Genomic DNA, 41,204 nt, shown 5'->3' on the forward strand with positions numbered 1-41,204 from the left:
TGGTTTCCACCGTTATGATAGGTTACGCTTACGGATCTTATTACATCATCAAAATAAAGAATTGGATTTTCAAGTAGGTTAAGGGATAGGAGCAAGAACTCCTACCCCAACATTTGACGTAGAACCACTTTGATTAGAGGGAAATATTGAACTCTTGTAGGAGATCCTTCAAAGCAGGTCGTTCATTCCCGTCTCGACCTACGACTTTTTCAGCGGTGATCATCGAGTTCAGAATGGCTTCTTCTGTCGCTTCTCCTACTGCTCGGAAAGCGAGGTCCATATCTGTCTCATGGATTGTCGGAATGGAGAGAAGCTGATCCGATTTCTGATGCGGGATCCTGGTTGCCGTCGAGAACCCGAGGGCAATATCACCGCTTCCGTTTCCGATCGTCGATCCAGTGCGTGCCAAACCTGTGACTGTCCTTTTCAAAATCCGGTTCAGCTGCCGTTCGGAAACAGGGAGATCAGTCGCCACTACCATCATGATCGACCCTTTGTCCTTTTCCTCAGTCACATTCAGGATCGCATCTCGCAACTCAAGACCAACAGCTTTCCCATCAACCCTGAAATCACTGAGCATCCCGAAGTTCGATTGCACGAGAACCCCCAGGGTATACGTCCCATGATCCATCTCCATTTTTCTTGAAGCGGTACCGATTCCGCCTTTTATGGAGCATGCAAGCGTCCCGCGTCCAGCACCAACTGATCCTTCTTCAAATTCCACGGAAGCATTCTCGATCGCCTGAAAGACATGCTCCTTCGAGATCGACCGTGCCCGGATATTATTCAAATACATATCATTGCATTCACCGACAATCGGATTGACCGTTCCTGTCGTCCGTCCGATTTCGGGGTTATCCTTCAGCGTATATTCAATCAGCGCATCAGCAACGATTCCGATACTGGATGTATTCGTCAAAAGAATCGGTGTCTCCAACGTTCCAAGCTCCTCGATCTGGATCGTCCCCACCGTCTTCCCAAACCCGTTAATCACATGGCTCGACGCAATCAGTTTATCACGAAAAATGTTCCCTTGATGCGGAAGAACCGCTGTCACACCAGTTTGGACATCACCATCTGCAAGCGTCACATTCCCGACCGTCACACCACCCACATCTGTGATCGCATTCAACTTCCCTGGCTCCAATTTCCCGATCTTCACGCCATAATCCCTTATCCGTTTCTGGCCATTCATCTGTATCAACCTTCCATATGTATGTCTGTCCTATTATTCTACCATTCATGAACAATGTCTAATAAAGATGTTTAACAATATTCCATTTTCAAATAAAAAATTAGCACTATAGGGTTTAAAAATCATAATTTTTTAGACCTAAACATTCATTGTTTGGCCTTTTTAGATTAAATAGAATGTATTTATAGTATTAATATTCAAAACATTCTGTCTAAAATTTCGGAGTGTCCAATCTTTTTAATGGAGGTTAGAAAAATGAATTTTGGAATCTATGTGGAAATGCAGAATCCTGAGCAAAACAACAAGCCTCATGCGCAGGTTTATCAGGAAATTATGGAACAGATCGAACATGCAGATAAAAGAGGTTTTAGTACTTTCAATACGTTAGAACATCATTGGTTTGAAGAGTTTTCAATATCCGCTAATCCTATGGCTCTATATGCTGCCGCTGCTCAAAGAACCAAGGATATTCGCTTTAGAACTTGTTCTCACGTTTTACCTTTACACAACCCAATGGTATTTGCTGGGCAAGTGGCTGTAACAGATATCTTAACAGAGGGACGGTTTGAATTTGCTGTTGGACGAGGACACGCTTGGGTATTCCCGAAGGCTTCCATACCTCTAGAAGAATCTAGGGAACGTTTTATCGAATCTCTTGAAATTCTTGAAAAAGCCTTAGAAGAAAAAGAGTTTTCTTTTCAAGGTAAACATTTCAATGTGCAAAACGTAAAGGTAGTTCCCCGTCCGACCAAGAAACCAAGGATCTTTACAGGGGGAGCAAGCAATCATAACTATGAATTAGCAGGAAAGAAAGGATGGGGTGTTCTTATTACCCCTATGTTACCCCTAGAACATGTAATGGGCCAATTAGATATTTATCGCAAGTCTTGTAAAGAACATGGGAATACACCTGATATCGTTTATGTTCAAGCGATGTATCTTGACGATGACGGTGAAAGGGCGCGGAAGGAAGCTGAACCATACATTTTGCAATTCATGAAAGGTAACGTTTCTCCTATGTCAGACCTTCCATCTAAAGAGGAATTGGTAAACAAAGACTTTGGTTTTTATGCAAGTGGCGCACTGGAATCGTTGGCAGAAATCCCGTATCACAAATTACTGAATGACGAATACGTATGGGTTGGTTCTCCAGATGAAGTAAAAGAAAAAGTGAAGAATGTCATTGAAAAATGTCCAGACTTGTCTGAAATTGCACTTTTATGCTCTTATGCTGGAATTGAACATTGGAAAACAATCCGTACCCAGGACTTATTCAGTCAACAAATCATGCCAGCTTTCCAAAAGGAAAAAGAAAAAGTATTGGTACCTTAAAGAGAGTCACTCAGGGGGCTATCATGAAAGTTTCAAGCGAATATAAAAATGAAATTCACACTGAATTCCCTATACATTTACCAGATAAAAAATTTGTTGACTGGTGTCTGGAAAATTTCTCAATAAATCGAGGCGTTTTTAATGTAATTGATAACTGGTTCTTTGACTATGGAATTCAACACATTGTCAGACGACGAAGGATCATTATTCAATATTTGGATCATTTGCAAACTTATGATCATATCAAGGTCAAGAGGAAAAGACCACAATTTGGAAAAGGAGGAGTTAAGCAGAGCCTTTATTATTTTGTCGCCAAGTGTCAGAATATAAATAATAGTCAAAATAATAAAGGTGAGGGGCGTTGTTGTGGAAGTCAAAGCTAGTAATTTTACACTGAACCATCTAATTAATGTCTCGGAGGAAACCGGTCAAAAGTGGAAGGATCTGGAGTTGATATTATCCAGTGCGGATGCATGGGGATTACTTAGAAAAGATTTGATTACTGCACTTGGTGTTCAAAGAGCGAAGAGGTTCCTACTTCGTTATGGTTACAAATGTGGTGAACATGAAGCCCGAGTCCTTAAAGATTCTATTAATTGGGAAAGTAAAATGGACTGGCTTGTTGCAGGCTCAAAGCTGCATTATTTGACAGGTAGAACTTACTCTTATCCTGAAAGTTTTCAAGTGAATATGGAGAAGGGTGAGTTCCACGTTTCAGGTTACTGGATGGATTCTTACGAAGCAAAACAGCATTTAAATTACTTTCCAGCGCATAATGAACCAGTTTGCTATTATTTGGCCGGTTATGCGAGTGGGTACACAAGCGCATGCATGGGAAAGAAAATCATCTTTAAAGAAACAAAATGCAAGGGCAAAGGGGACGACTATTGCAGCTATATAGGAAAAGCAGCTGAAGATTGGGGCGAGGAGATTGATGAAGAGCTCTTCTACTATGAAGATGATGATATGTCCGGTGAACTGGACCAGATGTACCGGAAAGTAGAACAACAAAAAGAGAGACTCGAAATCGGTTATTCATTGAGTCGTAGTCTAAACAATGCACTCTTGAAGGGCCAAGGGATGGATGGCTTTGCAAAAATCTTAGGTGAAAAATTACATTGTAATGTGTTGATAGAAGATAAACATTTCAAAGAAATCGCTTCTTTTAAGCAAACACCAGGAATGGAAAAATTCATAACAGCTAGGAATACGTTAAAAGGTATTGAAAAGAAGCTTTCTCTTAATGATGTTGTCGAAGCAGAGCTTACTGGTCAAACGTTTAAATTAGTAACAATCCCAATTTCGGTACGGAACCAAATTTACGGCTTCCTTACCGTAGCATTAAATAAAAAATTGAATTCTTTTTATAGAGATTTACTTGAAAGAGTAGCCATGGTGGCCTCATTACAAATTCAATATGAAAGGATCGCGATTGAGACAGAGCAACGTCTAAAGGGAGAGTTACTCGAACAATTACTGAATAGTAAAGAAACAAACGTACAGGAAATATATAACCGTTTTTCTTATCTCGGATATGATCTTACCACCCCTCATTACGTGTTACATATAAAAATGGAGGATCAGAATGGTAAGGAAGTAGATAATGAAGAACAATTGAAAATTCGGAATAAGCTCAATAATTTTTATCAAGAACAAAATAAATTCGGTTCTAATATGCTTATTTTAACAAAATGGAATACGGTCCAGGCCATCATTTCAAAAAAGTTGATAGAGAGTGACGGTAAATCAATCAAGAAGTTTGCAGGTCAACTTTTACGGAAACTTGATAACCCCAATTGCAGGTTTTATATAGGAGTAAGTGAGGAGACTACAGAACTTCCGGATTTTTACCATCGGGCTAAAGAAGCCAAGCAAGCAGCAGACCTGGCAAAAATAAGATTTTCATCTTCCCGAATTATGTTAGCGAACGAATTAGGCCACTTGTCACTATTTTTATATGCAAGAGAACCAGAAGAATTAAAAAAATTTGCCGAAGAAAATTTACAGCCTATTTTGGAATACGATAGAAAGAAAAATTCAGAGCTGCTTCAAACGTTATTTCACTATACGCAAAATGAGTTCAACCTTCATAAAACGGCCCGTGAAATGATCTTATCCATCAGCGGAATGCGATATCGAATACAAAAAATAGAAGAGTTACTCAATATTGATCTATCAAATTCCAACAGCCGGTTCGAAGTACAACTTTCACTCCAGATTTTCTTGATGCTCGGGAAGTTTTGACTGACCTTTCATTAAAAAATAATACGAAAAAAGGAGGAGTATGTATGGATTCGAAAAAATTCCGGGAAACACTAGGTCAATTTGCAACAGGTGTTACTGTCATCACTTCTAAGACTGAGGATAAACTGATCGGTTTAACAGCCAATGCTTTTTCTTCTTTATCCTTGGATCCGCCATTGATTCTGGTTTGTATCGATAAAACAGCTAGTAGTATGAAAGCTTTTAAACATGATCGCCCATTCGTCGTTAATATTTTACAACAGAATCAGGAAAATGATTGCTGGCGTTTTGCAAAGAAATCGGAGGATAAATTTAAAGATTGCCCTTACGATCTGACTGAGGATGGTGTGCCTATATTAAAAAATAATTTAGCTACCCTCCAATGTTACGTGAACTCTATCCTTGAAGGTGGCGATCATTATATTGTGACCGGCCTTGTAAAGGATACAGTAATCGATGATCAAGCGGAACCGTTGCTTTTCTTCCGCGGAAAATTAAACCGAATTAAAGAATCAGAAAAAACGATGTAGTTGTAAAAAGCGAGTTTCTATAAGGAGGTTTGAAAATGTTATCCAAAGAAAAAAATCAACTCTTGACTCAAACGGATAAAGGAACTCCAATGGGTGATTTATTCCGTAGATATTGGATTCCCGCTTTAAAGTCCGATGAATTAGAAAGTGATGGAAGCCCTAAAAGGATCAAGTTATTAGGTGAAGATTTAGTTGCTTTTCGGGATACGGAGGGAAAAGTCGGTTTAATTGATGAAAGGTGTCCACATAGAGGTACATCTCTCTACTATGGTATTAATGATGGATGCGGAATCCGGTGTATGTACCATGGATGGAAATTCAATACAGATGGAAAATGTACGGAAATCCCTTCTGAAGCAAAAGACGGAAAGTTCAGGCAATCCATAAAAATAACAAGTTATCCCACCAAAGAAGTAAGTGGAATCATTTGGACATACATGAGCACTGAGGAGAAGCAACCACCCTTTCCTGAATTTTATTGGATGGGACTACCAGATGAAAATAAACTCGTTGAAAGGGTTTGGCAAGAGTGCAACTATCTACAAGTAATGGAAAATGACGTAGATTTTGTACATGCAGCTTTTTTACATAAAGCTCATGATTCTCAAGCAGTAAAAGAAGGGATCTTAAGTTCGGATTTAGGAATTGACCCTGAACACCCGCTTGTCAAAAATCCGCCAGTAAAACAGGCAGTTGAAGATACGAATTATGGAAAACGTTGTATAGCTGTAGGACTTGGTAAAGATAACCAAAATGCATTTATGGAAATTCACTATATCTTTCCTTTCTATACATTCCCGCCACGATTTAGCGGTGAGGATGGGATGTGGCATGCCTTCATTCCCCGGGATGATTATAGTACATGGTCTTGGGATGTGCAATTTTCACATGAGCACAAGATTGATGTTCAGGCACAGCATGACCGCCGCGGTTTAGTATTGAACGAGGATATGAGGAAAGTGAAGAACCTTGAGAATCACTATGGGCTGGAACGGGAGTTGCAAAAAACACATAACTTTACTGGAATCCGTGGTATCGCAAATCAGGACCATGCCGCAACTGAGACGATGGGTCCAATCGTAGATCGTTCAAATGAACATTTAGGTACAAGTGATTTACCCGTAATCAAGATGAGGAGCCTGCTTTTCCAGCAAGTAGAAAGATTGCAAGAAGGCCACGACCTATTCAGGTTGGAAAATGAATCGCTGAAAACGTTATATAGTGACGGCGTTTATGATGATCGGGAAAAGACATGGAAAGAAGCATTGCCACTAAAAGAACAATTCCAGAAGAAAGAAAAAGTAGTAAAGAGTTGATGAATGAAAAGCAGTATGATGGCTATCGATCATTCAGTTACCTGACTGAACACAAAGATTTTGAAAAATATGATCTAGCTACAGAAGTAAACAGAGTGGAACCTTATTCATTAGACCTTACTGAAGATGAGGCACAAAAGCTGGAAACTATTTTTAAGAAACATCCTATTGTATCTCTAAGAGACCATGGGTTCATCGTACCGACGAGTAATGAAGACATTCTTTCTTATTGCAGTCAGCTTCACACAGCATTTCATTATGAAGGAATTGCGAAATCAGGGATTGATGTAATCATTGAGAATTTCATGGATGGGATCTCCACGATTAACTCTAAGTATGGTTTGAAATGGGATGACGTCATCTATTTATTAGGAATCCGATATGCAGATATACATAAGCAAAACACTGTATTTCTGGCAAGCTCATATGAAGAGTTGAAAAAAGCGAAGAGACAGCGGAAAATTGCCATCTTACCCTCCCTTGAGGCGGCAAACATATTAGAAAATGAAATTGACCGGGTGGATATTCTTTACGGATTAGGGATTCGGTGCATGGGGATTACATATAACCATTCCAACACCCTTGGATCAGGCCTTTCTGAAAAGAAGGATGGAGGTTTGACTGATTTTGGGCTTCGTGTCATAGAGCGTATGAACAAACTCGGAATGATGATTGATATATCCCATTGTGGAGATCAAACTAGTTTGGATGTCATCGAGGCAAGTCGTGATCCTGTATTTATTACACATGCAGGGGCAAGAACTATCTGGAATACGCCCAGGATGAAACCAGATGATCTTCTTAAAGCCTGCGCTGACAAAGGAGGAATTATCGGTATATGTGCGGCGCCGAACACAACACTGACAAAACGTTCTCCTACACATTCTCTTCAATCGGTCATGGAACATTTCGAGTATATAAAAGACCTGGTAGGGATCGATCATGTCGGTTTTGGTCCAGATACATTTTTCGGAGACCACGTCGCCCTTCAACATGCGTTTGATAATATGTTGAGCATTTCAAAATCACATGGCGGGGAAACATTTGATGAATCTTCGCATGTCGAGGGGGCGGAGAACCCGACAGAAGCTATGAAAAATATGATCGGTTGGATGGTCAAACATAACTATTCGACAAAAGACATTACAAAAGCAGCTGGCCGAAACACAATGAACGTCATGAAAGCCATTTTAAGAGACTAGCAGATAGGAGGTGGAGCCACATGGAAGAATCCGAGAAAGTAGCGATTGTGACAGGGGCAGCCCAAGGGCTCGGTTTTTCGATAGCCAAAAAGTTTGTTGCTGATGGAATGAAGGTTGTTTTCATAGATAAGAACCAAAAACGATTAAATGAAATAAAAGAATCTAGATTCATGGATCCAGCGATCTCAAAAAGAACAATGTTCTTGAATATGGACGCTTCCAATGTAACTGAAATCAAACTAGGTGTAAGAACCATAATGGAGACCTGGGGGCGTATCGATATTCTAGTCAACAATGCAGGAATCCGGAAAGAAACGTCAATTGATGAAATTGATGAAGAGGAATGGAACTTGATTCTATCCGTCAACCTTGGTGGGACGTTCTTTTTTTCACAAGCTGTTGCAAATATTATGAAAAATCAAAAGAATGGACGTATCATCAACATTTCATCCTACGGTGGACAAGCAGGACCGCTGACTTCCGGCGCTCATTACTGCGCCTCTAAAGCAGGACAATTAGCGTTGACAAAAGTATTTGCCCGGGACCTTTCTGATTTCGGAGTCACGGTCAATACTGTGGCACCAGCGGCGGTGAAATCTCCTGAAATGGATAAAATCGCACCGGAAAAATTAGAAAGAATGAAAGCGGGTATCCCTGTAAAACGTTTTGGAGAACCCGAAGAGGTAGCGAATATCGTTTCCTATCTAGCATCGGATATAGCAGGTTACACGACAGGAGCAACGTTTGATATAAATGGTGGCTTGTTGATGCGATAAACCTGATCTAAAAAATTAAAAGGAAAAAGGAGATGAATAGAATGGGAGAAATTAAACATGGTGCTCCTAAAGTACCTACTCCACTACGAGTATTCATGACTTTCGAGTCCACGGGCTGGTTTGATACGACAAAGGAACAAAAGGAAAAGGAAATTTTACCGGAGCTAAACAACGTTTTAGAAGTATGGAAACAAAACGGTTCGGAATTACTGGCAACGTTTGATCGAGATATTTTAACAGCTGGACACGCTGGTCCTTCCAATTGGCATGCTTGTTTCCTATACAACATCCCTGATTTACAGACAGTCACCGATATGACCCACTCATTCAGAGCAGCCGGGCTTGACCGTTATTTCCGGTTGGAAGCTTCTATTGGCCGCCCGTTCTTTCTTTTAGAAAAAAATTAAGAGATTAAGAGGTGTGGGTATATGAAAAGATGTTTATATTTAATCCTTGCGGTTTTGGTGACTTCCATCTTGTCTGCTTGTGGAGGAGGTACTACGAATGCAGGGGAAGACACGATCAAGTTGACTTATGCATTTTTTGCTCCAGCCAATACTTTCCCGGCGGTGCAAATGGAAGAATGGAAAAAACGCTTAGAAGAACGGACAGATGGAAAAGTGGAAGTGGAACTTTTCCATGGTGGATCGTTACTTGAAGCAAATAATATGTATGACGGAATAGAAAGTGGTACAGCTGATATCGGATTGACCTCAACCTCCTATGAGCCAGGAAGATTTCCTTTACTCGCCATTTCTGATATGCCATCTGGTTATAATAGTGCAACCTCTGCAAGTAAAGTAGTCCATGATCTTGTAAAAGAGTATCCCCCTGAAGCCCTTGAAAATTTTAAAATAATCACCACATTCGCCACAGAACCTGCCTATATTCAAAGTAAACAACCCATCACATCTTTAGATGACCTCAAAGGTCAACAACTCCGTATTGCTGGTGCATTAACCCCAATTATGGAAGAGCTGGGCGCGGCACCTGTCGGAATGTCACAGGCTGAAGTTCCAGAGGCATTACAAACTGGCATCGTAAATGGATATGTCTCATCAAGAGAAATATTAAAGGATGCAAAATTAGCGGAGATGGTCAACTATACGACAGACTATCCTTTAGCTTTGAATACGTTCATCGCAGTCATGAATAAAGACACATGGGAAAGCCTTCCGCAAGATGTCCAACAAGTAATTGATGAATTGAATCATGAAATGACTGTATTTACTGGAGAATACCTGGATAAACATGTGCAGGAGTCTCTTGAATGGAGTAGAGAAAGTCATGATCATGAAATCATTGAACTTTCGGACAGTGAAAAATGGGATGAAAAATTAGAAAATATGAAAGTAAATTATGTTGAAAAGGTTCAGAGCCAGGGCCATCCAGCACAAGAGTACCGTGAAAAAATGGAAAAACTGATTGAAAAGTATAACAAAGAAAGTGAATGAATCATTCAGGCAGGAGGGAAACGAATGGAAGATAAGCAAACCGTCCCGTTAGAGCAAGAAGTCCCTCGAACAATACATGAATCTACGATGGTGAATACTGAGAAAGCGAGTATTTTTTTTAGAATGATCGATCGATTGAATCAAGGCTCAGCCGTACTGGCTGGTACTACTCTTTTGATGATGATTCTGTTGGTAGTGTTCAATTCTATAAAGAGATTATTTTCTGACCCGATTGCTGGAACGGTAGAACTTGTAAGCTGGCTTGGTGCTGTAACGACGATCTTCTCGTTAGGATACGCACAGTTACACAAAGGGCATGTATTCATCGACTTGCTGTATAAGAAATTTCCGAAGGCTGTACAACAACTTCTCCATACATTCATGAATTTAGTAAGTATTGCATTTTTTAGCATAGCTGGATGGCAAATTGCTTTATATGGAATCAACTTGATGGAAAATGGGGTAGTCTCACCAACAATGAGAGTATCGTTTTATCCGATTGTCATCTTTTGTTCTCTAGGCTTTCTAGGTTTGTTGCTCGCCCTCATCAAAGAGACCATCATAATTTGGAAAGGGGGTTCATAATGGATGCGAATATGTTAGCTGTCCTAGGTATCGTAGTCCTATTCACTTTAATGTTCTTACGATTGCCGATCAGCTTTGCAATGATGATTGTCGGCTTCTTCGGTGTCTTGATCTATGCTTCTCCCAGAGCTGCTTATAACCTGCTGAGTGCTGATTTATGGAACCAGTTTTCAAGCTATTCATTAAGTGTGATCCCTCTCTATATTTTTATGGGGGAAATCATTTTTCGCACAGGTGTGACAGAAAAGCTATTTCAATCAGCATACAAATGGGTTGGTCATTTTCGTGGTGGTATGGCGAGTACCACGATTTTAGCGAGTGCAGGATTTGCCTCAATCAGTGGTTCGAATTCTGCAACTGCTGCGACCATGGCGACAATGTCTCTGCCAGAGCTGGATAAATACAAATACAATAAGGCCCTCAGCACTGGAAGTATCGCGACAGGGGGGACACTTGGAATCATAATCCCGCCAAGTACGGTTCTTATTGTCCTGGCCCTGCAGATGGAACTATCAGTCAGGGATTTATTCGTTGCCAGTATCATCCCGGGTATTTTTTTGACACTTTTGCTGATTATAACTGTTTTAGCTTTATGCCGTCTTTACCCGGATTACGGTCCTTCTGGTGAACGATCGAATATGAAGGAAAGAATCAAATCGATGAAAGATGTCATCCCGATTGGATTACTGTTCTTGTTTGTCATCGGAGGTCTCTATTTAGGATGGTTTACTCCGACAGAATCAGGTGCATTTGGAGCGTTTGGCGCAATTGTCCTTTCTCTTTTGATGAAAAAGCTGACATGGGAACGTTTTAAATCTGCAATTGCAGGAACGCTTAAGTCAGCGGCGATGGTCTTGATGTTAGTTGTGGCAGCGATGGTGTTCGGTCGCTTTTTAGCTATAACGAGATTGCCATTTACAGTAGCAGAATGGGTGAGCCAATTGCCTGTCCAGCCAATTGTTGTTCTATGTGCTGTACTGCTGATTTATATAATAGGCGGATCTATTATGGATGCGCTCGGATTTCTAATCATTTCAATCCCGATTTTTTATCCGATGGTGATCGCATTAGGTTATGATCCTGTATGGTTTGCGGTCCTTCTTTGTGTCGTCACTAGTTTAGGGGCAATCACCCCTCCTGTCGGAATCAATGCTTTCATTGTCCAGGGGATGACCCCGGATACCCCTATCACTACTGTGTTTAAAGGAACGGCTTACTTTTTTGTAACCTACATCATTTTTATCAGCTTACTTATCATGTTTCCGCAAATCATTTTGGTATTCGTATGATTTTTCCTGTCACATACTTTAGGAAAAGGAGGATATTATGTGAGTTTAATCGATTTTTTGAAGGATATTTTAGAGGAAGAGGAAGTTGAAATGTTTACCGTCGATCCTGCTTTCACCTTTTTGTTTGAAGACCTAGAGGATGATGAGCATGAATGAACTATTGTTTACGGACATCCATACAGTCAGCGGATTGCTGAAAAAGAAGAAACTATCACCTGTCGAATTGACGAAAATGACACTCGATCAGATCCAGGAGCATGATCCGACACTCACTGCCTTTATTACGGTGATGGAGGCTGAATCATTAGCCCAATCCAAGCAAGCAGAACAGGAGCTCCTAGAGGGGAAATATAAGGGCCGGCTCCATGGAGTACCAATTGCCGTCAAAGACATACTGCAAACAAAAGGGATCCGGACGACCGGAGGTTCTAAAATATTCGAAAATTGGATTCCAGATCGAGATGCTGTTTCAGTTCAAAAACTTAAAGAAGCAGGGGCTATTATCATCGGGAAAGCGAACCTGCATGAATTTGCCATGGGTGCTACAACAGAAAATCCTCATTATGGAAGTACCCGGAATCCATGGGATTTAAAGAAGATACCTGGCGGGTCCAGTGGTGGTTCAGCAGTGGCGACTGCTGCTGGAATGGCATTCGGTGCAATCGGGACCGATACGGCTGGTTCAATCAGATTGCCAGCTGCAATGTGTGGAACAGTTGGATTTAAACCTACCTACGATCTGGTTAGTCAAAAAGGAAGCTTTCCGTTCAGCTGGTCTCTCGATCATGTAGGACCGATGACGAGGACAGTCAATGACGCAGTCATCATGCTTGAAACGATGAAAGAGAATGTTGAAAAGATGGAGGAGGCAAATGTCATTCCATTTGAAAATTTAAAGGGAATGAAACTCGGATTTCCTGAAGCCTATATGATATCGAGAATAGAACCTGGCGTCAAAAAGGTGATAGAGAAGGCTCTCGAACGATTGCAAGACCTTGGAGCTGAAATCATCCCTATAGAACTGCCGTTGATTGAACAAGCACTTGAAGCTTTGAAAACGATCGCGCAATCAGAAGTACTTTCATTTCACGGACCGCTGTTAAATAAATATAGACATCTTTACGGAGAAGATTTAAAGTACCGTTTCCAATTTGGTCATGATATACCTGCAATAGCGTATATAAATGCTCAGCGAATTCGTAAACAATTCATAAAGAAAACCTTAAGGCAATTGGAAAACGTTGATGCACTCGTGGGCCCTACGAATGTTCAAGAACCTTTTGAAATCGGAACGATGGTCCCGGAGCAAGCGATCAGCAATATGTTTACGCTTGGTAAAACCCCATTAGCCAATATCCTTGGGTTTCCTGCATTATCTGTTCCATGTGGATTCACGCAAGCGGGTATCCCTGTCGGCCTACAGGTTATCGGTAAACCTTATTCCGACAGAAAAGTTCTCCAAATTGGTGAATGCTATGAAAAAGCTGAAAACTGGGTCAAAGCTCTTCGAAATAATAAAAATTACCTTAAACTCCCTCAGGGTTAGAAAGGGGCTGGATTAGAAATGGGATTAGATCGAAAGTCGGTGAAAGTCCTACGGAATGTCGTTTGGGCCGTCACGATCATTTCTTTATTAGTTGCTTGCAGTACAAATGAAGAGGGGACAGCAAACGCAGAAAAGGAAAAGATCAAACTGTCTTATGCTTTTTTCGCTCCAGATAGTACTTTTCCTGCAGTACAAATGAAAAAGTGGTCAGAAGAATTAGAGAAAAGGACAGATGGACAAGTCGAAGTCGAGTTGTTTTTCGGAGGTTCGTTATTAGAAGCAAACAACATGTTTGAAGGAGTTGCCAATGGGACAGCTGACATCGGACTTACAGCTACAACGTATGAACCTGGGCGTTTTCCCTTATTGGAAATATCAGATCTGCCCTCCGGTTATCCAAATTCAGAAGTGGCCAGTCAAGTCGTCAACGATTTAATTGAAGAATATCCACCAGAAGCGTTGAGTGACTTTAAGATCATCACTTCTTTCGCCACTGAACCCTCTTATATCCAATCGGTAGATCCGATCTCAAACATGAAAGATCTATCAGGGAAACAATTGAGGATTTCCGGTGCCCTTACCCCGGTCATGAAAAAACTAGGGGCTGCACCTGTCGGAATGTCACAGGCTGAAGTGCCAGAAGCGTTACAGACTGGGGTCATTGAAGGGAATATTTCTTCACGGGAAGTATTAAAGGATTTCAAATTAGCAGAAACAGCTAAATATGTAACCGATTATCCACTGACAATAACGTCTTTCGTAGCAGTAATGAACAAAGAGACTTGGGAAGGGTTACCTGATGATGTGAAAAAAGTGATCGATGAACTGAATGGAGAAATGAGTATTTTCACTGGTAAGTATTTAGATGAACACGTAAAAGAAGCCATGGAGTGGAGTAAAGAAACAGAAAACTTAGAAGTCATCTCTTTATCGCAAGAGGAGGAATTGAAGTGGGAAGAAACATTGAAGGAGATACAGGGAGATGTAGTTGAAAAGGTTGATTCTAAGGGATTGCCTGGATCTGAATACCGTGACCGCTTGTATGAATTGGTAGAAAAATATTCTGAATAGACAAAAAATAGAGGTGGAATGAAATATGGAAATAGCAGTTTTAGGCGGAGGTAACGGGTCTTACGCGGCAGCGATCGATTTAACCGAAAAGGGCCATCATGTACGACTATGGAGAAGGAATCAAGAGGCTTTCCGCTCTGTATTAGAGAGTCAGGCGATACAGGTGAAAGATTCCAGGGGAACAAGAATGGTTCCCCTTAAAATGGCAACATCAGATTTGAAAGAAGCTGTGAAAGGGGCCGATCTCATTGTCATTCCTTTACCGGCTTTTACACAACGTACGGTTGCTAAGAAACTTGCCCCTGTATTGGAAAATGGCCAGGTTATCTTTTTACCACCTGGGACATTCGGCAGTTACTTGATGGCAGAGGTCCTTGTGGAAGAGGGGTGTAATGCGGAAGTCGTCTTTGCAGAAACAGGGACCCTTCCTTATTTGGCAAGAAAGTATGACGAACATACCGTTTCTATTTCTGGCCGAGCCACACGACTTCCTACTGGCGTATTCCCAAGTGTCCAGTCTGACCATGCTTTTGAAATCTTACAAAAGGCATATCCTTCGATTGAACCGATTGAAAATGCACTCGATGGCGCTCTGATGAATGCAGGCCCGATCATTCACCCACCCCTTATCATCATGAATGCAGGCCCGATCGAACATTTTGAAAAATGGGATATCCATGATGAAGGAACACAATCGTCTATCCGGAACGTCCATAGGTCTCTTGATGGGGAAAGAATCAAAATTCGTGAAGCATTAGGTTACAACCCCCCTCACTTCCCACTGGAAGATCATTATAGCGATGAAGGAGAGGAATGGATGTACGGGGATGGGGCACACGAAGAGCTTGTCGATGGTGAAGATTGGTATGAAAAACTTGATTTGAAGACCCATCGTTATATGCAAGAAGATATCGTTTGCGGCCTTGCCTTTCTCGTTTCCCTTGGGGAGTGGTTGAATATCAAAACACCGACTGCGACAGGGTTACTAGCCATTGCGTCCAGCATAATGGAAAAGGATTTACGTGAAATCGGCAGAACGATGGAAAACCTGAAGCTTTCCAGTCTGTCGAAAGAGGATTTGAAAGAAATCTTGGAAAATGGAATAAAGCAATATGAAACCCAGTGAAGGAGTAATCGCAATAGCCGGAGCAGGCAGGATGGGAAGAGGAATCGCCCTGACATTCGCTTATCAAGGATATCAAGTGAAACTCCTGGATATCAAAAATAGAGACACGGAAGAATTCCAGCAATTGAAAACAACGGTATGCCATGAAATCAAAAATCAGCTGGATGTCCTAGTCTTAGGGGACATCATCCTGCAAGACTCTATTTCTGCCATTCTAGACCGGATCGAAGTCTCCTCCATCCATTCTGACAATGAAGCTTCATGGAAGGAATCCGAGATCCTATTCGAAGCCGTACCGGAAGTTTTGGAAATCAAAGAAGAAGTTTTCAAGTGTATTTGCCCTCATTTGTCTCCAACGGCGATGATAGCTTCTACCACCTCATCTTTTTCGGCAAATGAACTAGCTGAATTTGTGACGACGAAGGGAAGATTCATGAATACACATTGGTTGAATCCAGCTTACTTGATCCCACTGGTCGAAGTAAGTCCATCGAATGAAACGAGTAAAGAATCTTTGAAAGAAATGTTTTCATTGCTTGAAAGCATAGGGAAGGTTCCGGTTGAATGTAAACCTTCACCAGGCTTCATCGTTCCAAGGATCCAAGCGCTCGCCATGAATGAGGCATCCCGTTTAGTCGAAGAGGGAGTAGCCTCTGTAGAGGATATCGACAAAGCTTCCAAGGTAGGTTTTGGAATCAGGTTCGCAGTGCTTGGATTGTTGGAGTTCATAGATTGGGGAGGTGCAGATACACTATTCCATGCGAGTAATTATTTGCAACATTCATTGGAGGATGACCGTTTTGAAACTCCAGAAATCATCAAGAAAAAGATGGCTGATGGGGAAATCGGCATGAAAGCGAAGAAGGGGTTTTATTCCTTTGATGAAACAACGATCAATGACTATCAACTCCAGACACTCCAAAAGTTCATTGACCTTATGAAACACTTGGGATTAATGGAAGATAACCAGATTCATAAGGGAATGACTGGTTTCAAGGAAGCAGACCGTATTCAGAATTAATCGAAGGGAATGTGGAAAAGAGTTCATGAAAATCAAAAAAACATTCTATTTACTCGTATTAACATGTTTACTCATCCTATCTTCCGCTTGTTCAGCCCAAAGTTCAGGTGGAGAAGGATCCGATATTACGCTTAATGCAGTCAGTTTCTTAGCCAAAGACCATCCTTTGACAGCGACATTACATGACTGGAAAGATCGGGTGGAAGAAGCGACGGATGGAAGAGTGAAAATCAATTGGAGAGGCGGAGCGGATGTCATTCCGATTGGTGAACAATTCGAAGCCATGCAATCTGGTGCAATTGATATTAATTTCACTTACATTGGGCAATATCAAACCCTTATGCCTGAATCATTAAGTATAGCCCTTTCTCAATACCAACCTTGGGAAGAACGTGAACAGGGATTTTATGACTATATGGTTGAACGTCATAAGGAATTGGACGTAATGTATATCGGACGGTGGCTTACGGGGTCTCCAAGATTATGGCTGAATGACCCGATTGATGCGGTATCCGATTTGAAAGGGATGTCGATCCGTTCTGCACCTAACTATAATCGTTTCTTTGAAGCATTAGGCATCAATTCCAAAATGATCGATCCTTCAGAAGTTTATACTTCTCTTCAAACAGGTGTCGTCAAGGGATTTGTTTATGGAGGATTCAGTGGTCCAAGGAAAGACGGATGGACAGATTCTACGAAATATGTAGTGGATCACCCATTCTGGACTCAAAATTGTGTGATTTTGATGAATAATAGCAAGTGGGGAGACATTTCGGAAGAAGATCAAATAGCCATCATAGAGGCGACAGCTGAGTATGAGAAGTATATGGTGGACTATTACAAGAAACAGGATAAGGAAGAGATCGAAGAATTGAAGGCGAACGGTGTCGAGTTGATTGAATTGCCAGAGGGGGAAGCGGAAAAATTCCTGGAGACGGCATATGAAACCGAATGGAAACATTTAGAGGGTGAAGTACCTGAATTGGTTGATAAATTGAGAGAGTTGACGACAAATGCAGATTAAGGAAAACGAGACCCCTGTACAAAAGCAATGAGCTGTTGAATCTATATTCAGCAGCTCATTTTTTAAATTATTCTGATTTTCCTTCCTACAATTACTTGTTATTGAATGAGGCTTGGCAGCCAAAGTGAAAGCGAAGGGAAGAGGATCAGTATGAGCATCAGTATCCCATTCAATAGTATGAAAGGGATGACCGATTTATAAATCTGTACCATTGTAATCGAATCATCAGGCACAACAGCCTTCATTGCAAATAGATCCATTCCGAATGGTGGCGTTATGGTAGCCATTTGCATGTTAAGCAACATGATGACACCAAACCATAAAGGATCGAATCCCATGCCACCAGCGATAGGCATCAATACTGGGAGGGTCATCATCATGATCGAAAGGGGCTCCATAAAACATCCCAGAATCAATAAGGAGATCTGTAACAGAATTAAAATGACCAAAGGTGGGTAATTCAAATTGCTTACGAGTTGGACGAGCCCCTGGGTGACCCCTGTATAGCTCAAGATCTGTCCGAATGTGGTTGAACCGACAATGATCATGAAAATCATGACACTCGACTTGAAGGTCCCAGTCAATGAATCCCGGATGCTTTTCCATGTGAGTCCGCCATAAAAATAGGATAGGATGACAGTCCCGATAGCTCCTAATGCTGCACTTTGTGTAGGTGTTCCAAATCCTAAAATGATGACACCTAATAGGAGGAATACGATGATCCCTAATGGGAGTATGTATTTTATTGTATCCATGATTTTTTCAGACAATGGAATCTTTTCTACATCATAAGTTGGGGCGAGGCCTGGTTGTAAAAAGTTGCGAATGACGATGTATAAGAAAAATAACGTTGCTAATAAAATACCTGGCAGTACGATTGCAATTAAAAAATGACCGACAGGTATAGAAGCTAATGAAGCTAATAAAATACCCAATGCTGTAGGTGGGATCATGGTAGCCAGCCCGGCACTGCCGAGAATCGGACCGACTGACATCGCATGACTATAGCCTTTCTTCTGCATATCCGATACCAATAGGGAACCCAATAGGGCGGTACTGGCTACGCTTGAACCGCTGAGTACCGAAAAAAAGGAACCACTTCCGACCGCAACAATGCTTAATCGACCAGGCAAACGACCAAACCACTTACCGATTGTTTCGAATACTTTCACCCCAAGTCCTGTCCTGAACATGATTTCTCCCATTAAAATGAACATCGGGATAGGCAATAAGGAGAATTTTGATACAGAATCGAAAATATTCAAGACAAGCTGATTGATTCCAGCGGTACCATTCCAAAGCAACATAGCGCCTACCAAATTGACTGTCAAGAACGAAAATGCGATTGGCAATCCGATGATAAAGAGCAAAAAAAGGGATCCGAATATGAAAAAGATGACGAGCCACCAATCCATTACGTCCTACTCCTTATCCCTATTTTTGGTACAATTTTTATAAGGTTTCTTAAAAATTGTACTGACAAAAGCATAAAACCGATAGGTATGATGACAATCAATAAATAACGTGGGATTTGGAGAATAGCATCTGTATGGACCCCTTTGACGTACATCTTCAGAGTTGCAAGTAACCCAAAAACGGTGATGACCAATGAAATGCCAAAGCCAATAAGGGAGCTGATCAATCCGAATAGGTTCTTGAGTCGATCTGGTACGTGATTCAACATAAGGTCAAAGTGAATATGGCCCTCTTCCCTCAGTAACCAAGCTGCCCCTAAAAAGGTGAGAAACACCAACAGATACTCCGTAACTTCCAAAACCCAGGGGATGGATCGGTTTAATAGATTGGAAGTCAGCACATCAATAATGATCAATAGACCGATGATGACAAGGATGGATTTCCCGATCGAAGCCATCAGGTCTAATAAGACGTTGAAAAATCTACTTAGTTTAATCAATATGGACAACCTCCTTAAATCAAACTGTTAAACGACTACGAATATTACCAAGACGGAATCAGCGAATAATAGCATCGATTCACAATGGATTTACCTTTTGATGGAGTTGTCCACTTACTTGATAGGAAGCGGTAGTGTTGGCTTCGACTTCTTCAAGCGTTGTATCGCAAATCAATTCTGTAAGTTCATAACCATTTCCGTTCCATTTGAATAGGGCAAGATCCGTGATGATCATATCAGCTCGACGTGTCGAGGTGATGGGGTAGATACACTTGTCGACAAATTTAGGTGATCCGTCTTTGGCAACATGGTTGGTTGTGATGATGATTTTTTTTGCGCCGACAAGTAGATCCATAGCCCCGCCGACGCCGAGGATATCTTTTCCAGGTATCGCCCAATTCGCGACTCGCCCGTGAGAATCGACCTGAAGGGCACCAAGGATTGCCACATCTACGTGTCCGCCCCGTATCATCGCAAACGAATCGGCACTATGGAAATACGATGCACCAATGGCTTCACCGACTGGAAGTTTTCCGGCGTTGACGAGTAGCGGATCCACATCGTCCTCTTCGACATCGGTCACTCCAAGCAGACCATTTTCAGTGTGTAAATAATAGGTTTCTTCATCCAGATATTTCGCGACAAGAGTAGGAATTCCAATCCCCAAGTTGATGATGGAATGAGGAGTTAGTTGTTCAGCAGCTTTTTTGGCGATCAATTCTTTCTTATCCAATTTCCTTCACCCCTTCTTTCGTCAAGATCAAACGACTGGTGATGATGGCATCGACAAACAGATGAGGGGTTACGATTTCCTCAGGAGACAACTCTCTTTCTTCTACGATTTCATCAACTTCTGCGATGACATAGTCAGCAGCTGTTGCCATTACGGGATTAAAGTTTCGGGCGGTTTTATAGAATACGAGATTCCCTTTCGTATCGGATTTCCACGCGCGGATCAGCGCGACATCGGCTTTCAGGGGATTTTCGAGGAGGTAGGTTTCACCGTCGATCACCTTCGTTTCTTTCCCTTTCGCCAAATCCGTTCCAGCTGCCGTTTTGGTATAAAAGCCGCCAATTCCGGCTCCACCTGCACGAATGGCTTCTGAAAACGTTCCTTGAGGGAGCAACTCAAGCTTCAATTTACCATCGTTGTACCACTTCGCTACATCCCGGTTGCTTGTAAAATAGGATCCAACAGCTTTTTTAAGTTTTCCTTGTTGTAACAGTATCCCTAGACCTTTTCCACTTTCTCCGACATTGTTGCTGATGACTGTCAGTTCCCGAGCATCATGACGTGTAAGTTCATTGATCAGAGTCAGCGGACTTCCGATGAGACCGAATCCGCCAACCATCAAAATATCACCCGTTTTCACCTTCTGAATGGCATCTATAGGTTCCATTATTTTGGTAGCGCTCATGTGTTCACTCCTTTTCTTGATAAAAATCCCTGGATCTGTTGTGAGATTTCAGGTTGCCGATTGAAAACCAATTCATAATGATTGACTGGTGTGTATTCAATCATCGACTCCTGAAGGAAGTCTTTTGTTTTTGTATAGGAAGATTCCTGAAACAATGCCCTTTTGTTCCCCAATTGCCCGGTAGCAATAAGAAGGAAAATATCGCAATCGATTGAAGGGAATATGTTTTTCGGGTCAAATGCATAAAAGCTTTCAAAATCTTGTTCAAGTAAAGAAGGATCAGATTTATGTTCCCATGACTCTCCCTGACGCTTGAATTCATACCTTAAAATCTCTTCCATCGTATCTGTCCATTCAATGGACAAGCTTGTGTAAAGCTTCCTGGTTTCTTTCACATATTCTTCTGGAGAGGAGTAGCTTTTTTTCAACCGGTTCAACGAAGGGAGGACGAGTTCTCGTGTAACACTGTCCGCCTCTCCGGCACCATCTAACAAAATGAGTGCTTCAACATCAGATAGCCGGCTTGCTGCAATCGAGCCTATATAAGCCCCCATGGAGTAGCCCATGAAGATCGGTTTATCGATTTTCAACGTATCGATAAGGTCAAGAAGATCGTCCGCATGTGTAAATATCGATGTTTTTGCATCTGCTGGATCACTGTTCCCACGTCCACGGATGTCGTAACTGATAAATCGATAGGCCCCGGATAAAGCTTCCTTGTAATGATGGAATTGCAGGTGGTTCCCAGTAAGCCCGTGGATCCCTATGATCGTTCCTTTTTCACCAGGGGTATCATGGATATAGAAGGTTTGTCCCTTTTTAGTCGTTACATATTGTCCCATTCATTGACTCTTCCTTTCTTTCTAATCGACGGTATAAATCGAGTAGTTGACTCTTCCGGGAAGTCTGATGCCTCGAGATACGAAAATCCTGCGGTTCAGCCAGTCATATTTTGGTGAAGCTGTTTCAAAGATCGGAGAGGTTCGGAAATAATAGTCATCAGGGTCGACAAATTCATTGTTATCCAGCCTTAGCAAGGTCTCAGGTTCACCAGTACGGATACCACGGTAGGTCATCATAATGAGATCTCCTTCTCCCGTTTTTAATAGAATCCGAACATCTTGAATTATCGTTCCGTCTTCGCGGACAGTAATCCAATCATCGCCGCCAGGAATGACATCAGCATTCAGTTGATCTCCCCGTAAAGCTCCACCTGACACTCTGATGATTCTGCGGTTTCCAATAGGGGTGTTTCCAGGAAGATGGGCATCCTCTACAGTCAATTCCATGTCACATAGAAACGATAATGAGGGAGGTGGTAAATGTTCCATGATTCACTGCTCCTTTTCGATCTTTCTTCTATACTTAGACACTTTCTCTTCGTCCAGTTCAATTCCTAGTCCGGGTCGATCGGGAACGTGTATAAAACCATCTTTAATAGAGAGTGGTTCCCTCACTGGATCGTCGGCGAGCCAATCAGGGCCAAATAGTTCACATCCGTAGTTGAGATTCGGGATGGAACCATAGGCATGAAGGCAAGCTGCTGTACCGATTGAACTTTCGAGGGAAGTTCCGCCGAAACATGGGATGCCAGCTGCTTCTGCGATCCCTGCAATCTTGACTGTATTTTTCATGCCACCGAACTTGTGGATCTTTAAGGAAAAGATATCTGATGCCTTTTCTTTCGCAAGGCGTAAGGCGTCTTGAGGTGAAGCCAGGCTCTCATCAGCCATGATCGGCACTTTTTTCATTGAAGAAAGCAGGGCTGCGCCATTGATATCCTGTGGCGGAAGCGGTTGTTCAAGGAAATCGATGCCTGCTTCAAAAAATGCATCCATCCATTTCATCGTGGTCAGCAGGTCCCATGAACCGTTTGGATCGATACCAATGGTAGAATGGCTCCTCAGGCCATCAGCAATACGGATGGAACGTCTTGCATCATCTTCAGGCGCTTCTTTCCCAGATTTCGTTTTGAATGTCTGATAATGACCTGATAAGACGGCATCCTTTCCTTCTTCAATATCACCTTCAGGGGTTCCAGAAGCCAGCGCCCAGCGTACCGGAATTTTGTGTTGATGAAGCCCACCTAACAACTGATGGACTGGAACGCCATACATTTTTCCTAAGGCATCAAAAAGGGCCATTTCTATGGTAGCTTTGGCAAAAGCATTCCCACGGATATGACGTTCTAATAGTTGTAGTACCTTTTCAACATAAGTCGGATCTTCCTCCAGTAATAGAGGAACAGCATACTGGTCGATAACGAGTTTCATCGTTTCGACACTTTCACCATTCCACCAGATCCCAGGAGTGGTACCTTCCCCAATCCCGATGAGCCCGTTACTTAATTCCAATCGAAGGAGAACAAAACTCTTCGAAGAGACCTGGACTGTTGAAAACTGGTGTGGACGTTTGATCGGAATATCGAGTATTTCCGTGGTTAGGCTTTTTATCTTTGACATGTATAACCTCCATTTTTATCAACTGCAAACAAAAAAGGGGAGGGGACATCAAAAATGTCCCATACCCATGCAGGTGCTTATTTTCTTATTCAGGGCGCATCACAAAGTTAAGGGAAGCTTCCTTATAATCGCCTTTATCCACCAGCTTCGTCATCAGGTCTCCCCTGACACCGTCAGCCACATCCGTTTCGAGCCATTCATCCCCTTCAAAGAAAACCTGGGTGATAAGGGTTTCATGACCTTCCGCTTCGAATTTTAAGTGAAGGTGAGCTGGACGCATCGGATGCTGGTCCAAATACTCAAGGAATTCTCCCGTAGGACCATCGGTTGGAATCGGATATGGCAGCGGTACAATGGTCTTCACTTCGAAATCTCCATTCTCATCTGTGTAGAAATGCCCACGTAGGTTATATCTAGGTGCGTCAGAATCAAAGCCGGAATATTTAGCAGACTGATCGTTATGCCACATTTCCACATGTGCATTTGCCAGTGGTTTGCCCTCAGTATTGCTTAATTTCCCGGAAAAATAGAATGTTTCTCCTGGTTCATCCGGCCGTTGTGTCAAAACGAATGGTTGACCTTGCTGTTTTTCTAACAAAGGGGAACCTTCAATGAAAAAAGGACCTAATAAAGATGGCTGTGTTCCCGGCTTGTCTGTATACATGGATCTCAACACATGTGTTTCGAAGAAAACATCTGCAAAGAGAGGCAGCTCGCCAGCTCGTCCCAACCGATCAGCCCATTTGACAAAGTTCGTATATTCTTCGTGGTTAAGCTTCGCCTCATTTAAAAATTCTTGGATGTGCTTGATAAACAATTGAAATACTTCTTCCACCCGTTCATTCTTTTTGACAGCTTGTTTTTGCATAAATTGATTCCTCCTTATAAATTATAGAGCGCTTTCAATTTTAATGGATTGAAAGGGCTCTTCCTTCTGAAATCAGGTGAGTACCGGTCACTGGATCTGTATGGTAAGTTTCATTTTCGAAAAGTTGCCTCAATTGACTGACAATGAGATTTTTGTAGTTTGATGGAATGGAAGATGTATCATTTCTTTGATAGATGACACAGTCAAGTTCTCCATTGAGCATGCTGACTAAATGGCCTTTTAGATGTTTAGGGCAGTTACATTTGTTTTTTAACCCTAATAGATCACCAACGAGACATTCCTGATAAAAGATCATGTTCGTGGTCGGTGAACTTGTCGGATTCAAGTAAACAGTCAATGGTGTTGGTGAAATTTCATTTTTGACCCGATAGACGTTCAATGGGTGGTTGAACATGGAGAACTTCGTTTGTTCAATGATTTCCATTGAATTATGTTCTTGTAAGTACCTTTCAATGATTTCACTGATCTTTATGATATCTAGTCCATGGTCATACGCTAATTCATTGACTTCTTTCTGATTTGCAACTTCACCGGATTTATTCAGGATTTCACACACATAGGTAGTAGGTTCATAGTCTGGATCATTCTTCATGGAACGTGCCAATATAATTGAAGCATCCGCAATCCCAGCATTTCTTACTAAATTTGTTTCATTGCTGACTAAAGGGAAGATATGGCCTGGTCGTTTGAAGTCTTCAGGATTGGTTGTGCAATTTATATTTCTTATGGTATCCGCACGTTCAAAGGCAGAAATTCCTGTTGTGGAGGTTTTGAAATCAATGGAGACGGTCATGTTATTGAATGGGTTTTCGGAAAAACTATTACCATTCTTGAGGAAAGGCAATTGAAGACTTTCGGCTATTTTTTCAGTGATACAACAATAGATGAGGCCTTTCCCAAACTTCGCCATAAAATTGACGTCGTCTGCCGTTGCATAATCTCCTAATCCCATGAGAAAACTTGTCTGTGTGGATACATTGTCAAAAATGATGGTAAGCGTATCCTTTAAAATGTTATGGCGATTCAATTTCTTACGTTGCATGAGTTTCCCCCTCTCAAACCTTGTTGGCTGTCCTTTATAAAAACCTTGTATCATTTTGTTGCCATACTAACTGATCCAGCCTTTCACTCAGAACAAAAAGTATTTACAATATTTAAAATTTACAGAAATTAATTCGGTAACTTTATGATATAAAAGAGGAAAAAGCATCACAATATACGATTGGTTTTAAAAAATCCAACGTTTTTGTACGAATCGTATGGTTTTTATATGTGGGAGTGGAACACCATTTTCTGCTATTATAAGAGAAAAGGGGAGGCGTTTGAACATGACCTATCATTCATACAGCAAGGATGCAGAAGAACTGGCATTGACGATTTACAACGACGGGTTTGGTGTCGTAAAAGAAAAACGAAAAGTCAACTTGACAGGTGAGGAAACAGAAATCCAATACCTCGATGTCGCGCAGTTGATCGAAACCGATTCGATCCTCGTCGAAGGACTGAATATCCTTGAACTGAACTACGATTATGACCTTGTGAGTAAATCGAAACTGCTTGAGAAATACATAGACCAGAACGTGTTTTTATACGATAAGGAGAAAAATGAACGGAAGGAATACCGGCTCTTAAGTGTCGCAAGCGGTATTGTTCTTGAAAATACAAAAACGAAAGAAATCATCCTCGATCCGAAAGAGGAACTGATTTTGCCGAAGCTGCCAGGCGAACTGATCGTCAAACCAGCATTGATATGGAAAATTAAACCTTCAAAAAACGATCAAATCAATGTATCATACCTTACAAAGGGAATGGAATGGGAATCCAACTATGTCGTCGAACTGAAAGAAAAGACGTTCAATCTATCCGGCTGGGTGAACATACAGAACAACGCAGGAACAACCTTCGCTAATGTAAAAGTGAAGCTCATTGCCGGGGATGTGAACCGGGTTGAGGATGGAGACGTCATCGGTTTAGAAGATCACGTGCTATACGCCCAAGTCGATTATAGCGAAAAACCATCCTTTGAAGAACAAAGCTTTGCCGATTACCACATGTACACGCTGCAGCATAAAACCACACTCAAAAACAATCAGTCCAAGCAAATCAACTTCATCCAGGTAGAAGAAATTCCATATAAACGCTACTATTCATTCAACCATTACAATGATAAAGCCGAAATAAAGATTGAATTCGAAAATAAACAAGCACAAAAATTAGGATTGCCATTGCCAAAAGGAAAAGTGAAAGTCTATCAAGAAGACATTAAGGACGGAAGCCTGGAATTCATCGGGGAAGACCGGATCGACCACACACCGAAAAACGAAACCGTAGAACTCTATCTCGGAGATGCCTTCGACATCGTCTGTGAAGGAAACGAGATTGATAGCTATAAAGATGAAAAAGGCATCCGCACTGTAGAATGGGAATACACCATCAAAAATAACAAAGAAGAACAAGCCCTGATGAAAATCACACACGATATCTACGACAGAAACTGGACAATGAAAGACACAAGCCATGAGTATAAAAAAGAAACATCGAATAAAATTGTTTTTTGGGTGGAAGTGGCAGCAGATACAGTTGAGGAAGTTACATTTGAGTATGAGGTGGATGAAAGAATCTATATTACAAAAAGTTAGACTTACTAATCCAACCATAGTTTAGAATTAAACTAGGTGAACAATATCATAAATTACAGCAAAAACTTTTGGGGACAACATTCCATCACTTTTATATAGATTTAGAACAATTTGAATATATGGGTAAATGTGATCGTCAAGTAAAATGAAACAGTTTTTGATGATTAATTTGGAACACTTTCTTGGTCAAATAGGGTTCTTCAATGTTTCATTCTGTAACTACACCGTTCAAATGAATGATTTCTACGCGGTAAAGGGCGTTATCTAAAATGGCTGTAGTGATAGCTGGATCTCCTAATAGCTCCCCCATTCCTTCGGTGCATTATTTAACGTCAATATAATCGATGTCTGATGATGCAAGTCATTGAATAAATGAATGAATAGATTCGCTTCCTGTTGATCCATCGCCATAAACATCAGGTCATCAATGATGACTAAATCTGCTTGGCTGATTCGCCACAATTTTACTTTTGATTTCCTTGTGATTTCTTCCGCTTTCAAGGCCTGGACAAGGTCGCCCATTGAAATGAATATAACTTTAAATCCTTTCTGTATCGCTAGGATCCCGAGCGGCCAGGTGGGTTTTCCCCCACATCCAGCGGTCCTAGAAACACGAGGTTATACATTTGCTCAATCCATGTGAGGTCGGACAGTTGGTTGAACTGCTTTTTGCTAAGGGATTGCTGTTGTTTTGTCAATATCAACGCTTCACTAACTCTTAATCCGCAGCCAAATAATATTCGGAAAAAAACAGGTAGTATATACTTCATTGTAGATTCACCTTTCACTTCAACTTCTCCTCCAAAGATGGGTGATTTATTTAATTTTGATGTAAAAAGGCGAATGTCTTAGACAAGTCTCATAGATCTCTCATACATTATTACAAAGCTTTTACTAATTCATAAAGGAGAATCTATGAGATGCATTGTCATAAACCTCAAATGATGTGTCCGGTGGTCCATCCACCGAAGAAGTGTGTCAAGCAATTTTGCCATTACAAAGTCGTGCCCCATATCCATCCAGTGATCGAGGAACACGTACACCACAATATCATACAGCACAAGCATATGCAGAAACATTGTAAAAAATCTTGCTGTACGACTCAGCACAAGCATTGCATGGTCCCACCGCGCCCTAAATGCGGTTGTCACCACGGTGGCTATGGTGGCCACGGTGGCTATGGTGGAGGCTACGGAGGCGGTTGGGACTGGTAATTCGTTAAAGCGGACCAAGATTATTCGGTTCGCTTTTTCTTAATGGTTTAGAAAACCCCTGGCTATGCCGGGGGTTCCAAAGAGCTTATAGCGTGGTAATAAAAAAACCTCACTTCATGGTAGGATAAAGTTGGTTTCCCGACCACTTCATCTCACCATAGAAGGAGGAGTGCCCAATGAAGGTCCACTATTTAGGTTAAGTTGGTCATAATCAACCTTTTCAACATATGGTAACCTTTTTATCATGATTCAACAGCTCTCATAAAAAATGTAACCATCACCCTTGATTTAGCACTCATTTATAGTCTTCCCTCAAAGCGTTTTAGAACCTTCTTTAGCTGGTCTAGATCTCTTTGCGGTTCTTCTATTACTATACTTATTAAAGTTGTGTTTGACAAAGTATTTACAGACTTTGCTTTCCCATTAGTCATTTCACTAGTTATTATAAGATTATTTATTACTCTGGATAACATCTCTCTTACATCTTGTGGTTATGTAGTATCACTTTGTTACTTTATCGTAACTATTTTAAAAGGAAGAAATTTTTTGAGCTACTTCTTCAATTTTTTATGTTAAACAAAGAACATGATAGTGAACATTTGGCAAAGATTATGTGATAAAATGAGTAGAGACTTGGTAAATAAATTGGTGCTTTTTAATTATGGGGAAATTTAGATGGAAAGTAGTTATGAAAAAGGTGTTTTAAATTTTTTCAATGAATCATTGTTTTATGAGGTGATGTCTTTGATTGAATCAGAGGAAATGGAAATGATGCAAAAAGCATATTGTCAGCTTTATGAAATTGAAAATCGATTGCGAAGCTACATATCAGGAAAAATGTTGGAGGAATATGGACCTTGCTGGTTTTTGAAAGCTCCTAAACAATTTAATCGTAAACCGCCCAGGGCCAAAGTCCAAAACCTTAATCTCCATGAGTTGGAAAGATCCTTACTTCGTCTTTACCCACCTTTTCAAGAACTTCCCGATGACTTCTTTTTAAAGCTTCGTATTTTATATCCTATCCGAAATCAAATCGCTCATAGCAAGTGTTTAGGAAAGGATCAGGTTGACTCCTTATCGGAATGCCATACCTACCTAATTAATCAACTTTCGTGATGATTGTGGTCAAAACTATCCGATTAAACCTATGTGAACAAAGTCATAGGATTACTGCATAATAGGGAATATTTGAAGTGTTTTGGAAAACTTTCTGCCTGTTGATTGGTAGTGCTTTTAAACTCGAGATTCTTATTTTTTGTATTGCGGGAACAAATGGACTGTAAAAAACACCATTGGGACGATAGATTGATCATAGGGTACTTTTACATTTGGTTATGGAGATGTTATCAGGTTGTAAAGATAGTGCAGAGTTAATAGTTAAGATTATTCCAGAGTGTAGAATTCCTTTTTGTTTTAAGTGAGCTTAATTATTATTCAATATTAGACTTATGATAAAAAGAAGTTTTCGTAATCAAATGCGAAATTCTATTGTCAGGATTGTTAATAGTGATATAATTTCATAGATTATAACAATAGTACATTTTAAGGATTTTGTCTTGGTAGGAGGGTTACAATGGCTGTTTCGTATAACCGATCGTGGAAATTACTTATAGATAAAAAAATGAGTGTTGCTGACTTACGTAAGGCTACCAAAATTACACCCAACACCATTACTAGAATGAGAAAAGACCAAGAAGTGACATTGTCGGTGTTGGAAAAGGTATGCGATGTTCTTCAGGTTGATTTTGGAGACATCATTGAATATGCAAAATCGGATGAACTGCATCAAATGGAGGAAAACAACAGTGCTAAAAGATAAAAGTCTGACTTATGTAACATTATTCAGTTCTGCAGGGGTCGGCTGCTATGGCTTTCAGTCGGAAGATTATCACTGTATCGCTACCAATGAGATTATTTCGAGGCGTATGGATGTACAAAGAGCAAATAATAAATGTGAGTACGATACTGGGTATATTGATGGTGATATTACATCTGTAGATATCAAGAACAAGATTTATAAAGAAATAGATAGATGGAAAGAAAAAGGAAATGATCGGGTAGATGTTATTTTTGCCACACCACCATGCCAGGGGATTAGTGTCACCAATCATAAAAAAAATAAGAAAGAGATTGATCGAAACAGTTTAGTTGTTGAATCTATTGAGATTGTCAAAAATATTAGGCCACGCTTCTTCATTTTTGAGAATGTAATGGCTTTCCAGAAAACAGCATGTATTACTCCTGATGAAAGAGTGGTTCCCATAGGTGAGTACATAAGGGAAGCTCTTGGGCAGGATTATATTATTACTGGACGTATTATGAATTTTATGAATTATGGGTCAAATTCATCGAGAACCCGTTCATTAATGATAGGAGTAGATAAATCATATAGAAACAATATCACTCCGTATGAATTGTATCCGAATTACCGAAGTGAGAAGACGCTTCGTGATGTGATTTTTAATCTTCCACGTCTGGAATGGGGAGAAATTAATGGCGCTGATTTCTACCATGCTTTCAGAACCTATGATTCTAAAATGCGTGATTGGATTCATGATTTGAAAGAGGGAGAGTCTGCATTTGATAACGAGGATCCTTTGAAACGACCACATCGAATTGTAGATGGAAAGATTGTAGAAAACATTCGTAAAAACAGAGATAAATATACTAGACAGCCGTGGGATAGATTCGTTCAGTGCGTACAAACAAGAAATGACCAGCTTGCTGCTCAGAATACTATTCATCCCGAACAGGACAGAGTTTATAGTATTCGTGAGCTGATGGAAATGATGACAGTTCCTTCAGATTTTAGATGGGTAAATTTGGATTTTGATGAATTAAATAATCTTCCATTAAAAGAAAAGAAAGAATTATATAAAGCACACGAAATGAACATTCGTCAGTGTTTGGGGGAGGCTGTACCAACAGAAATAATGCGTCAGATTGCACATAACATCAAAGATTGTTTGTCAAGGAAGCGTTGTGAACCTATAAATATAAATAGGATAATCGCTGATAACTCTCTTGTTGATCGAGAGAATTTAAGAGAGTTCTTGACAAATAATCCTCTTGATTTGGATGTAGCATCTCTTATGAGAATAACTGAACTTTGCAATGCACGGAGAGTAGAGAATGCTGCTTTTTACACCAATAAGTTCATTGTAAATGAGATCATGGGAAGTTTACCGACATTTTCAAAAGACGAAATTCGCATTTTAGAACCTTCCGTAGGTGCAGGTAGTTTTTTACCATTTTTGTTTAAAAAGTATGAGAGTGTTCCTCATGTCATATTAGATGTTGTTGACATAGATGAAGCGAGTATAGAGACACTAAATATACTGCTAGAAAGAACTGAAATTCCACAGAACTTTACTATTAATCGAATTTGTCATGATTTTTTAACATTGGATATATCATGTAGATATGACCTCTCCGTTGGAAACCCTCCTTTCTCAAAATTGAAAGGGCGTTCGCCGGAATTGGAACAGCATATAGCAAAAAATGCAAATAAAAAGACAAAAAATTTATCGGAAATGTTTTTAGAGAAATGTATGAGGCATAGTGACTGTGTAGCTCTTGTTTTGAACAAAACCATTTTGAGTACGGGTGAATTTGCTGAAACAAGGGATTTGCTTAGTAAAATGAGGATAGACAGTATTATTGATTTTGGTAGATATGGTTTCACAGGTGTTTCGATTGAAACTATGTGTTTAGTAGTATACCCAAGGAAAAAACCAAAGGATACTACAGTTTATAGCATGAAATACAACAAAAGGTATATTCAAAAACAATCGTACATTACTGATAAAAAATATCCTTACTTTATTATCTATAGAGATAAAGAATTTGATGCTGTTGCGAATAAACTTGATTTTGATGTGTTTACTGTTTTTCGAGATAGACAGATTACTAAATCGATTACAAGCGTAACAAAGGGGAAAGACTCTCTATGGGTAATTAAGGCAAAGAATATTAATGATGATGGACTCGGAGTGACACACATTGAAGACTATGATGTGTACTTACAGAAGCAAGCGGCTGAAAGTCTTTCAGCTTATAAATTTGTTAATGATACTAGCGTATATCTCACTCCGAACATGACCTACAATCCTCGAGTAATAGAAAATATTCCAAATACTATTGCTGATGGTTCAGTTGCTATATTAATTCCCAAAACATTGTTTCGGTTGACAGCAAAGCAAAAATCTTTTTTTTCATCCAAAGAATATAGAAGATTTTACGCTATTGCAAGGAACTTATCCACACAGTCAATCAATGTGGATAAAACCAGTGTTTTTTTCTATGGGGTGCTAAAAGATGACATATAAAATATTAAAAAAAAAGCATTGGAAATTGTGGCTGAAAGTCATTCAGGGTAAAAATTGTTTATGATTTAAGCAATATATTTGACGCGGAACCCTCAGGTGATAGGAAATATTACCAAAATTATTACTGAGCGTTCCGTTACGGTATTAAATCCAAAATTTAGTAAAACATAAATCTTTTTTCATTAATGAATAAGGCGATTTTACAGTATTGCAAGAAACTTTCTACACTGTCACTTAATATCGATAAGACCAGTGTTTACTTCTATGGGGGATAAGAGATGTCATATAGAATGTTAGAAGCATTTATAAATGAACATAATTATGATGTTCGTGTATCAGGAAATGGCAGATGGATTGACCAAAAGTGCGCCTTAGATGCAGTTTGTTTTGTAGCTGATTGTATTGTTGATTATATCCAGAATGGTGGAAAACAGCCTTTTAAATCTCCAGACATTTGGAAATCAGATTATGCTATCACTAATGTTCAGCATATATTTGGAAAACCAAACCCGTTGATTCTGACCACACTTGATGAGTATAATAAATTTTTTCGTCAACCGATGAAAATGCTTGCAGCTGCCGGAGTTCTTAGAGAGGATGGAATTGTAAATAACACAATTCAATTTAGTGTTGAGAGAACAGAGGTTCTTGAATATATCGCATTACGTGAGCGGAATTCTTTTGATTTTTTGTGTCTTTATATAGAAAAAACACTTCTTGATAGTGGTTTATGGTATAGTTTTGAATCTTTTTTTGAGCAACAGACAAAAGTATCCCTACAAGAATTGAAAAATATATTTTCAAATTTTTGTATTCGCTATACTCCTATAAATACACCAGTAGAGGCAAATAGAATCTTCAATAAAGTGTTGAATCCACTAGCTTGCAAATTCCATAAGAAAGGTACTTTTAGAGGTAGACTTTCTCCATCCATGATGACATATAATAAAATCATGTATAATCAAACAAACTGGCGGGATGATGCCGTTGGAAAGGATAAGAATGTTGCTCGTGGGGACTTTGCCCCTTCACCGGAGAATGATCTAATGTATGAATACAGAGTTACACGAGCAATGAAATATCTCCGTCAATTTAATGATAAGTATAATGAAGGGAAATCTGAGGTATTGGATAAATTCTCTGTAGGAGAAATAGCAACTCACATGCATCACATTTTCCCTAAAAATCAATTTGAGGAAATTGCAGATTATATAGAGAATCTTATTGCATTGACCAGCGGACAGCATTTACAAAGAGCACACCCGAATGGTAATACATCAGTTATCGATCCGGGATATCAGTACACTTGTCTTATCGCAAAGACTGAAAGTATTAGAAAAAATATTTTAAGTAATCATGGTGAGCCGGTCATCTATAAATTTGATGCTTTTATGTATGTTTTGGATGTTGGTTTAAGAACAGATTATTTTGAGTCATTAGCTTACTGTGATTTTAATTCTGTTTTAACAGGTATAGAATTTAATTATTGAAGACCCAAATAATATGATTGATTATTAGGGGCAATTTGGCACTATGAGGATTTAGACTTATACAAAATTATAAACATCAGTGGCATAAAATTGTCGGATATAGAAGTGAAATTTGTGTCTGTTAATGCTTTCTGAATTAAAAAATATTACACTATTCCCTAAGTTTAAAATGTACCCTATATAGTAGACACACTTAAAAAAGTCTACCTATAGGGTCTTTCTTGTATAATGACTTGTAGACAACATATAGAGACGGGTGAAAACCAGATTAGTTAAAATGCTTATTACAGATAAAGTGATTAAGCTACTAAAAGCGAATCACTACATAAAATCGTTAGCTCAAAGGGTATCACTTATACAGACGAGTTCAAGCGAATTTTTATAAAGGAAAACTACGACAGTTCTTGGCCTAGCTAGAATCAATGCAGATAGCAAGAGGTGGAAAGGTCGGGCTTACCGATACTAGAGTTGACAACTTGGGGGAACCTAGAGAATGATAACTGACTCTTGAGGAACAGAAGACACGTTTAGAAGCACAAATCAATTTACTGAAAGCAGAAAATGAACTACTAAAAAAGATCCGTTTCGAGGAAAGGGAGCTAAAGAAGTATACTTACCTCCAAGCTACGATTTCGGTACCTGACCCCCACCACGTTAACACTTTAGATAAGGGTCAGGTTTAGATACATGATTTCTACCGATTAAATTAACCGGTATTAAATAATAACCTCATATAGATACACTACGGTGATCCGTATCATAAATATACTTTTATAAAGTGTTTCTCTTAGTATTCATACTTCTATTTTATGTGGTTATGTTATGATCTTGTTAAGTCTTTATGCTGTTATTAGTTAAAAATATGAGGAGGTAAAGTATGCCAACCTACAACAAACTAGTTCGTGATCGCATCCCAGAGATTCTTGAAAACAAAGGTTTAAATTACAATACTCGTCTGATGGAAGCGGATGAGTATAAAGTTGAGTTACGAGAGAAGTTAAAAGAAGAATTAAATGAGTATTTAGAAGCGAGTGATGATCCTTCATCCATTGAGGAGCTTGCTGATATTCTAGAACTGATTCAATCTTTAACTAAAATACATAATTCTTCTATTGAAGTACTCGAAGCTGTTCGGAAGCAAAAAGCAGAAAAGCGTGGAGGATTTCAAGAGCGTATTTTCTTGATTGATGTTGAGGATGAGTAAAGTAAAGTTAATAACCGATAGATTGATAGACAATTTACAGCAAGAGGTCCAGAGTTCAGATATTATCTATATTCTGACCTCTTTTGTTATGAAATCTGGGGTAAAACTTATTAAACCTTATTTGGAAGATGCGATTGAGCGTGGTGCAGAAATAAAGCTATGTGCTGGTGATTATCTTTACATAACCCAACCCAATGCGTTAGAGATTCTTAACTTTATAAATGGACTTGAGGTGAGACTATGGAGAAGCAGAGGAAAATCTTTTCATCCGAAAGCTTATTTGTTTGGTCAAAGTAATGATCAAAATGAAGGTTCTTTTATAATTGGGTCATCTAATCTATCAGCTTCTGCGTTAACAAAAGGGGTAGAGTGGAATTTATACATGAATAAATCGGTAGAACCTTTAAGTTATCAGGAAGTTATGGATATGTACTTAAAGACTTTTTATCATGAAGATACGGTTCCAGTAAATGCTGAAACAATAAAGAGGTACCGTGAAGAATATGAAAAATTCCATGCTACTCATAATGTTGCGAAGAAATGGTCGGAACAAGAAGAAACGGAATTAATGTATTCAAATGATCCGAAGAGCGATGAAGTAAATGATGAGCCAACCACTTATGAAGTTGAGATAAGTAAGGAGGAAGAAATAACTCCACGACCTGCACAGAAGGATGCCCTAACTGCACTGGAAACCACGTTTGAAGAAAACTATAACAAGTCGATGGTCGTGATGGCAACTGGCCTGGGGAAAACTTATCTTGCAGGTTTTTTTGCGAGGAATTTTAATCGGGTATTGTTTGTGGCACACCGTGAAGAAATTCTTTATCAGGCGAAGAAGTCTTTTCTACATATTATGCCGGAAAAACCTGCTGGGATTTACAATGCAAAGAACAAAGAAACAGAATGTGATTTTGTCATTGCGTCTGTTTTTACCATTGGTACGGACCATAACCTCAAGAATTTCTCACGAGATCATTTTGATTTAATCGTTGTGGATGAATTTCACCATGCAGCTGCCAACTCTTATCAAAAAGTCATCCAGCATTTTGGACCAAAATTTTTATTGGGAATTACCGCTACACCAGACCGTATGGATAATAAAGATGTATATGGATTATGTGAGGGGAATGTGGCCTACCAACTTCATTTTATAGAAGCAATTGAAAACGAATGGTTAACCCCATTTAAATATTTTGGTGTTTATGACGATACGGATTATTCATCTATTACATGGCTAGGAAATAAATATGATCAGGAAAAGTTATTACTTGCTCAATTAAGAGATGATTTAGCTGACAGAATATTAAATGCCTGGTTAGAACATCGCCAAACAAGAACACTCGCTTTTTGTTCCTCAATTAAACAGGCGGACTTTTTAACGTATTATTTTAATAAAAATGGTTATCGTACTATAAGTTTGAATTCAAAGAACAAAAACATCTCCCGTAAGGAAGCGATACAGAAATTAACCAATCAAGAAATTGATATTATTTTTACGGTAGACCTCTTTAATGAGGGTGTGGATATTCCATCAGTAGATACGTTGTTATTTGCAAGACCTACTGAATCACTAACCATATTTACGCAACAAGTAGGAAGAGGCTTACGCCTTCATGATGGAAAAGAGTATTGTCATATCATTGATTTGATCGGTAACTACCGAAATGCAGATATTAAGATGAGTTTATTTGATCGGGATCCTCAACCGGATAAAGGAAAAGCACCAGCCATTCCTCAAGTACCAAGAAATTGTGAACTCAATTTAGATTTAAATGTAATCGACTTGTTGAAAGAACTCCAAAGAAAACGACAACCTCGTAAAGAAAAATTACACGGGGCTTATTTGAATTTAAAGGAAGAGTTAGGCCATCGCCCAACTTACCTGGAGCTGCACCTGTATGGTAGTTCCAACAGTAAAGAATATAAACAAGAATTCAAATCCTATCCAGGCTTCCTATCATGGGCAAATGAATTAAATGAAAAAGAAGAACAAGTTCTCACTAGACATGAAAAATGGATAAAAGAAGTTGAAGGTACAGGAATGGCGAAAAGCTATAAAATGATTGTTCTCTTATATATGCTCAATCGTGGAATTGAAAATTGGACATTACCTGTAACACCCAGGGAAATTGCACCTTTCTTTCATCACTATCTAACTGAAAAAGACTATCGCAAAAATATCGATTTTTCCGATAAAAACTCTCAGCGACTATGGAAGTATGACGAAAAGAAAGTAAGTAAATTAATAGCAGACATGCCAATGAGTAAATGGTCCGGCAGCTCAGATAATTTAGTGTCATTTGATGGAGAGATGTTTAAATTGGAGTTCGATGTGTTAAAGGAAGATAATGAGACCTTATACGAATGGACCAAACAAATATGCGAATACCGATTACATGAACATTTTGAACGGAAAGGGAGTAAATAAATTGGAGATTAATAAATGGATTTAAATATTGAAAAGTTTGTACAAGAACAGAGAATTAAAGAATTATCTAAAAAGTTACTAGAATCAAAGACGGATACTTTTGCTCTAACCTATCTAAAAGAGATCACATCTATAAAAGAGCTTAGGAAAATAAGAGCCTTTTTACAATGTCAAAAAAGAGAAATCGGGAATAATTTTGCTGCTGTTGCTATTTTTATTTCTGCTTTTGCATTAATATTTTCAGGGATAGATAAATTATTTATAAAAATCCCTTATTTTTATCCCATTAGTATTATTATTTTTGGCGTAATAATTACGTGGATTGTTATAAAGGATGGAGTATCATTTATAAACAACACTAATGAACATAACAGTAAAATTGAGTATTTATTATGGTTAATAGATGAAGAAGTTAACGAAAGAAATGCTAGGTTTTAAAACCTTTGTATAAGGAGGAGACGAATAATGAACCACTGGATCTTTCAAGGAAATCCTAAACAATTTAACGTTGATGATTACATAAAAAATAATGAAGTACTTACATGGGGAGTTAGACAAAAGCATTATGTAGAAAAAATAAACATTGGGGATAAAGTATTTATTTGGCGTTCTGATGGTGGGAAAAAGAACACTGGTGGAATAATTGCTCATGCTGAAGTCACTTCAGAAGTATTTGAAGAAGATGAAATTAAGGTTGAATTAAAAATATTTGAGTACCGATTAACTGAAAAAGAAGGCATGTTACTAAGACATAAGTTGAAAGAAATACCAGAAACAATGAACTTAAATATTATTAAATTAGCTACGGGTACCAATTTTTTTATAGAAGAAGATGAATATAAACGGATTTTAAACCTTTGGAAGAAACCTAGCATCGTGGATGAAGGATTAAAATTATCTATCCTAGATAAATATTTGCGGCTCTTCGCACTAGAAGGAACAGAACAACTAACTAATAATGAGTATATTCAAAGTAGCTATGATTTTTTTAGAAATTTTAGTAAGCGTTCTCACTTAGAAGAGTTAGAGTGGGAAGATGTGCAAGAAATAGGTAATCATGTTAATGCATTCCGAATGGGAATTGCAAGAAAACGTGCATTAGGATATATGAATGCATCCATAGAAAAATATCGAAATAGTTTCATCTATTTAATTCATGGAGAAGATCCTATAAAAGAGAAAATAGACCGTTTTCTAACGGACGAAAAATATAAATTATTTGGGTTTGGGCATAGTGTGGTAAGTGAAATGCTCGGAAACATTTTTCCTGAGGAATTTTGTTTTTATAATCAACGAGATAAAGTAGCTGTCGAAAATGTTCTGGAGATTGTTCCTAATTACTCGCGTGGAGATACATATGGGGAAAAGTTTTTAAAATTCCAAGATTCTCTAAAACGTGAAGGTATTGCTGAAAAGTATGAAAAAATTGTCGGAAAGAGAACTAATTTGCCGATTTATTTTGAAATAGATCAGTTTCTTAGCTTTCTTTATGAAAATTTTAGTAAGGAAGATGGAGAACTACCAGAGGTGGCAGAGCCTAAATATTGGGTGATTGCAGCGGGTGAGGGAATTATGAGGTGGGAAGACTTCCATACAAATAGTCATATTGCAATCGGGTGGAAGGAACTCGGGGATCTCAGGCAATATGAAAGTAAAGCAGATATAATGGAAGCACTAATTGAAGTTTATCAATTTGAAGGAAAACCACATAATGATGCTCATGCAAACTACCAATTTTGTTATGAAATGCAGGTAGGGGACTTTGTATTTGTTAAACGTGGGAATAGTCAAGTTATAGGTTACGGAAAAATAGTTGGTGAGTATAAATATGATGACACGATACAATCTGATTATCGATCAACTAGACAAGTAGAATGGAGCAATGTTGGGGAATGGAACTTTCCTGGATTACCTACAAAAACGTTAACTGAATTGACCATGTATGAGGATGCTGTTCAAAAGCTTTTAGATTTGATAAGTGAAAAGCATGACTATTCCGCAACTCCTTCAAGAAACTCTGTAGTTCATGAACGACCAATATATGAAACTCAACAGTTCTTATACGAAGTATTCATGACAGAAGATCAGGCAGAAGATATTAAAGAGGCTTTAGAGTACAAGAAAAACATTATTTTACAAGGCCCCCCAGGGGTTGGAAAAACGTTCGTTGCAAAACGATTAGCATATTTACATATGCGTGAAAAGGACCCTAGTAAAGTAGAAATGATCCAGTTCCATCAATCATATACCTACGAGGATTTTATTCGAGGACATAAATCAAATGATACAGGAAGTTTTTCTTTAAAAGATGGTGTTTTTTATAATTTTTGCAAAAATGCTATTGATGATCCTGAAAGTAACTACTACATGATTATTGATGAAATTAATAGAGGAAATTTATCTAAAATATTTGGCGAACTTATGATGCTTATAGAGGCAGATAAACGTGGAAAAGAGTTTGCAATAAAATTAGCGTACAACGAGAATGAGGAAATATTCTTTATACCCAAAAATCTATACCTGATAGGTACAATGAATACTGCAGACCGTTCTTTAGCACTAGTCGATTATGCACTGAGAAGGAGATTTACATTTATTTCTTTACAGCCAGCATTCAGTAACGAAAAATTTCAGGATTTTCTGCGTAACAAAAATATCAGCCAAGGTTTAATTGATAAAGTTATAACTTCTATAACTGAAATAAATAATGAGATTAGTAAGGATACTATTAATTTAGGTAAAGGATATGAAATCGGCCATAGTTATTTTTGCCCTACAACAGAAACTATACAGGATGAACAAAATTGGTTAGATCGAATAATTAGATTGGAAGTGGCTCCACTACTCCGTGAATACTGGTTTGATCAGGAGGATAAAGTAAATGGACTCCTTGAAAAGTTTAACTAAAATCCCTGTAAAAAATATTTATTACATGCTGTGTTATGCATGGAACAGGCTAGAAGAAAAAGAGGATGTTTATGTCTCAAGGGCAGATGAAAAAGATATTTATCATCTACTATCCAGGATATTATTAAACCGACTACGAGTTTTAATTAAGCGGGGGTTTTACAAAGAATACACAAATATGGAAGAAGAAACTTCGACCATTCGTGGAAGGATCAATTTTCCTCAATCGTTGAATGAATTATCTTTTAAGAAAGCTAGAATGTATTGTCAATTTGATGAAATGACTCATAACATTTTACACAATCAAATTATCAAAACTACCCTTTATGATTTATTGAAGACTCCTCAAACTGATAAAAAATTAAAGGAAGATATTCAACAGCTATATCATTACTTTCGAGATATTGATTTATTAAAACTAAGTTCTAAAATGTTTAATGAAGTTAAAATTCATCGCAGTAATTCCTATTATATAAATGTCAATGATAATATGTACACTTTTGACGATTTTAGAATGTACACTTTTGTTCATTTTCTTAAGGGTTGATGATCCCTACCTAACGTTTAAAGTTAGGCAGGGGGTTCCTTTGAGACTA

The 41,204-nt window shown here is 39.1% G+C and carries 39 protein-coding genes and 1 pseudogene; 28 read left to right on the forward strand and 12 right to left on the reverse strand.

Annotated elements, in window-relative coordinates:
• Window positions 1–133 precede the first annotated feature (133 nt).
• Window positions 134–1,195 carry a DmpA family aminopeptidase gene (locus tag ACTWQL_RS22730; protein WP_443144652.1) on the reverse strand — a complete coding sequence of 354 codons (1,062 nt, stop codon included), beginning with the start codon at window positions 1,193–1,195 and terminating at the stop codon, window positions 134–136.
• 255 nt (window positions 1,196–1,450) lie between these two features.
• Between ACTWQL_RS22730 and ACTWQL_RS22735 the strand changes: the two genes are divergently transcribed.
• The 16 genes from ACTWQL_RS22735 (at window position 1,451) to dctP (ending at window position 17,711) form a co-directional block, all read left to right on the forward strand.
• Window positions 1,451–2,527, forward strand: a complete 1,077-nt coding sequence (locus ACTWQL_RS22735; RefSeq protein WP_443144653.1) for an LLM class flavin-dependent oxidoreductase — start codon at window positions 1,451–1,453, stop codon at window positions 2,525–2,527.
• 23 nt (window positions 2,528–2,550) lie between these two features.
• A complete protein-coding gene (locus ACTWQL_RS22740) occupies window positions 2,551–2,910 on the forward strand; it encodes a hypothetical protein (protein WP_443144654.1) in 360 nt (119 codons plus the stop codon).
• Window positions 2,894–4,771: a XylR N-terminal domain-containing protein gene (locus ACTWQL_RS22745; protein ID WP_443144655.1), complete on the forward strand. Its 1,878-nt coding sequence runs from the start codon at window positions 2,894–2,896 to the stop codon at window positions 4,769–4,771. Before ACTWQL_RS22740 ends, ACTWQL_RS22745 begins: the two co-directional genes overlap by 17 nt.
• Window positions 4,772–4,815: 44 nt before the next feature.
• Window positions 4,816–5,301, forward strand: a complete 486-nt coding sequence (locus ACTWQL_RS22750) for a flavin reductase family protein (RefSeq protein ID WP_443144656.1) — start codon at window positions 4,816–4,818, stop codon at window positions 5,299–5,301.
• Between the two features lie 35 nt (window positions 5,302–5,336).
• Window positions 5,337–6,617, forward strand: a complete 1,281-nt coding sequence (locus tag ACTWQL_RS22755; protein ID WP_443144657.1) for a Rieske 2Fe-2S domain-containing protein — start codon at window positions 5,337–5,339, stop codon at window positions 6,615–6,617.
• Window positions 6,554–7,819: a dipeptidase gene (locus ACTWQL_RS22760; RefSeq protein WP_443144658.1), complete on the forward strand. Its 1,266-nt coding sequence runs from the start codon at window positions 6,554–6,556 to the stop codon at window positions 7,817–7,819. The genes ACTWQL_RS22755 and ACTWQL_RS22760 overlap by 64 nt, the downstream gene beginning before the upstream one ends.
• Before the next feature lie 20 nt (window positions 7,820–7,839).
• On the forward strand, window positions 7,840–8,595 hold the full coding sequence (locus tag ACTWQL_RS22765; RefSeq protein ID WP_443144659.1) for an SDR family NAD(P)-dependent oxidoreductase: 756 nt from the start codon (window positions 7,840–7,842) through the stop codon (window positions 8,593–8,595).
• A 41-nt stretch (window positions 8,596–8,636) separates the two neighbouring features.
• Entirely contained in the window at window positions 8,637–9,002 is a 366-nt protein-coding gene (locus ACTWQL_RS22770) for a hypothetical protein (protein ID WP_443144660.1), read from the forward strand.
• A 21-nt stretch (window positions 9,003–9,023) separates the two neighbouring features.
• Window positions 9,024–10,049, forward strand: a complete 1,026-nt coding sequence (locus ACTWQL_RS22775) for a TRAP transporter substrate-binding protein (protein WP_443144661.1) — start codon at window positions 9,024–9,026, stop codon at window positions 10,047–10,049.
• A gap of 24 nt (window positions 10,050–10,073) precedes the next feature.
• Entirely contained in the window at window positions 10,074–10,634 is a 561-nt protein-coding gene (locus ACTWQL_RS22780; RefSeq protein ID WP_443144662.1) for a TRAP transporter small permease, read from the forward strand.
• Entirely contained in the window at window positions 10,634–11,923 is a 1,290-nt protein-coding gene (locus ACTWQL_RS22785) for a TRAP transporter large permease (RefSeq protein WP_443144663.1), read from the forward strand. Before ACTWQL_RS22780 ends, ACTWQL_RS22785 begins: the two co-directional genes overlap by 1 nt.
• A 148-nt stretch (window positions 11,924–12,071) precedes the next feature.
• Window positions 12,072–13,469 carry an amidase gene (locus ACTWQL_RS22790; protein ID WP_443144664.1) on the forward strand — a complete coding sequence of 466 codons (1,398 nt, stop codon included), beginning with the start codon at window positions 12,072–12,074 and terminating at the stop codon, window positions 13,467–13,469.
• Window positions 13,470–13,487: 18 nt separating this feature from the next.
• Window positions 13,488–14,540 carry a TRAP transporter substrate-binding protein gene (locus tag ACTWQL_RS22795; RefSeq protein WP_443144665.1) on the forward strand — a complete coding sequence of 351 codons (1,053 nt, stop codon included), beginning with the start codon at window positions 13,488–13,490 and terminating at the stop codon, window positions 14,538–14,540.
• A gap of 25 nt (window positions 14,541–14,565) precedes the next feature.
• On the forward strand, window positions 14,566–15,666 hold the full coding sequence (locus ACTWQL_RS22800) for an NAD/NADP octopine/nopaline dehydrogenase family protein (RefSeq protein WP_443144666.1): 1,101 nt from the start codon (window positions 14,566–14,568) through the stop codon (window positions 15,664–15,666).
• On the forward strand, window positions 15,653–16,687 hold the full coding sequence (locus ACTWQL_RS22805; RefSeq protein WP_443144667.1) for a 3-hydroxybutyryl-CoA dehydrogenase: 1,035 nt from the start codon (window positions 15,653–15,655) through the stop codon (window positions 16,685–16,687). Before ACTWQL_RS22800 ends, ACTWQL_RS22805 begins: the two co-directional genes overlap by 14 nt.
• 25 nt (window positions 16,688–16,712) lie before the next feature.
• Entirely contained in the window at window positions 16,713–17,711 is a 999-nt protein-coding gene (gene dctP, locus ACTWQL_RS22810) for a TRAP transporter substrate-binding protein DctP (protein ID WP_443144668.1), read from the forward strand.
• Window positions 17,712–17,809: 98 nt separating this feature from the next.
• Here the strand turns inward: dctP and ACTWQL_RS22815 are convergent, their stop codons facing one another.
• The 9 genes from ACTWQL_RS22815 to ACTWQL_RS22855 all read right to left on the reverse strand — a co-directional run bounded on the left by ACTWQL_RS22815 (window position 17,810) and on the right by ACTWQL_RS22855 (window position 25,437).
• A complete protein-coding gene (locus ACTWQL_RS22815; RefSeq protein WP_443144669.1) occupies window positions 17,810–19,126 on the reverse strand; it encodes a TRAP transporter large permease in 1,317 nt (438 codons plus the stop codon).
• The gene (locus tag ACTWQL_RS22820) at window positions 19,126–19,626 is read right to left on the reverse strand and encodes a TRAP transporter small permease (protein ID WP_443144670.1); all 501 of its coding nucleotides are present in this window, start codon (window positions 19,624–19,626) and stop codon (window positions 19,126–19,128) included. The genes ACTWQL_RS22815 and ACTWQL_RS22820 overlap by 1 nt, the downstream gene beginning before the upstream one ends.
• A gap of 79 nt (window positions 19,627–19,705) precedes the next feature.
• Window positions 19,706–20,359 (reverse strand): 3-oxoacid CoA-transferase subunit B, encoded by a 654-nt coding sequence (locus ACTWQL_RS22825; protein WP_443144671.1) that lies wholly within the window; start codon window positions 20,357–20,359, stop codon window positions 19,706–19,708.
• The gene (locus ACTWQL_RS22830; protein WP_443144672.1) at window positions 20,352–21,044 is read right to left on the reverse strand and encodes a CoA transferase subunit A; all 693 of its coding nucleotides are present in this window, start codon (window positions 21,042–21,044) and stop codon (window positions 20,352–20,354) included. The genes ACTWQL_RS22825 and ACTWQL_RS22830 overlap by 8 nt, the downstream gene beginning before the upstream one ends.
• Window positions 21,041–21,886, reverse strand: a complete 846-nt coding sequence (locus ACTWQL_RS22835; RefSeq protein ID WP_443144673.1) for an alpha/beta fold hydrolase — start codon at window positions 21,884–21,886, stop codon at window positions 21,041–21,043. The genes ACTWQL_RS22830 and ACTWQL_RS22835 overlap by 4 nt, the downstream gene beginning before the upstream one ends.
• Window positions 21,887–21,907: 21 nt before the next feature.
• Window positions 21,908–22,375: a DUF3237 domain-containing protein gene (locus tag ACTWQL_RS22840; RefSeq protein ID WP_443144674.1), complete on the reverse strand. Its 468-nt coding sequence runs from the start codon at window positions 22,373–22,375 to the stop codon at window positions 21,908–21,910.
• A 3-nt stretch (window positions 22,376–22,378) separates the two neighbouring features.
• Window positions 22,379–23,506, reverse strand: a complete 1,128-nt coding sequence (locus tag ACTWQL_RS22845; protein ID WP_443144675.1) for a muconate/chloromuconate family cycloisomerase — start codon at window positions 23,504–23,506, stop codon at window positions 22,379–22,381.
• An 85-nt stretch (window positions 23,507–23,591) separates the two neighbouring features.
• Entirely contained in the window at window positions 23,592–24,374 is a 783-nt protein-coding gene (locus tag ACTWQL_RS22850; protein WP_443144676.1) for a dioxygenase family protein, read from the reverse strand.
• 40 nt (window positions 24,375–24,414) lie between these two features.
• Window positions 24,415–25,437: a 3,4-dihydroxy-2-butanone-4-phosphate synthase gene (locus ACTWQL_RS22855; RefSeq protein ID WP_443144677.1), complete on the reverse strand. Its 1,023-nt coding sequence runs from the start codon at window positions 25,435–25,437 to the stop codon at window positions 24,415–24,417.
• A gap of 286 nt (window positions 25,438–25,723) precedes the next feature.
• On the opposite strand from ACTWQL_RS22855, the gene ACTWQL_RS22860 reads away from it, so the two are divergent.
• Entirely contained in the window at window positions 25,724–27,034 is a 1,311-nt protein-coding gene (locus tag ACTWQL_RS22860; RefSeq protein WP_443144678.1) for a DUF4139 domain-containing protein, read from the forward strand.
• Between the two features lie 294 nt (window positions 27,035–27,328).
• On the opposite strand, the gene ACTWQL_RS22865 is transcribed toward ACTWQL_RS22860, so the two are convergent.
• Together ACTWQL_RS22865 and ACTWQL_RS22870 are read right to left on the reverse strand one after the other, a co-directional pair.
• A complete protein-coding gene (locus ACTWQL_RS22865; protein WP_443144679.1) occupies window positions 27,329–27,556 on the reverse strand; it encodes an ATP-binding protein in 228 nt (75 codons plus the stop codon).
• Window positions 27,557–27,591: 35 nt separating this feature from the next.
• Window positions 27,592–27,804, reverse strand: a complete 213-nt coding sequence (locus ACTWQL_RS22870) for a hypothetical protein (RefSeq protein WP_443144680.1) — start codon at window positions 27,802–27,804, stop codon at window positions 27,592–27,594.
• Between the two features lie 150 nt (window positions 27,805–27,954).
• On the opposite strand from ACTWQL_RS22870, the gene ACTWQL_RS22875 reads away from it, so the two are divergent.
• The 11 genes and pseudogenes from ACTWQL_RS22875 (at window position 27,955) to ACTWQL_RS22925 (ending at window position 41,155) form a co-directional block, all read left to right on the forward strand.
• On the forward strand, window positions 27,955–28,248 hold the full coding sequence (locus ACTWQL_RS22875; protein WP_443144681.1) for a CotD family spore coat protein: 294 nt from the start codon (window positions 27,955–27,957) through the stop codon (window positions 28,246–28,248).
• 675 nt (window positions 28,249–28,923) lie between these two features.
• Window positions 28,924–29,364 carry a hypothetical protein gene (locus ACTWQL_RS22880; protein WP_443144682.1) on the forward strand — a complete coding sequence of 147 codons (441 nt, stop codon included), beginning with the start codon at window positions 28,924–28,926 and terminating at the stop codon, window positions 29,362–29,364.
• Window positions 29,365–29,821: 457 nt separating this feature from the next.
• On the forward strand, window positions 29,822–30,067 hold the full coding sequence (locus ACTWQL_RS22885) for a helix-turn-helix domain-containing protein (protein WP_443144683.1): 246 nt from the start codon (window positions 29,822–29,824) through the stop codon (window positions 30,065–30,067).
• Window positions 30,054–32,576 carry a DNA cytosine methyltransferase gene (locus ACTWQL_RS22890; RefSeq protein WP_443144684.1) on the forward strand — a complete coding sequence of 841 codons (2,523 nt, stop codon included), beginning with the start codon at window positions 30,054–30,056 and terminating at the stop codon, window positions 32,574–32,576. The genes ACTWQL_RS22885 and ACTWQL_RS22890 overlap by 14 nt, the downstream gene beginning before the upstream one ends.
• A gap of 278 nt (window positions 32,577–32,854) precedes the next feature.
• Window positions 32,855–34,066: a hypothetical protein gene (locus ACTWQL_RS22895; RefSeq protein WP_443144685.1), complete on the forward strand. Its 1,212-nt coding sequence runs from the start codon at window positions 32,855–32,857 to the stop codon at window positions 34,064–34,066.
• Between the two features lie 228 nt (window positions 34,067–34,294).
• A pseudogene (locus tag ACTWQL_RS22900) lies at window positions 34,295–34,700 on the forward strand (IS3 family transposase); the annotation flags it as partial.
• 243 nt (window positions 34,701–34,943) lie between these two features.
• Window positions 34,944–35,270 (forward strand): nucleoside triphosphate pyrophosphohydrolase, encoded by a 327-nt coding sequence (locus tag ACTWQL_RS22905; protein ID WP_443144686.1) that lies wholly within the window; start codon window positions 34,944–34,946, stop codon window positions 35,268–35,270.
• Window positions 35,263–37,701 (forward strand): DEAD/DEAH box helicase family protein, encoded by a 2,439-nt coding sequence (locus ACTWQL_RS22910; protein ID WP_443144687.1) that lies wholly within the window; start codon window positions 35,263–35,265, stop codon window positions 37,699–37,701. Before ACTWQL_RS22905 ends, ACTWQL_RS22910 begins: the two co-directional genes overlap by 8 nt.
• 15 nt (window positions 37,702–37,716) lie before the next feature.
• Entirely contained in the window at window positions 37,717–38,139 is a 423-nt protein-coding gene (locus ACTWQL_RS22915; RefSeq protein ID WP_443144688.1) for a hypothetical protein, read from the forward strand.
• Between the two features lie 27 nt (window positions 38,140–38,166).
• The gene (locus ACTWQL_RS22920) at window positions 38,167–40,608 is read left to right on the forward strand and encodes an AAA family ATPase (RefSeq protein WP_443144689.1); all 2,442 of its coding nucleotides are present in this window, start codon (window positions 38,167–38,169) and stop codon (window positions 40,606–40,608) included.
• Entirely contained in the window at window positions 40,583–41,155 is a 573-nt protein-coding gene (locus tag ACTWQL_RS22925) for a 5-methylcytosine restriction system specificity protein McrC (protein WP_443144690.1), read from the forward strand. Before ACTWQL_RS22920 ends, ACTWQL_RS22925 begins: the two co-directional genes overlap by 26 nt.
• The last annotated feature ends 49 nt before the right edge of the window (window positions 41,156–41,204 follow it).

It is taken from the genome of Pseudalkalibacillus sp. R45, from assembly GCF_052246725.1.
Taxonomy (GTDB): Bacteria; Bacillota; Bacilli; order Bacillales; family Fictibacillaceae; genus Pseudalkalibacillus.

Bases quoted from the DNA above. Each gene is read 5' to 3' on its own strand.
- ACTWQL_RS22730 (WP_443144652.1), bottom strand. From the start codon at position 1,195: ATGAATGGCCAGAAACGGATAAGGGATTATGGCGTGAAGATCGGGAAA.
- ACTWQL_RS22735 (WP_443144653.1), top strand. From the start codon at position 1,451: ATGAATTTTGGAATCTATGTGGAAATGCAGAATCCTGAGCAAAACAAC.
- ACTWQL_RS22740 (WP_443144654.1), top strand. From the start codon at position 2,551: ATGAAAGTTTCAAGCGAATATAAAAATGAAATTCACACTGAATTCCCT.
- ACTWQL_RS22750 (WP_443144656.1), top strand. From the start codon at position 4,816: ATGGATTCGAAAAAATTCCGGGAAACACTAGGTCAATTTGCAACAGGT.
- ACTWQL_RS22755 (WP_443144657.1), top strand. From the start codon at position 5,337: ATGTTATCCAAAGAAAAAAATCAACTCTTGACTCAAACGGATAAAGGA.
- ACTWQL_RS22760 (WP_443144658.1), top strand. From the start codon at position 6,554: ATGGAAAGAAGCATTGCCACTAAAAGAACAATTCCAGAAGAAAGAAAA.
- ACTWQL_RS22765 (WP_443144659.1), top strand. From the start codon at position 7,840: ATGGAAGAATCCGAGAAAGTAGCGATTGTGACAGGGGCAGCCCAAGGG.
- ACTWQL_RS22770 (WP_443144660.1), top strand. From the start codon at position 8,637: ATGGGAGAAATTAAACATGGTGCTCCTAAAGTACCTACTCCACTACGA.
- ACTWQL_RS22775 (WP_443144661.1), top strand. From the start codon at position 9,024: ATGAAAAGATGTTTATATTTAATCCTTGCGGTTTTGGTGACTTCCATC.
- ACTWQL_RS22780 (WP_443144662.1), top strand. From the start codon at position 10,074: ATGGAAGATAAGCAAACCGTCCCGTTAGAGCAAGAAGTCCCTCGAACA.
- ACTWQL_RS22785 (WP_443144663.1), top strand. From the start codon at position 10,634: ATGGATGCGAATATGTTAGCTGTCCTAGGTATCGTAGTCCTATTCACT.
- ACTWQL_RS22790 (WP_443144664.1), top strand. From the start codon at position 12,072: ATGAATGAACTATTGTTTACGGACATCCATACAGTCAGCGGATTGCTG.
- ACTWQL_RS22795 (WP_443144665.1), top strand. From the start codon at position 13,488: ATGGGATTAGATCGAAAGTCGGTGAAAGTCCTACGGAATGTCGTTTGG.
- ACTWQL_RS22800 (WP_443144666.1), top strand. From the start codon at position 14,566: ATGGAAATAGCAGTTTTAGGCGGAGGTAACGGGTCTTACGCGGCAGCG.
- ACTWQL_RS22805 (WP_443144667.1), top strand. From the start codon at position 15,653: ATGAAACCCAGTGAAGGAGTAATCGCAATAGCCGGAGCAGGCAGGATG.
- dctP (WP_443144668.1), top strand. From the start codon at position 16,713: ATGAAAATCAAAAAAACATTCTATTTACTCGTATTAACATGTTTACTC.
- ACTWQL_RS22815 (WP_443144669.1), bottom strand. From the start codon at position 19,126: ATGGATTGGTGGCTCGTCATCTTTTTCATATTCGGATCCCTTTTTTTG.
- ACTWQL_RS22830 (WP_443144672.1), bottom strand. From the start codon at position 21,044: ATGAGCGCTACCAAAATAATGGAACCTATAGATGCCATTCAGAAGGTG.
- ACTWQL_RS22835 (WP_443144673.1), bottom strand. From the start codon at position 21,886: ATGGGACAATATGTAACGACTAAAAAGGGACAAACCTTCTATATCCAT.
- ACTWQL_RS22840 (WP_443144674.1), bottom strand. From the start codon at position 22,375: ATGGAACATTTACCACCTCCCTCATTATCGTTTCTATGTGACATGGAA.
- ACTWQL_RS22845 (WP_443144675.1), bottom strand. From the start codon at position 23,506: ATGTCAAAGATAAAAAGCCTAACCACGGAAATACTCGATATTCCGATC.
- ACTWQL_RS22850 (WP_443144676.1), bottom strand. From the start codon at position 24,374: ATGCAAAAACAAGCTGTCAAAAAGAATGAACGGGTGGAAGAAGTATTT.
- ACTWQL_RS22855 (WP_443144677.1), bottom strand. From the start codon at position 25,437: ATGCAACGTAAGAAATTGAATCGCCATAACATTTTAAAGGATACGCTT.
- ACTWQL_RS22860 (WP_443144678.1), top strand. From the start codon at position 25,724: ATGACCTATCATTCATACAGCAAGGATGCAGAAGAACTGGCATTGACG.
- ACTWQL_RS22865 (WP_443144679.1), bottom strand. From the start codon at position 27,556: ATGGGCGACCTTGTCCAGGCCTTGAAAGCGGAAGAAATCACAAGGAAA.
- ACTWQL_RS22870 (WP_443144680.1), bottom strand. From the start codon at position 27,804: ATGAAGTATATACTACCTGTTTTTTTCCGAATATTATTTGGCTGCGGA.
- ACTWQL_RS22875 (WP_443144681.1), top strand. From the start codon at position 27,955: ATGCATTGTCATAAACCTCAAATGATGTGTCCGGTGGTCCATCCACCG.
- ACTWQL_RS22880 (WP_443144682.1), top strand. From the start codon at position 28,924: ATGGAAAGTAGTTATGAAAAAGGTGTTTTAAATTTTTTCAATGAATCA.
- ACTWQL_RS22885 (WP_443144683.1), top strand. From the start codon at position 29,822: ATGGCTGTTTCGTATAACCGATCGTGGAAATTACTTATAGATAAAAAA.
- ACTWQL_RS22895 (WP_443144685.1), top strand. From the start codon at position 32,855: ATGTCATATAGAATGTTAGAAGCATTTATAAATGAACATAATTATGAT.
- ACTWQL_RS22905 (WP_443144686.1), top strand. From the start codon at position 34,944: ATGCCAACCTACAACAAACTAGTTCGTGATCGCATCCCAGAGATTCTT.
- ACTWQL_RS22910 (WP_443144687.1), top strand. From the start codon at position 35,263: ATGAGTAAAGTAAAGTTAATAACCGATAGATTGATAGACAATTTACAG.
- ACTWQL_RS22915 (WP_443144688.1), top strand. From the start codon at position 37,717: ATGGATTTAAATATTGAAAAGTTTGTACAAGAACAGAGAATTAAAGAA.
- ACTWQL_RS22920 (WP_443144689.1), top strand. From the start codon at position 38,167: ATGAACCACTGGATCTTTCAAGGAAATCCTAAACAATTTAACGTTGAT.
- ACTWQL_RS22925 (WP_443144690.1), top strand. From the start codon at position 40,583: ATGGACTCCTTGAAAAGTTTAACTAAAATCCCTGTAAAAAATATTTAT.